This is a genomic window from Streptomyces sp. NPDC014801, assembly GCF_043082085.1.
Taxonomy (GTDB): Bacteria; Actinomycetota; Actinomycetes; order Streptomycetales; family Streptomycetaceae; genus Streptomyces.
Genome location: NZ_JBIBXG010000004.1, coordinates 1 through 57,091, shown reverse-complemented (window position 1 = coordinate 57,091; position 57,091 = coordinate 1). Strand labels below are relative to the sequence as shown.

49 protein-coding genes (1 of these 49 cut by a window edge) are annotated in these 57,091 nt (G+C 73.8%); 23 read left to right on the top strand and 26 right to left on the bottom strand.

Annotated features, from left to right (window positions below; translation table 11 throughout):
* Both ACF1AL_RS09755 and ACF1AL_RS09750 read right to left on the bottom strand, forming a co-directional pair.
* Positions 1-507, bottom strand: partial view of a PhzF family phenazine biosynthesis protein gene (locus tag ACF1AL_RS09755; RefSeq protein WP_391825740.1) — the 5' portion only. Its footprint begins 138 nt before the window's first position; only the first 507 of its 645 coding nucleotides appear in the window; the start codon lies at positions 505-507; its stop codon lies off the left edge, out of view.
* Positions 500-1,393 carry a hypothetical protein gene (locus ACF1AL_RS09750; protein ID WP_391825739.1) on the bottom strand — a complete coding sequence of 298 codons (894 nt, stop codon included), beginning with the start codon at positions 1,391-1,393 and terminating at the stop codon, positions 500-502. Before ACF1AL_RS09750 ends, ACF1AL_RS09755 begins: the two co-directional genes overlap by 8 nt.
* 363 nt (positions 1,394-1,756) lie before the next feature.
* On the opposite strand from ACF1AL_RS09750, the gene efeO reads away from it, so the two are divergent.
* The 4 genes from efeO to ACF1AL_RS09730 all read left to right on the top strand — a co-directional run bounded on the left by efeO (position 1,757) and on the right by ACF1AL_RS09730 (position 6,111).
* Positions 1,757-2,899 (top strand): iron uptake system protein EfeO, encoded by a 1,143-nt coding sequence (gene efeO, locus ACF1AL_RS09745; RefSeq protein WP_391825738.1) that lies wholly within the window; start codon positions 1,757-1,759, stop codon positions 2,897-2,899.
* Positions 2,900-2,915: 16 nt separating this feature from the next.
* Positions 2,916-4,184 carry an iron uptake transporter deferrochelatase/peroxidase subunit gene (gene efeB / locus ACF1AL_RS09740; RefSeq protein ID WP_366840990.1) on the top strand — a complete coding sequence of 423 codons (1,269 nt, stop codon included), beginning with the start codon at positions 2,916-2,918 and terminating at the stop codon, positions 4,182-4,184.
* Positions 4,185-4,187: 3 nt separating this feature from the next.
* Positions 4,188-5,069 carry an iron uptake transporter permease EfeU gene (efeU, locus tag ACF1AL_RS09735; protein WP_384211904.1) on the top strand — a complete coding sequence of 294 codons (882 nt, stop codon included), beginning with the start codon at positions 4,188-4,190 and terminating at the stop codon, positions 5,067-5,069.
* Between the two features lie 115 nt (positions 5,070-5,184).
* Complete coding sequence (locus tag ACF1AL_RS09730; protein WP_391697910.1) at positions 5,185-6,111, top strand: hypothetical protein; 927 nt, start codon at positions 5,185-5,187, stop codon at positions 6,109-6,111.
* Positions 6,112-6,235: 124 nt separating this feature from the next.
* On the opposite strand, the gene ACF1AL_RS09725 is transcribed toward ACF1AL_RS09730, so the two are convergent.
* From ACF1AL_RS09725 to ACF1AL_RS09705, 5 genes are all read right to left on the bottom strand, one after another.
* Positions 6,236-6,958 (bottom strand): bifunctional DNA primase/polymerase, encoded by a 723-nt coding sequence (locus ACF1AL_RS09725; protein WP_366840993.1) that lies wholly within the window; start codon positions 6,956-6,958, stop codon positions 6,236-6,238.
* A gap of 115 nt (positions 6,959-7,073) precedes the next feature.
* Entirely contained in the window at positions 7,074-7,682 is a 609-nt protein-coding gene (locus ACF1AL_RS09720) for a TetR/AcrR family transcriptional regulator (protein ID WP_391697838.1), read from the bottom strand.
* A 45-nt stretch (positions 7,683-7,727) separates the two neighbouring features.
* A complete protein-coding gene (locus tag ACF1AL_RS09715) occupies positions 7,728-8,720 on the bottom strand; it encodes a small ribosomal subunit Rsm22 family protein (protein WP_366840996.1) in 993 nt (330 codons plus the stop codon).
* A gap of 12 nt (positions 8,721-8,732) precedes the next feature.
* On the bottom strand, positions 8,733-9,926 hold the full coding sequence (locus ACF1AL_RS09710; RefSeq protein WP_391825737.1) for a serine hydrolase domain-containing protein: 1,194 nt from the start codon (positions 9,924-9,926) through the stop codon (positions 8,733-8,735).
* The gene (locus ACF1AL_RS09705) at positions 9,878-11,269 is read right to left on the bottom strand and encodes a multidrug effflux MFS transporter (RefSeq protein ID WP_391825736.1); all 1,392 of its coding nucleotides are present in this window, start codon (positions 11,267-11,269) and stop codon (positions 9,878-9,880) included. Before ACF1AL_RS09705 ends, ACF1AL_RS09710 begins: the two co-directional genes overlap by 49 nt.
* Before the next feature lie 96 nt (positions 11,270-11,365).
* On the opposite strand from ACF1AL_RS09705, the gene ACF1AL_RS09700 reads away from it, so the two are divergent.
* From ACF1AL_RS09700 to ACF1AL_RS09680, 5 genes are all read left to right on the top strand, one after another.
* The gene (locus ACF1AL_RS09700; protein ID WP_391697847.1) at positions 11,366-12,400 is read left to right on the top strand and encodes a Gfo/Idh/MocA family protein; all 1,035 of its coding nucleotides are present in this window, start codon (positions 11,366-11,368) and stop codon (positions 12,398-12,400) included.
* 68 nt (positions 12,401-12,468) lie between these two features.
* On the top strand, positions 12,469-13,239 hold the full coding sequence (locus ACF1AL_RS09695) for an SDR family oxidoreductase (RefSeq protein ID WP_386913778.1): 771 nt from the start codon (positions 12,469-12,471) through the stop codon (positions 13,237-13,239).
* A 432-nt stretch (positions 13,240-13,671) separates the two neighbouring features.
* Positions 13,672-14,220, top strand: coding sequence for a DoxX family protein (locus ACF1AL_RS09690; protein WP_391661465.1), 549 nt, complete (start codon positions 13,672-13,674; stop codon positions 14,218-14,220).
* Positions 14,221-14,256: 36 nt separating this feature from the next.
* Positions 14,257-14,592, top strand: coding sequence for a MazG-like family protein (locus tag ACF1AL_RS09685; RefSeq protein ID WP_366841001.1), 336 nt, complete (start codon positions 14,257-14,259; stop codon positions 14,590-14,592).
* A gap of 96 nt (positions 14,593-14,688) precedes the next feature.
* Complete coding sequence (locus ACF1AL_RS09680; RefSeq protein ID WP_391825735.1) at positions 14,689-15,987, top strand: flavin-containing monooxygenase; 1,299 nt, start codon at positions 14,689-14,691, stop codon at positions 15,985-15,987.
* Between the two features lie 48 nt (positions 15,988-16,035).
* Here the strand turns inward: ACF1AL_RS09680 and ACF1AL_RS09675 are convergent, their stop codons facing one another.
* The 11 genes from ACF1AL_RS09675 to ACF1AL_RS09625 form a co-directional block, all read right to left on the bottom strand.
* A complete protein-coding gene (locus ACF1AL_RS09675; protein WP_391825734.1) occupies positions 16,036-17,136 on the bottom strand; it encodes a tryptophan dimethylallyltransferase family protein in 1,101 nt (366 codons plus the stop codon).
* A gap of 223 nt (positions 17,137-17,359) precedes the next feature.
* Positions 17,360-18,706, bottom strand: coding sequence for a cytochrome P450 (locus ACF1AL_RS09670; RefSeq protein WP_391697858.1), 1,347 nt, complete (start codon positions 18,704-18,706; stop codon positions 17,360-17,362).
* Positions 18,707-18,930: 224 nt separating this feature from the next.
* Positions 18,931-19,542, bottom strand: coding sequence for an ATP/GTP-binding protein (locus tag ACF1AL_RS09665; RefSeq protein WP_366841005.1), 612 nt, complete (start codon positions 19,540-19,542; stop codon positions 18,931-18,933).
* Positions 19,517-19,894: a DUF742 domain-containing protein gene (locus ACF1AL_RS09660; protein WP_366841006.1), complete on the bottom strand. Its 378-nt coding sequence runs from the start codon at positions 19,892-19,894 to the stop codon at positions 19,517-19,519. Before ACF1AL_RS09660 ends, ACF1AL_RS09665 begins: the two co-directional genes overlap by 26 nt.
* Positions 19,891-20,292, bottom strand: coding sequence for a roadblock/LC7 domain-containing protein (locus ACF1AL_RS09655; RefSeq protein ID WP_384211873.1), 402 nt, complete (start codon positions 20,290-20,292; stop codon positions 19,891-19,893). Before ACF1AL_RS09655 ends, ACF1AL_RS09660 begins: the two co-directional genes overlap by 4 nt.
* Positions 20,289-21,455, bottom strand: coding sequence for an ATP-binding protein (locus ACF1AL_RS09650; protein ID WP_386913787.1), 1,167 nt, complete (start codon positions 21,453-21,455; stop codon positions 20,289-20,291). Before ACF1AL_RS09650 ends, ACF1AL_RS09655 begins: the two co-directional genes overlap by 4 nt.
* Before the next feature lie 210 nt (positions 21,456-21,665).
* Positions 21,666-23,186, bottom strand: coding sequence for a peptide MFS transporter (locus tag ACF1AL_RS09645; protein WP_391825733.1), 1,521 nt, complete (start codon positions 23,184-23,186; stop codon positions 21,666-21,668).
* A 432-nt stretch (positions 23,187-23,618) separates the two neighbouring features.
* A complete protein-coding gene (locus ACF1AL_RS09640; protein ID WP_391820501.1) occupies positions 23,619-25,796 on the bottom strand; it encodes an MMPL family transporter in 2,178 nt (725 codons plus the stop codon).
* Positions 25,797-25,899: 103 nt separating this feature from the next.
* Complete coding sequence (locus ACF1AL_RS09635) at positions 25,900-26,472, bottom strand: DUF4865 family protein (RefSeq protein ID WP_366841012.1); 573 nt, start codon at positions 26,470-26,472, stop codon at positions 25,900-25,902.
* A gap of 88 nt (positions 26,473-26,560) precedes the next feature.
* A complete protein-coding gene (locus ACF1AL_RS09630; RefSeq protein WP_366841013.1) occupies positions 26,561-27,046 on the bottom strand; it encodes a MarR family transcriptional regulator in 486 nt (161 codons plus the stop codon).
* Positions 27,047-27,125: 79 nt separating this feature from the next.
* A complete protein-coding gene (locus ACF1AL_RS09625; protein WP_391825732.1) occupies positions 27,126-27,608 on the bottom strand; it encodes an SgcJ/EcaC family oxidoreductase in 483 nt (160 codons plus the stop codon).
* 317 nt (positions 27,609-27,925) lie between these two features.
* On the opposite strand from ACF1AL_RS09625, the gene ACF1AL_RS09620 reads away from it, so the two are divergent.
* Together ACF1AL_RS09620 and ACF1AL_RS09615 are read left to right on the top strand one after the other, a co-directional pair.
* Entirely contained in the window at positions 27,926-28,894 is a 969-nt protein-coding gene (locus tag ACF1AL_RS09620; RefSeq protein ID WP_366841015.1) for a methyltransferase, read from the top strand.
* Positions 28,891-30,462, top strand: a complete 1,572-nt coding sequence (locus ACF1AL_RS09615) for an FAD-dependent oxidoreductase (protein ID WP_391825731.1) — start codon at positions 28,891-28,893, stop codon at positions 30,460-30,462. The genes ACF1AL_RS09620 and ACF1AL_RS09615 overlap by 4 nt, the downstream gene beginning before the upstream one ends.
* Before the next feature lie 347 nt (positions 30,463-30,809).
* Here the strand turns inward: ACF1AL_RS09615 and ACF1AL_RS09610 are convergent, their stop codons facing one another.
* The 4 genes from ACF1AL_RS09610 to ACF1AL_RS09595 form a co-directional block, all read right to left on the bottom strand.
* On the bottom strand, positions 30,810-32,579 hold the full coding sequence (locus tag ACF1AL_RS09610; protein ID WP_391825730.1) for a hypothetical protein: 1,770 nt from the start codon (positions 32,577-32,579) through the stop codon (positions 30,810-30,812).
* Positions 32,579-33,373 (bottom strand): hypothetical protein, encoded by a 795-nt coding sequence (locus ACF1AL_RS09605; protein ID WP_366841018.1) that lies wholly within the window; start codon positions 33,371-33,373, stop codon positions 32,579-32,581. The genes ACF1AL_RS09610 and ACF1AL_RS09605 overlap by 1 nt, the downstream gene beginning before the upstream one ends.
* Before the next feature lie 65 nt (positions 33,374-33,438).
* Positions 33,439-34,815, bottom strand: coding sequence for a TolB family protein (locus ACF1AL_RS09600; RefSeq protein WP_384211856.1), 1,377 nt, complete (start codon positions 34,813-34,815; stop codon positions 33,439-33,441).
* 549 nt (positions 34,816-35,364) lie between these two features.
* Complete coding sequence (locus tag ACF1AL_RS09595; RefSeq protein WP_391825729.1) at positions 35,365-35,862, bottom strand: hypothetical protein; 498 nt, start codon at positions 35,860-35,862, stop codon at positions 35,365-35,367.
* Positions 35,863-35,957: 95 nt separating this feature from the next.
* On the opposite strand from ACF1AL_RS09595, the gene ACF1AL_RS09590 reads away from it, so the two are divergent.
* Positions 35,958-36,455: a MarR family transcriptional regulator gene (locus ACF1AL_RS09590; protein ID WP_366841021.1), complete on the top strand. Its 498-nt coding sequence runs from the start codon at positions 35,958-35,960 to the stop codon at positions 36,453-36,455.
* Here ACF1AL_RS09590 and ACF1AL_RS09585 read toward each other — a convergent pair.
* Together ACF1AL_RS09585 and ACF1AL_RS09580 are read right to left on the bottom strand one after the other, a co-directional pair.
* Entirely contained in the window at positions 36,430-37,647 is a 1,218-nt protein-coding gene (locus ACF1AL_RS09585) for a cytochrome P450 (protein WP_391661475.1), read from the bottom strand. The two genes, ACF1AL_RS09590 and ACF1AL_RS09585, sit on opposite strands and share 26 nt — an antisense overlap.
* A 40-nt stretch (positions 37,648-37,687) precedes the next feature.
* Positions 37,688-39,130 carry a multicopper oxidase domain-containing protein gene (locus ACF1AL_RS09580; RefSeq protein ID WP_366841023.1) on the bottom strand — a complete coding sequence of 481 codons (1,443 nt, stop codon included), beginning with the start codon at positions 39,128-39,130 and terminating at the stop codon, positions 37,688-37,690.
* Between the two features lie 463 nt (positions 39,131-39,593).
* Here ACF1AL_RS09580 and ACF1AL_RS09575 point away from each other — a divergent pair, with 463 nt between their 5' ends.
* The 5 genes from ACF1AL_RS09575 to ACF1AL_RS09555 all read left to right on the top strand — a co-directional run bounded on the left by ACF1AL_RS09575 (position 39,594) and on the right by ACF1AL_RS09555 (position 46,552).
* Complete coding sequence (locus ACF1AL_RS09575) at positions 39,594-40,529, top strand: hypothetical protein (protein ID WP_366841024.1); 936 nt, start codon at positions 39,594-39,596, stop codon at positions 40,527-40,529.
* A 66-nt stretch (positions 40,530-40,595) separates the two neighbouring features.
* Positions 40,596-41,051, top strand: a complete 456-nt coding sequence (locus tag ACF1AL_RS09570) for a cobalamin-dependent protein (RefSeq protein ID WP_366841025.1) — start codon at positions 40,596-40,598, stop codon at positions 41,049-41,051.
* Positions 41,048-44,353: an FAD/NAD(P)-binding protein gene (locus ACF1AL_RS09565; RefSeq protein WP_391825728.1), complete on the top strand. Its 3,306-nt coding sequence runs from the start codon at positions 41,048-41,050 to the stop codon at positions 44,351-44,353. Before ACF1AL_RS09570 ends, ACF1AL_RS09565 begins: the two co-directional genes overlap by 4 nt.
* Positions 44,353-46,146 carry an AMP-binding protein gene (locus ACF1AL_RS09560; protein WP_391825727.1) on the top strand — a complete coding sequence of 598 codons (1,794 nt, stop codon included), beginning with the start codon at positions 44,353-44,355 and terminating at the stop codon, positions 46,144-46,146. Before ACF1AL_RS09565 ends, ACF1AL_RS09560 begins: the two co-directional genes overlap by 1 nt.
* A gap of 4 nt (positions 46,147-46,150) precedes the next feature.
* Entirely contained in the window at positions 46,151-46,552 is a 402-nt protein-coding gene (locus ACF1AL_RS09555; protein ID WP_391661479.1) for a cupin domain-containing protein, read from the top strand.
* A 106-nt stretch (positions 46,553-46,658) separates the two neighbouring features.
* Here ACF1AL_RS09555 and ACF1AL_RS09550 read toward each other — a convergent pair whose 3' ends face one another.
* Positions 46,659-46,976 carry an antibiotic biosynthesis monooxygenase family protein gene (locus ACF1AL_RS09550; RefSeq protein WP_366841029.1) on the bottom strand — a complete coding sequence of 106 codons (318 nt, stop codon included), beginning with the start codon at positions 46,974-46,976 and terminating at the stop codon, positions 46,659-46,661.
* A gap of 172 nt (positions 46,977-47,148) precedes the next feature.
* On the bottom strand, positions 47,149-47,835 hold the full coding sequence (locus ACF1AL_RS09545) for an N-acyl homoserine lactonase family protein (RefSeq protein ID WP_391697882.1): 687 nt from the start codon (positions 47,833-47,835) through the stop codon (positions 47,149-47,151).
* Between the two features lie 131 nt (positions 47,836-47,966).
* On the opposite strand from ACF1AL_RS09545, the gene ACF1AL_RS09540 reads away from it, so the two are divergent.
* The 6 genes from ACF1AL_RS09540 to ACF1AL_RS09515 form a co-directional block, all read left to right on the top strand.
* On the top strand, positions 47,967-49,736 hold the full coding sequence (locus ACF1AL_RS09540) for an MFS transporter (RefSeq protein WP_386421108.1): 1,770 nt from the start codon (positions 47,967-47,969) through the stop codon (positions 49,734-49,736).
* A 182-nt stretch (positions 49,737-49,918) separates the two neighbouring features.
* A complete protein-coding gene (gene metK, locus ACF1AL_RS09535; protein WP_366841032.1) occupies positions 49,919-51,166 on the top strand; it encodes a methionine adenosyltransferase in 1,248 nt (415 codons plus the stop codon).
* A gap of 1 nt (position 51,167) precedes the next feature.
* The gene (locus ACF1AL_RS09530) at positions 51,168-52,151 is read left to right on the top strand and encodes a carbohydrate kinase family protein (RefSeq protein ID WP_391825726.1); all 984 of its coding nucleotides are present in this window, start codon (positions 51,168-51,170) and stop codon (positions 52,149-52,151) included.
* Positions 52,148-55,612, top strand: a complete 3,465-nt coding sequence (gene metH, locus ACF1AL_RS09525; RefSeq protein ID WP_391825725.1) for a methionine synthase — start codon at positions 52,148-52,150, stop codon at positions 55,610-55,612. Before ACF1AL_RS09530 ends, metH begins: the two co-directional genes overlap by 4 nt.
* Positions 55,609-56,469 (top strand): methylenetetrahydrofolate reductase [NAD(P)H], encoded by an 861-nt coding sequence (gene metF, locus ACF1AL_RS09520; RefSeq protein WP_391825724.1) that lies wholly within the window; start codon positions 55,609-55,611, stop codon positions 56,467-56,469. Before metH ends, metF begins: the two co-directional genes overlap by 4 nt.
* Positions 56,459-57,091, top strand: a 633-nt coding sequence (locus ACF1AL_RS09515; RefSeq protein ID WP_391825723.1) for an adenosylhomocysteinase, incomplete at its 3' end; no start/stop codon positions are given. The genes metF and ACF1AL_RS09515, both read left to right, overlap by 11 nt.

The window sequence follows — 57,091 nt, the reverse complement described above, 5'->3', positions numbered from 1 at the left end:
GGTCGCCTCGTCCTCGGTGATGCCGTCGTCGCGGCCGGGGAAGGCGCGGGCGCGGACCCGCCCGGCCGCCTCGTCCTCCCAAGCCCAGGCATAAATCCACTCCCCCGCCGGCGGCACGGGCAGGGCCTCGACCTCGGCGGCGGAGGCGTACTGGCGCAGGGTGCGTGGCGGCGCCCACTCCGGGCGGGCCTCGATCCAGCAGAACTCCCCGTCCTGCCGGGCGCCCACCACCCCGGCGGGGGTGACCAGTTCGGGCACGTCGAGCAGCCAGGCGCTGCCCACGCAGGGGTGGCCGGCGAACGGCAGCCGCAGGGTGGGCGTGTAGATGTCGATCACGCCGCGCTCGGGGTCGTCCACGAAGACGGTCTCGCTGAAGCCCAGTTTCCCGGCGAACTTCTGCCGTGCGGCCGGGTCGGGCATCCGGGAGCCGTCGCGGACGACGCCGAGTTCGTTGCCGTAGCCGCCGTCCGGGCCGCAGAAGACGCGGAGCACGTCGTAGTCAGTCACGGGGGCATTGAAACATCGCGCGGGCGGCGACGGCGTCCCAGGCGGGGGCGCCGCCGGGCAGCGGCCAGGTGCGCGTGGCCTCGGGTTCGTACGGCAGGGACAGCAGCGCGTCGGCGTGGCCGCGTTCCAGGGCGGCGCGCTGCGCCGCCTGGCCGGGGTGCGGGGGGTGGGCGTCCAGCCCGGCCAGGCGCCGCCGGTGAGCCTCGGTCACCTCGGCCAGGGTGCGCCGGTTGTCCGCGTCGTCGGGTACGCGGGTCAGCTCCACGCACACCGGTTCCGCGCCCTCGGCGAGCGCGGTCACGGCGCGGTCGTGGCCGTCGAGGATCAGCCATCCGTCGAGGAAGGACACCCACCACAGCAGTACGGGCGCGAGGCGGCCCTCGCGGGCCTGGCGGCGGTAGGCCTTGACCCGGGGGGCGCCGGGCGGGGAGAGCGGGCGCAGGGGCAGGACGCCGTGCCAGCCGCCCGCGCAGTGCAGGCCCAGTGCGGCGTCCGGCCAGCCGGTCACCAGGTCCTCGCTCCACACGCCGGGTTCGAAGGCGGCACGGCGGCGCAGGTGCCATCGCCCGTCGTGCAGGGGGCCGTCCGGGGCTTCCTCCAGCCACCGGGCGAAGCGGTGGGTCCAGGCGGTGCGGGCGCGCTGCTCGGCGGCGCGCAGCGGGGGCAGCGGGGAGCGGTAGCCGTCCAGCCGGCGCAGGCGCAGGTCGGGGCAGCAGCCGTCGTCCGTGAGCCGGCCGATCAGCAGGGGCCGGTCCGCCTGGGTGAGCAGCCTGCGGCCGCCGTCGGTCCACGCGAAGCGCAGGGGCGGCGGGCCGGGGCGCCCGGAGAGCGCCAGTACCAGCGCGTCGCCCGGCAGCGGTTCCCTGGTCCCCCGGCGCGTGGTCATGGCGGTCAGTGTGCGCGGCGCGGGCCCGCTGCGGGAAGCGGGTTTCGCGGGACGGCCGTGCGCCGTCGGCGCATCGGTGCGCCGGACGTGCCACGACCGCCGGGGCCTGTCGTGACCGGAGGGTGCCGGGGGCCGGTGCCGCAGGTCCGAGCCCTCACCAGGGGGGATCTTTGAATTTTCTTTGACCTTTCCTTGGCACTCGTTTTGAGTCACCGTGATCAAAGCGCGCCCTTACGGCGCCCATGAGAGGTGAATCACTGCATGCGGGGGTACCACGCAGGTAAGCCTCGGTTAAGTTAGGCGAGCCTCACCAATCCCGTGGGGATCGACACGACCTTTTTCAGCCACCTGCCGGGAGCCCGCATGCGAGCCGCCAGACTGACCGTCACCGCCGCCGTCGCCATGGCGGCGGCGCTGACCGCCGTCACGGGCTGCACCCAGAAGAGCGACGCCAAGGGCGCCGACGGGGCGATCGAGGTGACCGCGACGGACGACAAGTGCGAGGTCTCCAAGCAGCAGGTCCCCGCCGGGCACGTCGAGCTGGCCATCGAGAACAAGGGTTCCAAGGTCACCGAGGTCTACGTCCTCTTCCCCGACGACCGGGTCGTCGCCGAGCGCGAGAACATCGGCCCCGGCACCCGGCAGAAGGTCACCGCCGAGGTGAAGGCCGGCGAGTACCAGATCGCCTGCAAGCCCGGCATGAAGGGCAAGGGCATCCGCCAGACCCTCAAGGTCACCGGCGGTGCCGCCGCCGCCCGGCGCGACCCGCGTCTGGACCAGGCCGTCGCCGCCTACCGCACCTACGCGCAGGAGCAGGCCGACGAGACGCTGCCCAAGGTCGAGGCCTTCGTGAAGGCCGTCAAGGCCGGCGACGTGGCGGCGGCGAAGAAGGCGTACGCGCCCTCCCGCCTCGGCTGGGAGCGCACCGAGCCGGTCGCCGAGTCCTTCGGCGACATCGACCCCAAGGTCGACGTCCGCGAGGACGGCCTGGAGGCCGGGCAGAAGTGGACCGGCTGGCACCGCCTGGAGAAGGCGCTGTGGCAGGGCGGGAAGATCGGCCCCGAGGAGAAGACCCTCGCCGACCAGCTCGTCACCGACCTCAAGGACTGGCAGAAGCGGGTCGGCACCGCCGAGATCACCCCCACCTCCATGGCCAACGGCGCCAAGGAGCTCCTCGACGAGGTCGCCACCGGCAAGGTCACCGGCGAGGAGGAGCGCTACTCGCACACCGACCTGGTCGACTTCAAGGGCAACGTCGAGGGCGCGCAGAAGTCCTACGAGCTGCTCAAGCCGGTCGCCCAGGCGAACGACAAGGCGCTCACCACCGAGCTGGACCAGCAGTTCGCCGCGCTGAACGCGCTGCTGGACAAGTACCGCGCGGACCAGCAGTCGTACGACTTCACCTCCTACGACAAGGTCGGCGCCGGTGACCGCAAGCAGCTGTCCGACGCCGTGAACGCCCTGGCGGAGCCGCTGTCCCGGCTCGCCGCCGCCGTCGTGAAGTGAGCGAGGAACGCAACCGATGACGGACACACAGGCCGCTGAGACGACCGGCACCCGGGCCCCCAGCCGGCGTGCGCTGATCGGCTGGGGCGGGGCCGGGCTCGCGCTCGGCGCCGCGGTGGCCGGCGGCGCGGTCGCGATGACCCGCACCGGCGACGACATGGACCCGGCCGCCGCCGACGCGGGCGGTGCCGTCGACTTCCACGGCGCCCACCAGGCCGGTATCGCCACGCCCGTGCAGGACCGGCTGCACTTCGCCGCGTTCGACGTCACCACCACCGACCGTGCCGCGTTCGTGCAGATGCTCAAGGACTGGACCGAGGCGGCACGGCGGATGACGGCCGGGCAGGCCGTCGGCGAGGGCGCCTACGGCGGGCTCGCCGAGGCCCCGCCGGACGACACCGGCGAGGCGCTCGGCCTCAAGCCGTCCCGGCTCACCCTCACCATCGGCTTCGGCCCGACCCTGTTCGACAAGTTCGGCCTGCACGGCAAGCGGCCCGAGGCCCTGGTCGACCTGCCGAAGTTCCCCGGCGACAACCTGGACAGGACCCGCAGCGGCGGCGACCTGTGCATCCAGGCCTGCGCCGACGACCCGCAGGTCGCCGTGCACGCCATCCGCAACCTCGCCCGCATCGGCTTCGGCAAGGTCGCCATCCGCTGGTCCCAGCTCGGCTTCGGCAAGACCTCCTCGACGACCCCCGACGCGCAGACCCCGCGCAACCTCTTCGGCTTCAAGGACGGCACCCGCAACATCGCGGGGACGGAGAGCGACCGCCTGAAGAAGTTCGTGTGGGTCGGCGAGGGCGACGGCACCGACTGGATGACCGGCGGCTCCTACCTGGTGGCCCGGCGCATCCGCATGAACATCGAGACCTGGGACCGCACCTCGCTGCAGGAGCAGGAGGACGTCTTCGGCCGCGACAAGCGCGAGGGCGCGCCCGTCGGCAAGGCCAAGGAGCACGACGAGCCGTTCCTGAAGGCGATGAAGCCGACCTCGCACGTGCGGCTCGCGCACCCCGACTCCAACAACGGGGCGACGATCCTGCGCCGCGGCTACTCCTTCACGGACGGCACCGACGGCCTGGGCCGGCTGGAGGCGGGCCTGTTCTTCCTGGCCTACCAGCGCGACGTGCGCAAGGGGTTCATCCCGATCCAGCGGAACCTCTCCCGCATGGACGCGCTCAACGAGTACACCCAGCACGTGGGTTCGGCGATCTTCGCGATCCCGCCCGGCGTCAGGGACTCCGCCGACTGGTGGGGCCGGACGCTGTTCGCCAAGGAGGCGTAGCCGATGTTCAGCAACTACCTGATCGGCCTGCGCGAGGGCCTGGAAGCCAGCCTGGTGGTCTGCATCCTCATCGCCTACCTGGTCAAGACCGGGCGGCGGGACGCGATCCGGCCCATCTGGATCGGCATCGGCATCGCGGCGGCCATCGCGCTCGGCTTCGGCTGCGTGCTCGAATTCGGCTCGCAGGAGCTGACGTTCCAGGCGCAGGAGGCGCTCGGCGGTTCGCTGTCCGTCCTCGCCGTGGGCCTGGTGACGTGGATGGTGTTCTGGATGCGGCGCACCGCCCGGCACCTGAAGTCCGAGCTGCACGGCAAGCTGGACGCGGCCCTGAAGATGGGCACCGGCGCGCTGGTGGCGACGGCGTTCCTGGCCGTGGGCCGGGAGGGCCTGGAGACCGCGCTGTTCGTGTGGGCGTCCGTGCACGCCGCCTCCGACGGCACCCCGCGCCCGCTGATCGGCGTGGCGCTGGGCCTGGCCACGGCGGTGTTCCTGGGCTGGCTGTTCTACCGGGGCGCGCTGAAGATCAACCTGGCGAAGTTCTTCACCTGGACCGGCGGCATGCTGGTCGTCGTCGCGGCCGGTGTGCTGGCGTACGGCTTCCACGACCTGCAGGAGGCCGACTGGCTGCCGGGGCTGAACAACCTGGCCTTCGACATCTCCTCCACGATCCCGCCGGACAGCTGGTACGGCACGCTGCTCAAGGGCGTGTTCAACTTCCAGCCCGATCCGACGGTTCTCCAGGTCACGGTGTGGCTGCTGTACCTGGTCCCCACGCTCGCCATCTTCCTCGCCCCGGTAGGGTTCGCCTCCGGGAAGGGGAAGGTGAAGCAGCCCAATGACACGGGAGACAAGGGTTCCCAGCCGTCCACGGCTTCGCAGGCCTGAACGGCTCCGTGAGGCGCTTCGCGAGACGCTCGGCGGGAGCGGGCGGCTTCGCGAGGCGCTTCGCGCACGTGACCGGCTTCGCGGGCGCCGGCGAGCGGCGCTGACCGCGGCCTCGCTGACCGCGCTCGCGCTGACCGCGAGCGGGTGCGTGGTGGTGCACGGGGAGCGCGTCGTGCTCCCGGCCACCACGCGCGGGGAGGCCGCGAAGGCGCTGCAGCAGTTCACCACCGCGTACAACAAGGCCGACCAGGCCTACGACGCCTCCCTGGACGCCGACCACACCACGGGCGCGCTCGGCGACATCGACGCCGCGCGGCTCAAGGCCCGGCACGCCAACAGTCCGCAGGGCAACCCCGACCACACCCCGCTGGTGCTGTCGGACGTGACGTACACGATCCCGAAGAAGGCGGGCTGGCCGCGCTGGTTCGTCGCCGACGCGCAGGGCAACCGGGCCGGGAAGTCGCGGTGGCTGCTGGTGTTCCTGCGGCACGACGAGCACGAGCCGTGGCAGGTGGCGTTCCTGACGCTGGTGGCGCCGGGGTCCGTGCCGCGGTTCGCGACGGACGCGGACGGGTTCGCGCAGGCCGTGGACGCGGGGTCGGCGGGGCTGGCGATCGCGCCGAAGGATCTGAGCCGGACGTACACGACGTACCTCAAGAGCGGGGGCGACGCGTTCGCCGACGGCCCGCACACGAGTGTGTGGCGGGCGAACCGGCAGAAGCTGGCCCGGCGGCCGGGGCTGGCGAACCAGTACATCGACACGCCGCTGACGGGCGGTGACTACGCTCCGCTGGCGCTGCGGACGGCGGACGGCGGGGCGATGGTCTTCTTCACCTCGCGGCACTACCAGAAGCAGACGGCCGCGGCGGGGGCGTCCGTGCCGGACCCGGGCCGGGATGTGCTGGCGCTGACCACCGGGGAGATCAAGCAGTCGCTGACGATGGAGTTCGTCTCCAACCAGGTCGCGCTGGACCCCAAGGGTCCGGGACGGGTGACGGTCCTGGGCCGGACCCAGGGAATGACGTCGGCGCAAGGTAGTTGAGCGCGGGGATTCGGGGAGCTGGGCGCGTATGCCGGCGGCGCGGGTCTCCTCGTGGCCGGTCGCGCAGTTCCCCGCGCCCCTGGGGGTTGCCGTCACCCCCCTGCCCAGCTGCGGGCAGTCGTGGTCAGTGGCGCAGAGGCCAAGGTGTCGGGTCCGGGGCCGCGTGGCGGGCGCAGGCGTCCGTGAGGGCTTCCAGGAGCGTCAGCGGATCGGGAAGCGGGTGCTCGGGACCGCGCACCCAGTGGACGGACTCGCCGTCGTCGCCGGGCAGCCGGGCGGGCGGTACGAGGACGTACGAGCCGCGGCAGTGCCAGCGCAGCCCCGGGTGCTCGTCCATCGTCTCGGGGTGGCAGTCCAGCTCGCAGGGCCACCACTCGTCCTCGTCCTCGGGCGTGCCCCGGGTGAGGGTGAAGAAGAGCATGCGGCCGTCGTCGCTCTGGGCGACCGGGCCGACGTCGACGCCCTCGGCGAGGAGGCGCTCCAGGGCCTCGCGGCCGGCCTCCAGGGGGACGTCCAGCACGTCGTGGACCATGCCGGTGGCGGTGATGAAGTTCGCCTGCGGCTGGTGGCGGGCCCAGCGTTCGATCTGGGCGCGGTCGGTGGTGGACTGCGTCTGCCAGGCGAAGGAGACCGGGTGGCGGGCCGGTGTGGGACAGCCCACGCGGTCGCACGAGCAGCGGTAGCCCGCGGGGTGCGCGGCGGGCGCCAGGGGCAGCCCGGCGGCGGCGGTGGCGAGCAGCAGGGCCTCACGGCCGCCGTCGTCGGCGGCCTGTTCGGGGCCGCGTCCCCGCAGCCACCGGGTGAGTTTGCCCCTCAGGCTCCTCGGACCGCCGAACTCCGCGCTCATCTATCCCCTCGCCTCGCTGTGGTGCCGACAGCATGCCCTATGGTCCCACCATCCGGTGCATCGGGGGGCCGGTGCGGACATCCCGGGTACCGCGGACGAGACGTACCGCACACCCTCAGCGCGGGGCGAGGCCGTACAAGGCGTAGTCGACCAGGGTGTCGGTGTAGGCGTGGGAGATCGGCCCGGTGCGCTGCAGCCAGCGCTGGGCGAGCGGGGAGACGAAGAGTTCCAGGGCGATGCGCGGGTCGATCTCGGGGCGGACCTGGCCGGCGGACCGGGCGGCGCGCAGGCGGTCGACGTACAGCTGGAGCTGCGGCTCCAGCAGCGCGGCGACGAACTGCCGGCCGACCTCCTCGTTGACCACGCCCTCGGCGGCCAGGGCGCGGGAGGGCGCCTCGAAGCGGGGGTCGAGCAGTTCGTCGACGGTGGCGCGCAGCACGGCCTTGAGGTCGGCGGCGAGGTCGCCGGTGTCGGGCAGGGCGGGGGGCTCCTGGCCGGCGGCCTGGTCGGTGAGGTCCAGGAAGGCCTCCAGCAGGACGTCCGCCTTCGACGACCACCAGCGGTAGATGGTCTGCTTGCCGACGCCGGCGCGGGCGGCGATGCCCTCGACGGTGGTCTTCGGGTAGCCGACCTCGGCGACGAGCGCGAGCGCGGCGTCGTAGATGGCGCGGCGGGACCTCTCACTGCGGCGGCTGGTGTCGGGGGTGGGCTTCCTGGTGGCCATGGCCGTCAAGCTACCAGCCGGGCAAGACGGTGCGTCTCGCCGCGGTCACCGCGCGGGCGGCCAGGCGTCGCCCCATTCGGTGTCCCGGGCCGCCTTGTACAGCTCGCCGTGGCGCTTGGTGACCGTGGTGCGGCGCAGCTGCTCGTCCGGCTCGCACAGGTCCAGCAGGACCTGGCCCTTGCGGATCTGCGGCCGGCGCACGACACGGGCGGGGGCCGGGTCCACCGGGAAGCGGGCGGCGGCGACGTAGGCGAACTTCTCGTCCTCGTACGGCAGGGAACCGCCCTTGACCTGGCGGTGCAGGGAGGAGCGGCTGACCCGGGCGGAGAAGTGGCACCAGTCGGTGCCGGGCGCGATGGGGCAGCCGGCGCTGTGCGGGCAGGGGGCGGCGATGTGGAAGCCGGCGGTGATCAGGCGGGCGCGGGCCTCGATGATCCGGGCGTAGCCGTCGGGGGTGCCGGGCTCGACGATGACCACGGCCCGGGCGGCGGAGGCGGCCGCGTCGACGAGCGCGGCCCGGTCGGCCGCGGTCAGCTCGTTCAGGACGTAGGAGACGGTGACCAGGTCCACGGGGTCGAGGGTCAGGTCGGCGCCGATGCGGGCGCGGCGCCAGCGGGTCTCGCGCAGCGCGGGGTGGGCGGCGGCCAGTTCCTCGCCGAGGGCGAGCGCGGGCTCGGCCCAGTCCAGGACGGCGACCTCGCGGGCGCCGGGCCAGGTGTCGGCCACGGCCCAGGTCGCGGCCCCGGTGCCGCCGCCGACGTCGGTGTGGCCGGCGGGGGTGAAGCCGGGCGCGGCCTGTGCGAACGCCTCCAGGGCCGCCCGTACCGCCTCGAAGGTGGCCGGCATCCGGTAGGCGGCGTACGCGGCCACGTCCGCGCGGTCGCGCAGGATCGGGGCGTCGGTCGGGGTGGCGCCGCGGTAGTGGGCGATCAGCCGCTCGACGGCCTGGGCGGCCTGCCGGGGCGGCAGGCCGTCGAGAAGCCGGGCGAGGCCGGCGCGCAGGGTGTCGGCCGGGGAGGAGGAGACGGGGGCGTTCACCCCGGAATTCTCTCAGGTCCCCGGGCGCCCCTTCGTCGCGCCGACCGCCCGGGCCAGACGGGTGGCCAGCGCGGCCCGGGGGCGGCTGTCCGGGGGCCGTCTGCGGGGGTGGACCGTGGTGGCCAGCAGGACCAGGAAGGTGTCCGTCGCCGGGTCCAGCACCAGGGACGTGCCGGTGAAGCCGGTGTGGCCGGCCGCGCCGCGGCCCGCGAGGGCGCCCATGAACCAGGGCTGGTCCACGGCGAAGCCCAGGCCGGGCGGGGTCAGCAGCAGCTCCACGAAGTCCGGCCCGAGGATGCGGGCCGGTCCGTAGGAGCCGCCGGCGAGCAGGGTGCGGCAGAAGACGGCCAGGTCGGGGCCGGTGGAGAAGAGGCCGGCGTGGCCGGCGACGCCGCCGAGCGCCCAGGCGTTCTCGTCGTGCACGACGCCGCGCAGCGGGCCCCGGTCCGCCTTGGCCCACGGCCGCCGCTGGTCCTCGGTGGCCGCCGCGCCCGGGCACGGGCCGAAGCCGGTCGCGGTCATGCCGAGCGGGCGGGTGATGCCGTCACGGATCAGCACGTCGAGGGGGCGGCCGGTCAGCCGCTCCAGCAGATGCTGCAGGAGCAGCATGTTCAGGTCCGAGTAGACGGGGGTGCCGGGCTCGGTAGCCGGGGGCTCCGAGCGCAGCAGCCGCAGCCGTTCCGCGTCGTCGACGCAGTCGTACAGCGGCAGTTCCGGGCGCAGGCCGGAGGTGTGCGTGAGCAGCTGCCGTACGGTGATGCCGTGCTCGGCGGCCGCGCGGAAGTCCGGCAGGTAGGCGCCGACCCGGGCGTCGATGCCGAGCGTGCCGCGCTCGATCTGCTGCACGGCGGCGACCGCGGTGAACAGCTTGGTCAGGGACGCCAGGTCGAAGGGGGTGTCCACGGTCATCGGCACCCGCTCGGCGTCCGGCAGCTCCACGCCGGCGTCCGACCGCGGGTCGAATCCGGCGTACCGCACGGCCCAGCCCGCCGCCTCCTCGACGGCGACGACGGGGCCGCGTCCGGCGACCAGGACGGCGCCCGCCGCCCACGGCCGCTCCCCCGCCGTGAGGGCGTGCACGTCGGCGGCCATCAGGCGCAGCTCCTCGGGGTCGAGGCAGGCCCTCTCCGGGGTGTCTCTGCGCAGTCTCGGCGCGCTCAGCTCTCCGCTCCTTCCGCACCCGCACGCGTGTTCCAGGGACGGCACATTCCCACGAAGCAGGCCAGCGCCACCAGCGCGCCCACCAGTTGGACGACGGCCATCGGGACGGCGGTGTGCTCCCCGGCGATCCCGACGAGCGGGGAGGCGATCGCGCCGACCAGGAAGGAGGAGGTGCCGAGCAGGGCGGAGGCGGAGCCGGCGGAGTGCCGGGTGCGCAGCAGGGCGAGGGACTGGGTGTTGGGCATGGTGACGCCCATCGCGGACATCAGCACGAACAGCGCGGCGGCGACCGGCGCGAGCCCGACGCGGCCGCAGACACCGGTCGCCATCAGCAGCAGCGCGCTCGCCGCGAGGACGACGACCAGCAGGCCGGCCGCGAGGACGTTCTCCAGGCGGACCCGGCCGACCAGCAGCTTGCCGTTGATCTGGCCGACGGCGACCAGGCCGACGGAGTTCAGCCCGAACAGCAGGCTGAAGGTCTGCGGGGAGGCGCCGTAGATCTCCTGGATGACGAAGGGCGAGGCGGAGATGTACGCGAACAGGGCGGCGAAGGCGAACCCGCCGGCCAGCATGTAGCCGGTGAAGGGCAGGTCGGCCAGCAGGGCGCGCATCGAGCGCAGCGCCTCGCCGACGCCGCCGCCGTGGCGCTGCGGCGGCGGGAGGGTCTCCGGCAGCCGGGTCCACACCAGGGCGCCGAGCAGGACGCCGACCACGGTGAGGACGGCGAACACGCCCCGCCAGTCCGTCACCCGCAGGATCTGCCCGCCGATCAGCGGGGCGACGATCGGGGCGACGCCGGAGATCAGCATGAGGGTGGAGAAGAAGCGGGCCATGGCCACGCCGTCGTACAGGTCGCGGACGACCGCGCGGGCGATGACGATGCCCGCGGCGCCGGCGAGGCCCTGCGCCAGCCGGAAGGCGACCAGCGTCTCGACGTTCGGTGCGAACGCGCACAGGGCGGTGGCGAGGACGTAGACGGCGAGGCCCGTCAGCAGGGGCCGGCGGCGGCCCCACTTGTCGCTCATCGGGCCGACGACGAGCTGGCCCAGCGCCATGCCGGCCAGGCAGGCGGTGAGCGTGAGCTGCACGGTCGCGGCGGGCGCGTGCAGGGAGCGGGTGACCTCCGGCAGCGAGGGCAGATACATGTCCATCGCGAGCGGCGGGGTGGCGGTCAGCCCGCCCAGGACGAGGGTGACGAGCCATCCGGTGCGCCGCTGCGCCGCGCGGGCGGCCGGTGCGACGGCGGTGGCGGTGGCCTCCGGCTCGGCGGCCGGTCCCTCGGCCGGCTCGGTGGCCGGGGGCATGACCGGCTCGGTGGCCGGCCCGGTGACCGGTCCTGTGGTGGCCGGTCGTGCGGCCTCGGGTATGGGGGCCCCTCCCTCGGGCATGCGCCCTCCCTTTCCGAACTCCCTCAGCGGCGGATCGGCCCCTATGCTCTCAGCTCGGAACGACTGCTTGAAGACGCAACAGAGGGTGGGGCGGGTATGACGGCGGACGGCGTGCGGTGGGGCATCCTCGCGACCGGCGGGATCGCGGCCGCGTTCACGGCGGACCTGGTCGATCTGCCGGACGCGGAGGTCGTGGCGGTGGCCTCCCGGTCGGCGGAGTCGGCGCAGGCGTTCGCGGAACGGTTCGGGATCGAGCGGGCCTACGGCGACTGGCGCTCGCTCGCCGAGGACGGGGACGTGGACGTGGTGTACGTCGCCACCCCGCACGCCGCGCACCGGGCGGCCGCCGGGCTGTGCCTGGAGGCCGGGCGCCACGTGCTGTGCGAGAAGCCGTTCACGCTGAACGTGCGCGAGGCCGGGGAACTGGTCGCGCTGGCCCGGCAGCACGGGCGCTTCCTGATGGAGGCCATGTGGATGTACTGCAACCCGCTGATCCGGCGGCTGAAGGACCTCGTCGACGACGGCGCGATCGGCGAGGTGCGCACGGTGCAGGCCGACTTCGGGCTCGCCGGGCCGTTCCCGCCCGCGCACCGGCTGCGTGACCCGCGCCAGGGCGGCGGCGCCCTGCTCGACCTCGGCGTCTACCCGGTCTCCTTCGCGCAGCTGCTGCTCGGTGAGCCGTCCGACGTGACCGCCCGCGCGGTCCTCTCCCCCGAGGGCGTCGACCTGCAGACCGCGGCCCTGCTGTCCTGGGACTCCGGCGCGCTGGCCGCGGTGCACTGCTCCATCGTCGGCGGTACGGGCGTCACCGCGTCGGTGACCGGTTCAGCGGGCCGGATCGACATCCCGGACGGCTTCTTCCACCCCGACCGGTTCGTCCTGCACCGCGACGGCAAGGACCCCGAGGAGTTCGCCGCCGACCCGGCCGACGGGCCGCGCACCACCCTGCGGCACGAGGCGAGGGAGGTCATGCGGGCGCTGCGGGCCGGTGAGACCGAGTCACCGCTGGTGCCGCTGGACGGCACGCTCGCGGTGATGCGGACGCTGGACGCGATCCGGGGCCGTGTCGGGGTGCGCTACCCGAGCGAGGCCGGCGACCTCACCGGCGAGGCGGCGCTCACGCCGGCCTGAGCGGCACACGGTGTTCGTATGCCGGAATAAGAGTTCCGATGCGTGGACACTTGTCTACGCTCGGCGGCATGAACGCTGAACGACAGACCGGACGGCGCGGTGTCGCCGTGGTGACCGGCGCCGGCTCGGGCATCGGGCGCGCCGTCGCCGTCGAATTGCTGCGCGCGGGCTGGGCGGTGGCCCTGGCCGGGCGCCGCCCGCAGACCCTGGAGGAGACCGGCGCGCTCGTCCCGGACGGCGAACGGCTCGCCGTCCGCACGGACGTGGCGCGGCCCGAGGACGTGGCCGCGCTGTTCGCCGCGACCGTGGAACGGTTCGGGCGGGTGGACCTGCTGTTCAACAACGCGGGCACGTTCGGGCCGGGCGGGGTGCCGGTGGAGGACCTGTCGTACGACGCCTGGCGGCACGTGGTGGACACGAACCTCAACGGGGCGTTCCTGTGCGCGCAGGCGGCCTACCGGCAGATGAAGGAGCAGTCCCCGCAGGGCGGACGGATCATCAACAACGGCTCCATCTCGGCGCACGCGCCGCGGCCGCACTCGGCGCCCTACACGGCCACGAAGCACGCGCTGACGGGGCTGACGAAGGCGCTGTCGCTGGACGGGCGGCCGTACCGGATCGCGGTGGGGCAGATCGACATCGGCAACGCGGCCACGGACATGACGGCGCGTATGCAGTCGGGGGTGCTGCAGGCCAACGGGTCGGTCGTCGCGGAGCCGGTGATGGACGTGGCCGACGTGGCGCGGACGGTGCGGCACATGGCGGAACTGCCGCTGGAGGCGAACGTGCAGTTCGCGACGGTACTGGCGACCACGATGCCGTACGTCGGGCGGGGTTGAGGGGGCGTCGGGGGCCGACTCCCCGATCAGCACAAGCGGAATTTGAACATCCGGGCCATTGCGGCCGGTAGGGGACTTATGCTCAACTCTCCTTCATCGGAGCTTCACACTTGGAGCACGAGAATTCCGCAAGCCATACCGAGGGGGGAAGGCCGGCAGCCGTTCCACGGCGCGGGGAGGGGGCGGAGCCCTGGGGGGTCCGCCACGCGCGTGGGGCGGCTGCCGGCCTGTTGCCTGCCGGCGGCTCGGCGGTCGGGGTGCGGTGCGTTTCCGGGTGCGGGTGCGGGTGCGTCGTGGCCGGTCGCGCGGTTCCCCGCGCCCCTGGGAGGGTCGAAGTCGCCGTGTGGTCACTCGGATGGGTGGGCAGGGGGGCGGCAGGTCGGGGGTGGCGGCAGGGTGGAGGTACCTTTCGCCGGCCGTCTGGGAGCCATCGTGACGACGTTCGATCGACGTGATCTGGGGCTGTTGCTGCTCCGCCTCGGGACCGGGAGTGTGCTGGTCGCCCACGGGACGCAGAAGCTGTTCGGCTGGTTCGGCGGGCACGGCCTGGAGGGCACCGGGCAGTTCATGGAGTCCGTCGGATACCGGCCCGGGAAGGCCAGCGCGATGGCCGCCGGCCTCGCCGAGACCGGCGGCGGTGTGCTGCTGGCGCTGGGGCTCGCCACGCCCGCCGCCGGCGCCTCCGCGGCCGGGGCCATGGCGGGAGCGGCCGCCGTGCACGCGCCCAACGGCTTCTTCGCGCAGAGCGGGGGCTACGAGTACGCCGCCTCCCTGGGCCTGACCGCCGCCGGTCTCGCCGTCACCGGGCCCGGCCGGCTCTCCGTGGACGCCGTGCTCGGTCACAGCGTGAACCGCGGCTGGATGGTGCCGGCCGCCTTCGCCGCCGCCGGACTCGGCACGGCCCTCGTCGTGGGCGCCCGCGTCAGGGAGCTGCGCCGCAAGCGCGAGGGCGAGCAGAAGACCCTGTTCGAGGAGGAGTAGGGCCGGGCGGCGCGCGGGGCGTGGCACGCTCCTCGTATGAGTGAGCGGGAGATCGAGGTGTGGGGGGCCGTCGAGGAGTTGTGGGCGTGGCTGGAGGGACAGCGCACGCACGACGGGCTCGACGGGCTGCTGCTGCGCGTCCTGAAGCTGTCCGAGGAGGTCGGCGAGGTCGCCCAGGCCGTGATCGGCGCCACCGGCCAGAATCCGCGCAAGGGGGCAAGCCACAGCTGGGCGGACGTGGAGGGCGAGCTGTGCGATGTCGTCATCACGGCCCTGGTGGCGCTGCGCACGCTGACCCCGGACGCGCGGGCCGTCTTCGCACGGCATCTGGAGCGGGTGCGGCGGCGGTCGCTCGCCTCCGGCGGCGCGTAGTGGCGTATACCACCCTGACACCGGTGTGACGCAAGTGTTCGATGGGCAGTGACTGCCCGTGCGAAAACGACCGGTGATCATTGCGTGGGGGGACGCGTGAGCGTGTGTGTGATCGGTGCAGGGCTGTCCGGCCTGGCGGCCGCGCACGCCCTCGGCACCCGGGGCATCGACTTCGTGTGCCTGGAGAAGGCGCCGGACGTCGGGGGGATCTGGCGGCAGCCGGACGCCGGGGAGCGCGGGCCCGGCTACCGCACGCTGCACCTGAACACCGCCAAGTCGCTGACGGGGTACGCCGACTTCCCGATGCCCGACGCCTACCCGCTGTACCCGCGGCACAGCCAGGTCGCCGCGTACCTGCGGGACTTCGCCGGCTGGGCGGGGCTGCGGGAGCGGATCGAGTTCGGCACCGAGGTGGTGTCGGTGCGGCCCCGCGACGGCGGTGGCTGGCGGGTGGTCAGCCGGGGGGCCGGCGGGCACTCCCGGGAACGTACCTTTTCTCATGTGATCGTGGCCTCGGGGCACAACACCGACCCCGCGCTGCCCGATCCGCTGCCCCCGGGCGCGTCGTCCTTTGCCGGAACGATCCTGCACTCCGTGGACTACCAGGACGGCCGTGACTTCGCCGGGCGGCGGGTCGTCGTGGTGGGGCTCGGCGCCTCCGCCGTGGACATCGCCGCCGATCTGTCCCGGCACGCCGAGCGGACCGTGCTGTCGGTGCGGCGTGGGCTGCACATCGTGCCGAAGCAGCTGTTCGGGATCTCCGTCGACCTCATCGCGGAGGCGCCCTGGTTCACGGCGATGCCCTTCGAGGAGGCGCGCCGGTTCGTGGAGAACGCGCTGCTGGTGGCGCGGGGCAAGCTGTCGGACTACGGGCTGCCGGAGCCGGACCACCCGATCTTCTCCTCCGCCGTGACCGTCTCCGACGAGATCCTCAGCCGGATACGGCACGGGGGCGTCGTACCGAAGCCCGCCGTCGAGGCGTTCGACGGGGAGCGGGTGGTCTTCGCCGACGGCACCGCCGAGCGGGCCGACGCCGTCGTCTACTGCACCGGGTTCCGGATGTCCTTCCCCTATCTGCCGCAAGGGTGCCCGGTCTCCGCGAGCGGCGCGGTCGAGCTGTACCGGCGGGTCGTGGCGCCGGGGCCGCCGGGACTGCACTTCGTCGGGCTGGTACGGCCGCAGGGCGCCATCACCCGGCTGGTGGAGGCACAGGCGCGCTGGGTGGCGGGGATCGTCGCCGGGGACGTCGCGCTGCCGCCCGAGGACGTCATGCGCAAGGAGATCGACACCTATCTGGCCGCCATCGCCGACCGCTACGGCAACACCGAGGGCTCCTCGATCCAGGTCGACTTCGGGCCGTACCTGGCGGAGCTGACGGCGCTGCGGCCGCAGTGAGTCCGCGCCGGCGGAGCTCCCGGTGCCGGGAGCCCCGCCGGGTCCGGGTCAGTGCACCGGCTCGGCCGCCGGCCGGGCGGGCACCGGGGACCGCACCGCGTACGCCTCCGAGGAGACGTAGGCCGTCAGCCGCGGCGGCGCGCCCGCCTGGTGGGCGAGGGCCAGGTAGGCGATCAGGCCCACGCCGTCCTGCGGGCGGCGGGCGGTGAGCGCGGGCAGCGCGCGCACCAGCGGGTCCGGGTCGATGCCGTGGGCGGTGAGCACGCCGGCCGCGCGGTCCAGGGCCTCCCCGTCGTGGCGGACGTAGTCGCGGACCGGGATGTGCAGGGTGAAGCCGCTGGGCCGCCCGCTGCCCGGGTCGGTGAAGGCGTGGCAGGTCAGGCCCGGGCGGCGGTCCAGCCCCCGCTCCGCGGCGGGGCCGGCGACGGCGCGGAAGAACGCGGCGAGGCCGTCCGCCGGCGGGAGCGGGGCGGTCCGGGCGAGACCGGCGGCCTCGGTGGCCGACAGGTCGCGGTGCATGAGGTACACCTTCGCCCGGGGTGCCTCCCAGTCGCCGAGGTCCAGGGCGAGGAAGGGGTAGCCGTCGGCCGGGGGCAGCGCGTCGAAGGCCCGCTCGTGGCCCAGGCGGCGCAGGGCCTCGCGGACGGTGTGCGCGGCCCGCTCGGGCCCCGAGGCCGAGGGGTTGAGGTACACCTTGACCTTCGGCACTCCCCCGCGCCGCAGTTCCAGCGCGATCCACAGCGCCAGCGGCCCGTGCGGGGCGGGCGGCAGGAGCAGGTCCCGCAGTCCGTCCAGGCGCTCGGTGGAGAAGTCCCAGCGCCGGGCCATCTCCCGGACGACGGCCAGGGCCGTGCGGCCGCCGCGCTCCAGGCTGCCTGCGCCACAGCCCGGTTCCAGCAGCACGCGCAGCGAGGGGGCCGCGCCCGCGGTGAAGGACAGCGAGAACTCCACCGGCGTGTGGTCGTCGGACAGGAACGTCCCCGACGGCGGCGGAAGGTCGAGCGGGCGGCCGGCCGCGCCGCCGAGGGCGGTGGTCAGGACGTCCGCGTACGTCTGTGTGTCGGCCGGGTCCAGTCCGGTCAGCGCGCACAGCCGCCGCAGCTGGCCGGCCGTGTGCGCGCCGAGCGTCCCGGTCCGCGCGGCGCTCACCGGTGCTCCCGCCGTCTGCGGGGGCGGGCAAAGAGATACCCGCCGGCGGGGGCGGGTATCGAGGGGTGCCACGCGAGGTGGGCCGGTATGGAACGGGCGTCGGTGGATATGTGGTCCACGAACACCTCCTTCGCCTCGTCAGCAACTCTGAATGCCGCGTTCCTCACTACCCGAGCGGTTGAAGCTTCATGCGACGACGCGAAGGCGGGGGGTGTTGTGTGAATCACCTCAGCCAGTTGAGGAACTGGCTCCACAGACCGGCGCGTTCGGGCTTGCGGGGGGCCTCCGCCGACGTGGCCGGGGCCTGCGCGGCCGCGGTCCGCGGCGGTGCCGTGCGCGCGGAGACCCCGACCGGCGTGAAGCGGGCCGGCAGGGCCACCAGGGCGCGGTGGAAGGGGCCGGGGCGCCAGGCCAGGCTGTCCTCGGGGATGGCGAGTTCGATGTCGGGCAGCCGGTTGAGCAGGTTCTCCACCGCGGTGACGGTGATGTGCCGGGCGGGCTCCTTGGACGGGCAGGCGTGCGGGCCCGCGCTCCAGGCGAGATGGGCCCGGTTGCTGCCGGCCTGCCGGGAAGCGGCCAGCGCGGGACCGGAGTTGGCGGCGGCGAAGCTCACCAGCACCAGCTCGCCCGCCTCCAGCCGGCGCCCGGCGAACTCCACGTCGTGGGCCGGGTAGTGGGGCGCGTAGTTGGCCATGGGCGGGTTGTCCCACAGCGTGTCGTCGAGCGCCTCGTCGATCAGACCGCCCTCCTTGGCGTACCGCTCGTCGGTGAGCAGCCGGTGCAGGGTGTTGCCGATCAGGTTGCGCAGCGGCTCGGCGCCCGCGCCCAGCAGCAGCGCGAGGTGGTGCACCATCTCCTCGTCGGTGAGCGCCGCCTGATGCTGCATCAGCCAGGAGGTGACGTCCTCGCCGGGCCTGCTCCGCTTGAGCGCGACCAGTTCGCCGACGGCCTGGAAGAGCACCGCGGTGGCCTTCTCGGCGTTGACGCCGTCGAACATGCCGGAGATGCCGAACAGCACCCGGTCGCCGATGTCGGCCGGGCAGCCGAACAGCTCGTTGAAGACGAACAGCGGCAGCTGCTTGGCGTAGTCGCCGAGCAGGTCGACCGAGCCGCGCGCGGCGAACTGGTCGATCAGGTACGCCGAGATCTGCTCGGTGCTCCGGCTCAGCCGGCGCACGTCGACCCGGGCGAGGGAGTCCGTCACCGCCTGCCGCAGCCGCAGGTGCTCGGCGCCGTCGGCGAACATGCAGTTCGGGCGGTACGCCAGCAGGGGGGCGACCGGGCTGTCCGCGGGCACCTTGCCCTCGGCGAGGGCCCGCCAGCGCCGCGCGTCCTTGCGGAACGTGCCGGAGTCCTGCAGCAGTTGCAGCGCTGCGGTGTACTCGGTGACCAGCGTCGCCTCGACGCCGGGGGCGAGCTCGACGGGGGCGGCGGGCCCGTAGTGGCGCAGGTAGGCGTAGTACGCCTGCGGGTCGGCCGAGAACTCCGGTCCGTACAGCGGCACCCGGCCACCGGAGCCGTGCGCCGGGCACCCGGGCGGAGGCACCGGGGCGGAGGTGTGAGCGTCCATGTCAGTTCCTTGGGGGTGTGCCAGAGGGGCCGGGGGATGGTGTGGAGTGCCGATCGGAGGGGAAGCGCCCCGCCGGGGGGCGGGCGCGGCAGCGCCCCGCCGGGGGGCGGGCGCGGCAGCGCCCCGCCACAGGAGCGCGGGGACTGCGCGACCAGCCACGACCGCGCCGCAGCCGAAGAAGTCACCGCTCCCCGGCGGAAGCGGGCCCGCACCCCGGCGGAGCGCTACCGCGTGCGATCCAGCAGGTAGCGGACCAGCGTGGTCAGCGCGGCGGCCGAGGACTTCTCGTCGCGCGCGTCGCAGGTGACGACGGGTGTGTCCGCCAGCAGGTCCAGCGCCTCGCGCAGCGCCGCCTCGTCGCGCAGCGGGGAGCCGTCGAAGTGGTTGACGGCGATGGCGTAGTCGAGGCCGTAGTGCTCGATGAGGTCGATCACCGGGAAGGAGTCCGCGAGCCGTTCCGGGTCGACGAGGACCAGCGCGCCGAGCGCGCCGCGGGCCATGTCCTCCCACATCTGCACGAAGCGCTGCTGGCCGGGCGTGCCGAACAGGTAGAGCACGACGCGGTCGCTGATGGTGAGGCGGCCGAAGTCCATGGCGACCGTGGTGGTGGTCTTGCCCGTCACGCCCTTGAGGTCGTCGATGCCCTCCGCCGCGCGGGTCATCGTCTCCTCGGTGGACAGCGGCTCGATCTCGGAGATCGAGCCGATGAACGTGGTCTTGCCCACCGCGAAGTGACCGACGACGAGGATCTTCACCGCGGTCTGGTCGGCGCCGCCGCGGACGTACGCCTGCGCGCCGAGCCGGGCGGGCTCAGCCGAACTTGGCGCGGAGACCATTCAGTACCTCCTCGAGGATCTCCCGGTCGGCGAGGGGGGCGCGGGCCACGGGCGGGCGGGTGATGAGGTAGCCGCCCTCCGCCAGGGAGGCGAGGAGGATCCTCACGACGCCGAGCGGCAGCCGGGTGTGCCCCGCGATCTCGGCGACCGAGAGGTAGCCGGCGGAACAGATGTCCAGCAGCCGCTGCTCCTCGGGCGACAGCCGGGTGGGCCGCTGTCCCTCCTCGGGGGCCGCCGTGACGAGGGTGATCAGGGACAGCTGCTCCTCGTCGGGCAGTCCGCGTCCCTTGGTGATGACATACGGACGCACTAAGGGCGCGGCCTCGGGCTCCCAGTCCTCGTACCCCGTCATGAGCGCACGCCGAGGTCTTCGCGCGGCGGCGCGGCCAGCACCTTGCCGAGCCGGCCGACGAGCTGCTGCATGCGGAAGGTGATGTCCTGCATGTCGACGTCGGGGGCGGCGGAGACGCCCAGGTAGGCGCCCTCGCCGGCGGAGATCAGGAAGACCCAGCCGCCGTCGAACTCCACCAGGGTCTGGCGCCAGGCCTGCCGGGGGTCCTCACAGAAGAAGCCCAGCGAGCGGCTGAGGGACTGCACTCCGCTCATCGCGGCGGCGACCCGGTCGGCGTCGTCCTTGCCGAAGTCCTTCGTCCGGGCCATCAACAGACCGTCGGCCGAGATCAGGACCGCGTGCAGAGCCCCGGGAATCTCCAGGGCGCTGTCGAGCATCCATGACAGATCGTCGTTCACGAGACCTCATGTCCTTCGCTGCTTGCACCACGTGTGCTGCTCGTAGGGCCCGCCTGGTCGCGCGCGGCCCGGCCGGACTGCGTGCCGCGCTGGAACGCGCCCATGATCGCCGCCGTCTCGGCGCCGGAGCGGCCGGAGGTGCGGGTGTCGGGTGCGCTGCCGGGCACGATCGCCATCGGGCGCTTGCGGCGCCTGCGGGGCAGGCCGTCGGCGGTGGCGGACGCGGTCAGCGCGGGCTCGGGCCCGGTGGGGTGGGGCAGGGGGTGCGTGGGCATGGAGTGGGCCGGCGCCTTCTGCTCGGGCATGGCGGTCAGCAGCTCGTGGGGCAGCAGGACGACCGCGCGCACGCCTCCGTACGGGGAGGAGGAGTCCACGGACACCTCGAAGCCGAAGCGTTCGCACAGCACGCCGATCACCGCGAAGCCGAACTGCGGCGGGTTGCCGAGCGAGGACACGCCCTTGACGCGGCGGCTGGACAGCAGCCCCTCGGCGCGGGCCCGCTCCTCGTCGTTCATGCCGACACCGGCGTCGTCGACGACGATGCAGATGCCCTTGGGCACGGTGCGGATGTTGATCTCGACGACGGTGTCGGGGCTGGAGTAGCTGGTGGCGTTGTCGAGCAGCTCGGCGAGGGCCAGGGCGACCGGTTCGACGGCCCGGCTGGTGATGCCGAAGTCCACCTGGGAGAGGATCTCCACGCGGCGGAAGTGGCGGATGCGGCCCTGGGCGCTGCGCACCACGTCGTAGACGGAGGCCACGTCGCGGTGGCGGCCGAGCCAGCCGTCGCACAGGACGGCGATGGACTGCGCGCGCCGGCCGAACTGCGAGTTGGTGTGGTCGATCTCCAGCAGGTCCTGGAGGATCGCGGAGTCGCCGTACTTCTCCTGCAGCCGGGAGACGACCAGCTGCTGCTCGGCCGCGAGGCCCTGCAGGGTCCGCATGGCGGACTTCAGTACGGTCTTGGTCGCCTCCTCGGCCTCCTCCTGGGCGGCCTGCACGGACTGGGTGTAGTGGTTCTCCAGGTCGGAGTAGTGCGTCTTCAGTCCGTCGATCTGCTGCCGCAGCGCCCGGGCCGCCTTGCGCTGGCGGACGACGAGGGCGACGGCGGCGACGAGGAGGACGAGAAGCGCCCAGAGCACCGGGTTCGCTGTGTATTCCGTCATAAGACTCTCTTCAGGCGACTGACGGCCGGCTGATGATCCCGTCCATGAGAGTGGACGCGCCCGCTCCGCAAGTGCGGTGATCGTATCATCGGGCGAACTGGTGACCGACCGTCAACAAAGGGCCTGTGACGAAAGGTTGGGCGTCCCGGGCGTCTACGCGAGAAGAACTCCGGGCGGCCTCCGGGTGACCGGGGCCGCCCGGAGGGCGGCTCAGACGCCGAGCCGCCGGGTCAGGGCGCGGCGTCCCAGCAGCAGGGCAATGCCCGTCACCAGGGCCGCGACGGCCAGGGCCAGGAAGTAGCCGGGGCCCGGGACGCGGTCGCCGGAGAGCTTCAGGGCGTTGCCGCCGATGCCGCCGCCGAGGGCGCCGGAGAGCCAGAACAGGGCCACCATCTGGCTGACGAAGGTGGCCGGGGCGATGGCCGTGGAGGCGCTCATCCCTACCGGGCCGAAGGACACCTCGCCGGCGGCCAGCAGCGCGAACGCCAGCAGCAGCCACAGCGGCGACACGCGGGTGCCGTCGCCGGCGAGCGTGGCGGCGCCGGCCATGACCAGGTAGGCGGCGGCCACGGCGGCCATCCCGGCGGCATACTTCAGCGCGGTCGGCACCCGGTCGCCCGCCTTCGTCCACAGCCAGGCGAACAGCGGCGCGAAGACCAGGACGAACAGCGGGATCGCCGCCTGGAACCAGCTGGCGGGCACGGTACGGCCGAACACCTCGCGGTCCGTGGCGTGCTTGGCGAACAGCGAGAAGGCGGAGCCGCCCTGCAGGAACAGCGCCCAGAAGACCGCCGAGGCGGCGAACAGCCAGATGTAGGTGCGCACCCGGACGCGTTCGGCGGCGGTCAGCAGCGGGTCGCGCAGCAGGCGCCAGAAGCAGATCACCGGCGAGACCACGCACAACAGGCCGATCAGCGCCATGAGATGGGGCATGCGGAAGGTGCCGAGCGCGGCGTCGGTGCCGTATCCGGCGATCACCAGGGCGCTCGCGGCGAGCGTGACGCGCAGGACGCGGGTGCGCTGGGCGGGGGTCGCGGCGCGCTCGGGGGCGGCGCCGGTGTCGCCGAAGTGGCGGGCGCCGCGGACGTACTGGACGAGTCCGGCGGCCATGCCGAGGGCGGCGGCGCCGAAGCCGAGGTGCCAGTTGACGCCCTCGCCGAGCGCGCCGACGACGAGGGGGGCGAGCAGGGCGCTGACCTGGACGCTCATGTAGAACACGGCGAAGCCGGCGTCGCGGCCGGTGCGGTCCTCGCGGTCGTAGAAAGCGCTGAGCAGGCCCGCCATGTTGGGCTTGAGCAGGCCGGTGCCGGCGGCGATCAGCAGCAGACCGGGGTAGACGGAGCCGGTGACGGGCACCGCCATCGCCGTGTGGCCCAGGGCGATCAGGACACCGCCGTGCAGGACGGCGCGCCGGGCGCCGAGGACGCGGTCGCCGATCCAGCCGCCGGGGACGGAGGCGAGGAAGACGGCGGCCATGTACGCGCCGTACAGGATCGCCGCGTCGCCGGCGGACAGGCCGAGGCCGCCCACGCCGCGGTCCTCCGTCGCGTACAGGACGAGGATCGCGGTCATGCCGTAGAAGCTGAAGCGCTCCCATACGTCGGTGAGGAAGAGGGTGGTGAACCAGCGGGGGCGGTGCAGGGGGGTGGGGCGCTGTGCGGGGCCCGGATGGGGGGTGGCGGCGGGGTGGGACCGCTGCGGGGTGGTGGGTGGTGTGGTCGGAGCGGTCATGCTTCCCTCCCGGCGGGTGACGAACGGGCGCGGCCCGAGAATGGGCACGGCCCGTCGACCCCGGCTCGAGAAACGCTGGGGCTCATCCAACGCCGGTGGGGTGCGGTGCCCTGCGGTGCGGGGCGCCCGGCGCCGGGTGAACGCCGGGGGGTGCGCTGCCCGGCGTTGCGGGGTGCCGCTGCGCCCACCCGTGCCGCCCTGGGGGTCCCCCCTGCTCGAAGAGCTTGGGGGAGGCACGACTGCCCGCAGCTGCGTAGGGAAGGGGGCGACTGCAACCCCCAGGGGCGCGGGGAACTGCGCGAGGAACCACGACGAGAGCCGCGGGCGAGAACCGGCCCGCGCGGGGCAGGCATCCCGGGGACGGGAGAGCCCGGGTGCCGTCAGGGGGCACCCGGGCTCTGGTCAGGGGGCGATACGGCCCCGGTTACCGCGTCAGTCGTGTTTTTCGATGTCGACCTTCGGCAGGGCGCGGTCCAGGGCCCGCGGGATCCACCACGCGTGCCGCCCCATCAGCTGGAGCGCCGCCGGCACGATCAGGCAGCGGATGATCACCGCGTCGACGAAGACCGCGACCGCCATGCCGAACCCGAACTGCTGCAGCATCCGGTCGCCGCCGAGGATGAACGCCCCGAACACCGCGACCATGATCGCGCCCGCGGCGAGGACGACCGAGCCGGTGTGCGCGAGGCCCTCGCGGATCGCCACGCCGGCGTCCCGGGTGCGCGTCCACTCCTCACGGATGCGCGAGACCAGGAAGATCTCGTAGTCCATCGACAGACCGAAGACGATCGCGAAGATCATGATCGGCAGGTACGCCTCGATGGGACCGGGCTCCAGACCGAACATGCCCTTCTGGAAGACCAGCGTCATCGCGCCCAGCGCCGCCCCGATGCTCAGCAGGTTCAGCAGCGCCGCCTTGATCGGCACCAGCACCGAACGGAACACCATGACGAGGATCAGCAGCGACAGCCCGACCACGATGGCGATGAACAGCGGCATGCGCGCGGAGACCGTGTCGGCGTAGTCGATGACGGCCGTGGTGGAGCCGCCCACCAGGTACTCCGCGCCGGTGCTCTGACGCAGCTTCACCAGGACGTCGTCGCGCAGGGTGTGCACCAGCTTCGTGGTGGCCTCGTCCTGCGGCGCGGTGTCGGGGAAGGCGATGACGGTGAACGCCTTGCCGTCCTCGGCCGGGATGGGCCCGGTCGCGGCGGCGATGCCGTCGGTGGAGTTGAGGGTCTGCGAGAGCGCGGCGCCGGCCTTGCCGTCGCCTTCGGTGACCACGACCAGCGGGCCGTTGAAGCCGGGCCCGAAGCCGTCGGCGAGCAGGTCGTAGGCCTTGCGGCTGGTGGTCGTGGCCGGGTCGTTGCCGGCGTCGGCGAAGCCGAGCCGCAGGTCGACGGCGGGCGCGGCGAGCGCGCCGAGCGCGGCCACGGCGAGCACCAGGGAGACCAGCGGGCGCCGCTGCACGAGCCGTGCCCAGCCGCGCCAGCGGGCGCCGCCCTCGACCGGCTTGCCCTTGGCCTCGCGCCGGCGCGCCTTGGCGGTGAACTGCCGGGCGAAGCGCTTGCCGAACAGGGCGAGCAGCGCGGGCAGCAGGGTGAGCGAGGCGAGCATGGTGACGAGCACGGTGAGCGCCACGGCGACCGCGGTGCCCTGCAGCGAGCCGAGCCCGAGCGCGACCAGGCCGAGCAGGGCCACGATGACGGTGCAGCCGGCGAAGAAGACGGTGCGTCCGGCGAGGTCGAGGGCGCGCCGGTTCGCATCCTCCGGTGAGGCGCCGCGCACCAGCTCGGCCCGGTAGCGGGCGAAGATCAGCAGGGCGTAGTCGATGCCGACGCCGAGACCGACGAGCATCATGATGTACGGCGTGTAGCTGGCGATCGTGAAGACGTGCGACAGCAGGATGATCACGCCGAGGGTGGAGCTGACGGCGAACACCGCGGTGATGACGGGCAGTCCGGCCGCGATGATCGTGCCGAACATCAGGCCCAGGATGACCAGCGCGGCCAGCATGCCGATGCCCTCGGCGGCGCCGCCCTCCGGCTCGCCCAGCTTGCGCGCCGCGTCGCCGCCGAGTTCGACGTCGAGGGCGTCGCTGCGGGCGGCGCGGGCGGTGTCGTAGATCCGCTGGGTGTCCTCCTTGGCCATGTCCTCGGACTTGACCTTGAGGACGACGGTGGCGTACCCGACGGTGCCGTCCTTGGAGACGGCCTGCTGGTCGTCGTAGGGGCTGCGGACCTGGGCGACCTTCGGCAGCCCGGCGACCTTGCCCAGCATGGCCGTGACACGGGACCTGGTCTCGGCGGTGGTCAGCCCGCCGCGGTCGTGCAGCACGATCTCGAGGCTGTCGCCGGCCTGCGCGGAGCCGTGCTTCTGCATGGTCTCCAGCGCCTGCTGGGTCTCGGTGCCGGGCAGGGAGAAGTCGTCGCGGTAGCTGTCGCCGAGGGCGGAGGCACCGCTCCAGACGCCGAAGAGGACCACGACCCACAGCAACAGGGCCGTCCAGCGGTGGCGTTGGGCGAATCCGGCGGTGCGCTCCAGGAGGGAGCGGCTGTGCGGGGGTGGCGGCGCCTGGGGGGTGGCGCCCTGGACCGGAGTAGTGGTCACCTTGCACTCCTTGGAAAAAGACAGTGCGCCCAGAGGTGTCACGGCGGGGTCGACGGCGGCTCGGGCCGCGCTCGAGCCGGACGCGCGAAGCCTTGACGGGGCGTCAGTCGGCGGTGTGGTGCGGAGGTCGGGACAGGTGCAGCACGCGCAGCACCCGTTCGCCGTCCTTGGGCCGCGGGGTGTCGCCGCCGGCGTGGAGCAGGGTGCGCCGGGTGAGCGTCATCGCGGCCGGGTCGAGGTCGACGACGTGCGAGTGCACGGCCGGGTCGGCCAGAACGGCGTGGTGGTGTTCGGTCTCGGCCCGGGCGGTGTCGCGCAGGTCGGTGACGGGGCCGAGGGGCAGGGTCTCGACGATCAGATGGCCGGCGGGGCCGGTGCCGAGGTCGCAGGCGAGGACGGTGCCGGTGTGCACGGGCACCGGTCCGAAGGCGGAGCACAGTCCCGCGTACTCGGGGCCGGTGAGGAAGCCGGCGAACTCCTGCGGCCGGTCCCAGACGTAGAAGGGGGCGTAGGAGTTGTGGCCGCCGTCCGTGGCGTCCGTGACGCAGAACGCCTTGAGCAGCAGGCCCGTCCGCCGGTCCCAGGGGGCCGAGCGGTCGGCCACCCGGCGGTGGATGACGCCCATGTCGTAGTCGGCGGGCAGCGGGATGGAGTAGTGGGCGGTCAGCACGGGCACGTCACCTCGTCCGGTTCTCGCGTCCCGGCAGGGTTCTGCCGGCGCCCGGAGTGTGGCGGGTCGTGCTGGAGCGGCGCTGGGGCGGGCGTCAGGCCCGGGTCTGCAGCCGCAGGGTCGCGGCGTGGAAGATCTCGTTGCTGCGGTTGGTGACGTCCAGCAGCAGTTCCTGCTGGTCGGGGGTGAGCTCGGACAGGAGCTTGCCGAGGGCGGCCCGGTAGTCCGCGAACACGGTGTCGACGTGTTCGGCGAAGGCTTCCGGCACGGTCTCGACGATGACCCTGCGGCGGTCCCCGGCGTCGGGCCGGCGGCGGACGAATCCGGCCTTCTGGAGGCGGTCTATCACCGTGGTGATGGCGCCGCCGCGGCTGAGTCCGGCGCGTTCGGCGAGCTGCCCGGGGGTCATGGGGCCCTCCAGGTCGAGCAGGCTGAGGCAGTTGAAGTCGGTGGCGTTGAGCCCGACCGACTGGGCGACCGCGGACTGGAAGAGGACCGTCCTGGCCGCCTGCACGCGCAGGGCCCTGGCCAGCGACATCAGGGTGCCGTACGAGCGGTCCTCCGCACTGTCCGGTGCCATCCTCGCCTCGCCTTTCTGCCGTTCGGTTCCGGCCAGCCTACTGGTGCGGGCCGTGGTGCGTCCGTACGGCGCCGGCGGCTCAGGCGGCGCGGCGCGCACGGTCGACCCGCAGGCGGACGGCCTTGGCGGCCACCTCAAACAGCGGGCCGCTGGTCGGGAACGGCTTGATGCGGCTGTTCTGGAAGCCGGCGACCAGCCAGCGGCCGCCCCGGCGCTCCAGGATCAGGGTCTGCCTCGAGAGCCGCTTGGGCGTGACCTCCTTCTGCCAGGGGAAGAGGGCGGCGCCGGTGGAGACGACCACGGCGTGGTCCTCGCCGATCATGCGGACGCTCTCGATCTCGTGGGTCACCAGCCGGGTGCCGTAGAGCATCGTGCGGAACATCAGGTCGTGCATGTCGGCGATCTCCCGGCGGCCGTTCAGCAGGACGCCGTTGAACTGCACGTACGTGGCGTCGGGGGTGAACAGCTCGCCGTAGCCGTGTCCGTCGCCGGCGTCCCAGCGGTCGGCGAGGGCGGCGAGGACGGCGCGGGCGTCGACGGTGGTGGCGTGGGTCGTGTTCATCTCGGTACTCCTCCGGGGCCGGGGCTTTCGCCTCGCACGAATCCGCTCGGATTTCGTGCTTCTCTCTTTCCGTGTATCTCTAATTTAGAGAGACATCTTCGGGCTGTCAACCCGCTCCCCCGGGATCCGGTGCCGGCGGACCTCGAAACGCGGCCGCCACCCGCGCTTGAGCGGGCGTCTAGGGCGCGTCTGGACCATCGGCAGCGGCCCATGACCGACGGGACTTCCGGAAGAGGTGCATTGCCATCGACACGCACACCGAGCACGCGCAGCGGCAGACATCGCGGGGGCCGGGCGGGCGTCCCGCCTTCGTCGACGTGTTCACCCCCATCGCGGTGCGCGTGGCCGCCACGCTGCGCATCGCCGACCACATCGAGGCGGGCGCGCACACCCGGGACGAGCTGGCGCGGCGGACCTCGACCGACGCCGGGGCGCTGGGCCGGCTCCTGCGCTTCCTGGCCTGCCGGGACGTCTTCAGCGAGGAGCAGCCGGGCGTGTACGGCCTGACCGCCACCTCGCGCCTGCTGCTGGACTCCCATCCCTCGCGGATGCGGCACTGGCTGGACCTGGAGGGCGCCAGCGGCCGTATCGACCTCGCCGCGTGCGGCGGCCTGCTGCACGCGGTGCGCACCGGCGAGCCGGGCTACGACCAGGTCTTCGGCGTCCCCTTCTGGGACGACCTGACCCGGCACCCGGAGCTGGCCGACTCCTTCAACGCGCAGATGGCCGCCGTGCAGGGCCGGCTCGCCCCCGAGGTGGCCGCAGCCCACCCGTGGCACGAGGCGCGCCGGATCGCCGACATCGGCGGCGGCACGGGCGCGCTGCTGGAGGCGATCCTGCGCACCGCGCCGGAGAGCCGGGGCACGCTCGTGGACCTGCCGGGCACCGTCGAGGGCGGCACCGAGCGGTTCGCGGCGGCCGGGCTCGCCGAGCGCACCGAGGTGGTCGGGCAGTCCTTCTTCGACCCGCTGCCGGCCGGCGCGGACGTGTACGTCCTCAGCCAGATCCTGCACGACTGGGACGACAAGGAGTCGGTGGCGATCCTCGCCCGGTGCGCCGAGGCGCTGCCCGAGGGCGGCCGGGTCGTGGTGGTCGAGCGGGTCATCGCCGAGGACGAGGGCAAGCAGCTCAACACCGAGTACGACCTGCGGATGCTGGTGTTCAACAAGGGCCGGGAGCGCACGGTGGAGGAGTTCACCGCACTCGCCGCGCAGGCCGGGCTGCGGCCCGCGGGCGTCACCAGGCTGGCCTCGCACCACTCGCTGCTGTTCTGGGAGCGGGCGTGAGCGCCGCCGCCGACACCGATCCGGAGGTGCTGGTCGTCGGTGCCGGGCCGGTCGGCCTGTGCACCGCGATCGAACTGGCCCGCCGGGGCGTGCGCGTGCGGGTGGTCGACCGGCGTGCCGAACCGCGCCAGGGCACCCGCGCCTGCACGGTGTGGCAGCGCACCCTGGAGGTCTTCGACCTCATGGGTCTGCCGGTCGGCGACTACCTCGGCTCCGGCGTCACCTACACCCACCGCACCCACCACTTCGCCGGTGCGGAACCCCTGGTGCGGCCCGCCGCGCAGACCGGTACGCCGTACCCGAACCCGCTGCTGATCGGGCAGTCGCAGACCGAGGCCCTGCTCACCCGGCACCTGGCCGGGCTCGGCGTGCGCGTCGAGCGGGGCCTGACCGCGGTCGCCGTCGAACAGGGCCCGGCCCGCGTGACGGTACGGCTGGCCGCGGCCGACGGCGGTGTGCACACCGTGCGGGCCGGCTGGGTGGTCGGCGCGCAGGGCCCGCACAGCACCGTGCGGGACGAGATCGGCGCGGGCTGGGACAAGACGCCGTACCCCGGCACGCAGTTGCTGCAGATCGACGCGCGCTGGACGGGCTCGCTGCCCGGCGACCCGGCGCACTGCCACCTGTTCCTGACCGAGGCCGGCTCGCTGGGCACGGCCCCGCTGCCCGACGGGCGCCACCGGTTCTACGCCGGGGTGGCCGACCCCGACCCCTCCCGCACCGGCGACCCGGACGTGGCGGAGGTGCTCGACGCGGTGCGCCGCGTCAGCGGCGTGTCCGACCTGCGCTTCCACGACGGCCGGTTCAACTGGCGGGTACGGCTGTACAACGCGGTCGCCGACACCTACCGGGTCGGCCGGTGCCTGCTGGCCGGCGACAGCGCGCACACCGTCATGCCGGTGACCGCGCAGGGCATGAACACCGGGGTGCAGGACGCGTTCAACCTCGGCTGGAAGCTGGCCGCGGTCGTGCAGGGCCGGGCGTCCGCGCGGCTGCTCGACAGCTACGAGGCGGAGCGCCGGCCGATCGCGCTGGCGCTGGCCGCGCGCAACCAGCGCACCTACTGGGGCGGCGTGGGCCCGGTGCCGCCGTTCGAGCTGCTGCGCTCCCGGCTCACCGAGGACGCCGGGGCGGGCCACACCGGGCTGACGCTGGCCTACCCCGACAGCCCGCTCAGCGGCGGAACGTCCGCGGCGGCCGGGGTGCCCGGCCCCGGCGCCCGGGTCCCGGACGTCACGCCGTACGGCACCGGGGACCGGCTCTTCCGGCTGCTGGGCCGGGGCGACTGGACGGTGCTGGCGTTCCCGGAGGACCCGGCGGACCCGGCGTCCGCCGACATCGCCGCCAAGGAGGCCGGCGCGGGTGCCCGGCGGGCCGGGGTGCCGGTCCACGTGGTCACGGCGACCGGGCGCGAGGGTCTGGCGGACCCCGAGGGCACGCTCCGCGCCGCGCTCGGCGCGGAGGCCGGCGCCCTGCTGCTGGTCCGCCCCGACGGCTACGTCGCGTTCCGCGGCGCGGCCTACGACGGCGCGGCCCTGGACCGCCACGTGGCCGCGATCCTCGCCTGACCGCCACGCCGAAGGGGCCCCGTCCAGCTGGTGGACGGGGCCCCTTGCGTGGTGCGCTGTGCCCTGCGGTGTGGTGAACGCCGTGGGGTGCGCGGCCCGGCGTTGCGGGGTGCCGCTGCGCCCACCCGTGCCGCCCCTAGCGGCACGACTGCCCGCAGCTACGAAGGCGGGGGGCAACTGCAACCCCCCAGGGGCGCGGGGAACTGCGCGACCAGCCACCCACGCACCCGCACCCGAAGGACAGCCAAGACGGCCGCAGGCGGCAGGCCGGCCCGCAGGGTGACTGCAACTCCCTCAGGGGCGCGGGGAACTGCGCGATCAGCCACCCACCCATCCCGCGCCCGGGGTCAGAAGGCCAGTGGGAACAGGGTGTCGTAGTGGCCGGTGCGGGCCGTCAGGAGCGCGGCCAGGGTGCGCAGGGGGACGTGGTCGGCGGCGCGCAGCGCGGCCGGGGTCTCCGCGCAGCGGTCCGCGCGGCACAGTCCGGCCCGCTCCCACGCCGCGGCCGCGTCCGTGCGGGGCCGTTCGATCCACGTGCCGATCACCGACGCCTCGAAGGACGGCCCGGACCCGGCGCGGTAGACGGCGTCGGCGAGCCGGGCGGTGCGGGCCGTGGCCGCGGCCCGGGCGCGCAGGGCGGGGTCGTGGCAGGTCTCGGCGGCGGCCGCGAGCCAGGCCGCCCGCACCAGCGAACCGCCCGCCGTCCGCCCCGCCGCCGACGCCCGCAGCGGCGAACCGGCCGCGCACAGCGCCTTCTCGGCCGTGCCGTCACCGCGCGCGTCGAGCGTGCTCAGCAGCAGCCGCGCGTCGTCCGTCGCCGGCACCCCGGACACGGCCGGCGCGGGCAGGCCGCGGGCGACATCGGCCGCGACCGCCGGGCCCAGGGCGCGGGCGATCTGCCGCAGGTCGACCCGGTCCACCAGCTCCGCCGTGTCGTACGGAGCCGGGCGGGCCGTCCGGGGCAGCCACATCTCGCGCACCTGACGGGCCAGCGGCGCCGCGAACTCGGCGGTGGTGCCGGTGGAGCGGGCCACCGCGACGGCCGCCGCGCTCGCGCCGAGCGCCCCCTCGCGGGCCTGCTCGCCCGGCCAGCCGGCCCGCGAGTGGGCGCCAGGCGCCGGGGCGCGGACGGCCGAACAGCCCAGGCTCAGCGCCCAGTACGTGGCCTGCGGGTCGCTCTCGCGGGCGCCGGGCAGCCCGACGCCGCCGTCGGGCAGGACGCGGCCGTCGCAGGTCGCCGCATCGAAGCGGGGCAGGCGCGCGCCGAGCCGGCCGGCCGCCTCCCGCAGCGCCCCCTCCGCCGAGAGCCGTACCGCGTCGGCGTCCAGGGACGCCAGGGACGCCTGGGCGGCCTCGGCGAGCCGGGCCGCGCGGGCGCGGTCGGCGCCGGTCACGCCCAGCGCGGCGGCGGTCTGCAGCACGGGCACCACCCGGCCGGGCACGTCCGCGGCGGCGGCGCCCGGCAGCGCGGCCAGGTCGCGCGGGACGGCGGCGCGCACCGGTTCCGGCACGGGCAGCCCGAGCCGGGTCAGGACCCGTACCGCCACGGCCGTGGAGCCCGGGTCGGTCCGGTCCGCGGCGGGCGCGGTGCGGTAGCCGCCGCCGCTGCGCAGCGCTTCGAGGGTGGCGGAGACGGCGGCGCGGTCGACCGTGCCGCCGGAGGTGAGCAGGGCGTCCACGGCCAGGTCGACCTGGGCGACGGCGGGCAGCCCGGAGCCGTTGAGCCGGCCGTGCTCGGCCGCCGCCGCCCACCGGGGGAGCCGGCCGGCGTCGACGAGCCGGTGCGGGTCCTGGCCCGACCGCGCGGCCAGCCGCAGCCGCCATGCCGTCTCGTACAGCGAGAACGGGGAGGCCGCGGCCGAGTCCGCGCCGTCGACGAAGTAGCCGCGCCGCCCGTCGGTGACCCAGGCGTCGCGCAGCAGTTCGCGGGCGTCGACGCGCACGGCGGGCGCCACGGCCTGCGCCGCGGGCGGGCCGCCGGGCCGGGGGGTGTCACCGGCGCCGGACGGGCCGCACGCGGCGGCGAGCGCGGCGAGGGCGGCGAGCGCCGTCGCGGACGCCGCCCGGGCCGCCGCCGCGCGCGGCCGCCCGGGGCGCCGGGGGGCGGACCGGGTCATCAGCTGTAGGCCCGGTCGCGGCTCGTCACCGTGTAGAAGGACGAACCGAACTGGAAGGTGCCGGTGACCGAGTGGCTGATGCGGAACACGTTGGAGTAGTCGTCCTGGTTGGGCGGGTAGAACGCGACCTGGTCGTAGGCGTGTTCGCTGTACCAGGTGTTCTGGACGGTCGTGGTCCAGCTGGCCTCGGCGGTGCTGCCGGTGCTGGTCACCTTGGCGCCCTGGGGCGCGCCGACCACCCAGAAGGGGGCGCCGACGGATCCGACGTTCCAGGTGTCGGTGTGCTGGATGCTGTCGGCAGCGAAGGGCCGGTCGCCGAGCCAGGAGACGTCGGAGGAGGTGTCGGTGAAGATGGCGTAGTACTCCATGAACGGCACCTTGACGAAGCTCGCGCCGGACGCGGCGAGGGTGCCGGTGCCGCCGGGCACCGACACGCGGCGGCTGGCGTCGGACGTCAGCCAGGCGTCGCGCACCGGGAAGCCGGTCTGGTCGCCGTGTCCTCCCCCGCCGGTGGCACTGGCCGTCGGCGTCGGCTCGCTGGTCTGCCGCTCGCGCTCGCGCCGCTGCTCGTGCACGGCCCGTACGAGGGCCTGCTTGTTGCGCACGGACGGGTCGGCGGTGAGCACCCGGCCGTGGGCGTTCTCCTGGACCACGACGGTGCCGGGCACCGCACGGTCGGCGGCCGAGGATCCGGTGGCGCCGTGGGTGATGCCCAGGGCGACGCCGCCGAGGGTCAGGGCCGCGGTGACGGCGAGCACCGCCGTGCGCCGGTAGCGGCCGGCTGTGATCCGCATGGTGTGCGTTCCTTCCTGCGTGTGCTGTACGGGCGAGTGCGACGCGTGCGGTACGGGCGGCCGGTTCACGGCGTGTCGCGGTGGACGAAGACGTCCGGCTGGCCGTTGGTGTCGCCCGCCACGAGGTTGGTGGCGTACGACGTGAAGACCACGGCGTTCGCGTGCTGGTCGGCGTCCGGGAAGTAGCTCGCGGCGTCGGCCTGCTGCCCGTCGGCGCCGACGCTGACCCGGCGCAGCGTGGCGTCGGGCAGGTCGGCGACGAAGATGTCGCGCACGCCGTTGGTGTCGCCGGGCACCAGGGCGGGTCCGGCGGAGGCCATCGGGATGTGCCGGCCGTCGCCGGAGATGCTCGCCCAGAAGGTGCCGCCCGGCGCGGGCACACCGTCGGCGCCCTTGTCGATCAGGCGCAGGGTGCCCTCCTGCAGGTCCTGCAGGTAGATGTGGTTCTGGGCGGTGTCCGGGCTCTCCGCGGTGAGGTTGGTGGCGTGCGAGTTCAGCACGACGTAGCGGTTGTCGTCGCTGATGGTGCCGCCAATGGTGATCTGGTCGGACTCGACGCCGGCGGCGGAGACGCTGAGCCGGGTGGTGCGGCCGGTGGCGGTGTCGTGCAGGAACTCGTCGACCTTCTTGTTGGTGTCGCCGGGCACCAGGTTGGTGGCGTTGGAGAAGAAGGTGACGTAGCGGCCGTCGGCGCTGATCTGCGTGCCGTCGCTGGCCGCGTCGCCGGGGGTGCCGTCGGAGGCGGCGGAGGTGCGGACCACCTTGCCGGTGACCATGTCGCGGACCACGGTGTCCCAGGTGCTCGCCGGGGTGTCGCCGGGGATCAGGTTGTCGGCGGAGGTGGCGAAGGCGACGTAGCGGCCGTCGGCGGAGAGGGTCGGGCGCATGCTGTCGCCGTTGCCGGGGGTGCCGTCGGCGGCGGCGGAGGCCAGGGTGGTCTGGCCGGTGCGCAGGTCGGTGCGGTAGATGTGGGAACGGCCGTCGCGGACGCCGCGGACCAGGTTGGTGGAGTCGGCGGAGTAGACGACGTAGCGGCCGTCGGAGCTGATGATCGGGTCGATGCCGGTGCAGCCGTCGGACTCGGAGCCGTCGTAGCCGCGGTCGACGCGGGTCGTGGTGCCGGCGGTCAGGTCGCGCAGGAAGACGTCGGTGCAGTGGTTGCGGTCGCCGCGCACGAGGTTGGTCGCGTGCGAGGTGAACACGACCAGGTGGCCGTCGGCGCTGATGGAGGCGCGCTCGCTGGGGCCGTCGGCGGGGCGGCCGCCGAGGCCGACGCTGACGAGCACGGTGTCGCCTCCGGCGGATGCGGTGCCGGCCGCTGCCGCGCGGGGGGTGGCGCCGGCGGCGGGGCCGGGGGCGGTGGCCAGCGCCACGAGGGCGAGGGCGCTGCCCAGCAGTGCGCCGCGCGTGGCTCGCGCGCGGGTCGTTCGGTCGGTTGTCATACAGTCCCCTCCTCGTGCCCGTACGCCCGGCGGCGCACGGTCGCGGAGAGGGTCACACCGGGGGCTCGCGGGGGCCTCTAGCGGGGCTCGAACCAGCCAATTGCCTACGGCGTTTTGGCCAATGCGGTGCGGGGGTGTTTCGGGTGCGGGTGGCTGGGTGGCCGGTCGCGCAGTTCCCCGCGCCCCTTGGGGAGTCGCAGTCACCCTGCGGGCCGACCTCCCGTCCGCTTCGGCTGTCCATCGGGTGCGGGTGGGTGGTGGGCCGGTCGCGCAGTTCCCCGCGCCCCTGAGGGAGTTGCAGTCCCGTCGGCCGCAAGCGCCCGCTCAGTCCGCGGGCATGCGTGCCGCCTGGGGCGGCACGGGTGGGCGCTGGGGGTCCCCCCTGCTCGAAGAGCTTGGGGGAGGCACCTCGTAGCGCCGGGTTGCGCACCCCACGGCGTTCACCGCACCCCTGGGTACCAGGAGCCGCACCGCCGGAGGCAAGGGCACAGCCACCCGGGCGACGGGGGAACGGACCCGGGTGGCTGTGGGATCAGGGGGGTGGCGGTGTCACACCGCCGTCGTGCGGGCCGGGGCCGGCGCCGGCGCGCCCACCCGCTCGGCCACCGCCGCGAGCACCGCCGTCAGCACCCGCTCCAGCCGCGACTCGACGCCCAGCTCCGCGACCTTGCGGCCCAGCCGCCCGGAGTTCGGCACCAGGTTGTGCACGGCGAGCACCACGCGGCTCGCCCCGCCCGCCGGCTCGACGGCGTACGTGCCGCCGAACCACGTCTGCACGGTGACCGTCCGCGCCGCGCGGTCCACGCTCAGCTCCAGGTAGTCCTCACCGGAGCCGCCCCACCGGGCGACGAACTTGTCCGGCCCGCCCTCGACGGTGACCGCGTCGCCCTCACGGCCGTGGTCCCCGGCGGCCAGCACGAGCGCGTTGCCGTCCACGCCGGCCTGGCCGGGGCGGATGTCGAGCAGCGCCTCGGCGACCCGCTCGGCGGACGCCTCGACGACGCCCTCGACCCGCCACCTGGCCTTCTCGCCCGCAGAAGTGTTCATGACCAACCCCTCACCGTTAAGGTAATTCCATACGTAGGACTTCTCGAAGGTTCGGAAATCTCGATCCGTCGAAATAATCTCGTGAGAGGTGAGCCATGTCAACCCCGCACCCCCGCCGCGCCGACCTCATCGCCGCCATCGAGGACGCCGTCCGCGACAACGGAGCCCGCGGACAGCTGCTCCACCAGGCCATCGCCGAGCGCTTCGGGCTGAACCCGACCGACATGAAGTGCGTCGACCTCGCCCGCAGCGAACCCCGGCTGACCGCCGGCCGGCTCGCCGAGATCACCGGCATGAGCACCTCCGCGACCACGGCCGTGCTCGACCGGATGGAGAAGGCCGGGTTCATCGAGCGGGTGCGCGACCCGGCCGACCGGCGCCGGGTCATCGTCGTCTCCACCGGCCGCCGCGAGCAGGAGCTGGCCGCCGCGTTCGCCCCGCTCAAGGACGTCATGACGGCCGTCCTGGAGTCGTACGACGACGACCAGCTCGCCCTGATCGCGCAGTTCACGCAGCGCGTCAACGAGCTGCTGCGCGACCTCACCCGCACGATGCCCGGCGCGGCGCTCACCACGCCACCGGCAGCTCGGTGACGCCCCGGATCATCCCGGTCCCCCAGGTCAGCTCCTCCTCGGCGACCGCCAGCCGCAGCCCGGGGAAGCGCCGCAGCAGCGCGTCGAACGCCACGTGCAGCTCCACCCGCGCCAGCGGCGCCCCGAGGCAGCGGTGGATGCCGTGGCCGAACGCGATGTGCCGGTTCTCCGCACGGCTGAGGTCCAGGGCGTCCGGGTCCTCGAAGGCCGCCGCATCGCGGTTGGCCGACGCGGTGGACGGGATGACCGCCTCGCCCGGCCGCACCACCGTGGAGCCGACCTTCACCTCCTGCGTGGCGATCCGGATGGTGCCGCCGCTCACCGGGCCCGGCGTCCAGCGCAGCAGCTCCTCCACGGCCTGCGGCGGGAACGGCCCGCCGCGCAGCGGATCCAGTTGCTCCGGGTGGCGCAGCAGCGCCAGCACCGAGTTGGCCAGGGAGTTGGCCACCGTGTGGTAGCCGGCCGTGATGAGCGTGGCGGCCACCGTCACCAGCTCCGCGGGCCGCAGCCGGTCCTCCTCGCGGGCCGCGATGAGGGTGCCCAGCAGGTCGTCGCCCGGACGGTGCTGCTTCTCCGCGATCAGGTGCCGCAGATAGTCCGCGAGCCGCTCCCGGGCGCCGGTGACCGCGCCCGCCGCGTGCGGGGCCAGGGTCAGCGCCGCGTCCGTCCACTCCTTGAAGGACTCCCGGTCCTCGTCCGGCACGCCGAGCAGTTCGCAGATGGTGATGATGGGCAGCGGCCGGGCCAGGTGCTCCACCAGGTCGACCGGCGGCCCGATCTCGGCCATGTCGTCGAGCAGCCGCTCGGCCGTGCGGGCGATGCGCGGCCGCAGCCGCTCCGCCTGCCGGCCGGTGAACGCCGGTGCCAGCAGCCGGCGCAGCCGGGTGTGGTCGGGCGGGTCCATCGCCATGATGGAGTCCGGCTCGGGCCGCGCCGGACCCAGCCGCGGCGCGTCGGGCCGGGTGGTGGCCGCGCGGCTGAGCCGCGGATCGTTCAGTACGGCACGCACGTCCTCGTAGCGGGTGACCAGCCAGGCCCGGTCCCCGGTGGGCAGGTCGGCACGGGCCACCGGGCAGCTCTCGCGCAGCTCGCGCCACTCGGCGGGCGGATCGAACAAGCGGCTGGTCTCGAACGGGAAGCGCAGGCCCTCGGCCGGGCAGCGCGGGCCCTCGTCCGGGATGTCGTCGGACAAGACGGTCCTCCAGGATGCTCGATGAGGCGCGGCGGGCCGTTCAGTCGACGACTTCCATCTGGCCCATCATTCCCATGGTCATGTGGCCCAGCAGATGGCAGTGGTACATGAACTTGCCCGTGTAGTCGGTGAACTTGAGCTTGAAGCGGACGCTCTTGCCCGGCATGACGGTGACCGTGTCCTTCAGGCCCGCCTCGCCCGGCGCCGGGGCCTGGCCGTCGCGGTCCACGATCTGGAAGTGCTCCAGGTGCACATGCATCGAGTGCGGGATGCCGAACCTCGTGTCGGTGTTGTGGACGGTCCAGATCTCCGTCGTGCCGAGCCGCGGGGTGAGGTCGACGCGCTGCGGGTCGAACGGCTTGCCGTTGATGAGGTGCTGCCCGCTGGCGGCGTCGAAGGACATCACGAAGGACCGCTCGACGGTAGGGGTGCCCAGGTCCGGCACCGGGCGCAGCCGGTCCGGCACCCGGGAGTGGTCGGGGGCGGTGCGCACCACGTCGAAGCGCATGACCTCGGGGGCCTCGCCGGGGAAGGCGAGCTTGTTGCTGAGCACGATCTTCGAGCCGACCGGGTAGCGGGAGAAGTCGATGACGACCTCCTGCCGTTCGGCCGGCCATATCTCCAGCATCCGGGCGGACACCGGCGCGGGCAGCAGGCCGCCGTCCGAGGCGATGTGCGTCATCTCGTCGCCCTCGCCGAGCTGCAGCAGGAACGCCCGCTCGTTGGAGGTGTTGGTGAGCCGGATGCGGTACTTGCGGGCGGCGACCTCGAAGTACGGGCGGGGGCGGCCGTTGACCAGGACGGTGGGCCGGTCCATGAACCCGTCCATGGCGTAGACGAGCGAGCCGTCGGCGGCGAACTTGGCGTCGCGCAGATAGAGGGGGACGTCGTAGCGGCCCTTGGGCAGCGGCAGCTTCTCCTCGAACTCGTCGGTGAGCAGATAGCCGGCCACGGCGCCGTAGTAGACGTTCTCGGAGTGCGCGTGGTGGGAGTGGTCGTGCAGCCACATCGACGAGGCGCGCTGCTGGTTGGGGTAGCTGAACACGCGGCTGGCGCCGGGCAGCACCTCGTTGTCGGGGTGGCCGTCGTGCCGCGCCGTGACGTGGCCGCCGTGCAGGTGCATGGAGAACGGCACACCGAGGGCGTTGGTCTGCTCGATGATCACCGGGCGGCCCCGGGTCGCCCGGATCACCGGGGCGACCTCGCCGTTGAACAGGCGCATCCGGGTGGTGGTGCCGGGCAGCACGGTGACGTCGGTCTCCTGCGTGGTCAGCCGGTAGACGTCGTAGGCCGCGGCGTGGCGCCCGCGCCCGGCGGTGAGCGGGCGCAGCACGCGGGCCTGCTGCAGGGGCAGGGCGAACGGCTCCTCGGCCGCGCCCGCCGCACCGCCGGGACCGTCGGCCAGGGCGATGCCCGCGCCGGAGACGGCCGCCACCGCACCGGTGGCGGCGCTCGCCTTGATCAGTTGCCTGCGAGTCAGCACGTGCTCTCTCCTTGTTCGGCGGCGTTCGGCCGCTCCGGCGGCCCCTCGCCCGGACGCCCGCCGACGCCGGCGGCGCCCGGGGCCCGGCAGCGCACATTCAGCCGCAGCGCCCTAGGCGCCCACTTGAGCGGCGGTATACCGCCCCCGCCGTCCGCACCCGCCGCGGCAGCTCAGAGGACCCGTCCCGGCCACCCCGGCCGCATCCCGCACCGCCGCGTCCCGGCCAACTTCCGTGAGTCCACGCACACTTGCTGCCCCGCCGGTGCCGGGCCCCCGCAGCGGCGTGTCCCGCGCACGCGAACGCCCGCCCCGCGACCCGCCCCGGGCCCCGCCGCGGTCTCCTCCCCGCTCCCCGAGGGGACCGCGTCGCGGCCGGTCGGCGGTGGGTCTCGATAGGCCCTGCAGTCACTCTTGAGCCGGTCTACGGAGCATGCCGGGCCTCGGACCAAAGGAGGAACCGGTGATGCACGCGAACCCCAGCGACGGGGCGTCGAGATTCGGCCGTCGCGGACTGCTGATCGGCATGGCGTCGGGCGCGGCGGCGCTGCTGCCCGCCACCGCGGTGGCCCAGCCGGGCACCCGCCCGCGCGCCGGCCGCGCGGAGCAGGTGATCGAGGCGGTGGCCGCGCCCGACGCCCTGACCCTGAGCACGTCCACCGTGGCCGCCGGGGTGGTGACGCTGCGGGCCACGACCCCCGACCAGAAGCTGCAGCACCCGCTGGGGCTGCTCCGGCTGGCGCCCGGCGTGACCCTGCCGGACTTCCTGACCCACTACCGGCAGGCCGCCACCGCCACGGACCCGGCCGAGCGCCGTGCCGCGCTCGCGCTGATCGACAACGAGGCCCGCTACTTCGGCGGCCCGGCCGTCAGCGCGCCCGGCGGCCCGGTGGAGGTCACCTGGGTCCTCGCGCCCGGCACCTACCACCTGATCGACTACACCACCTACGACCCCGCCCACCCCGAACGCGTGCCCGCGCTCACCGTGACCGGTACCCGCCCGCAGGGCCGCCCCCGCGTCGCCCCGCACCTCATCGCCCCGTACGACGACGGCGACCAGGGCCGCTACCTGACCGCCACGACGCTGCCCGCCGACGGCACCTTCCAGGTCGTCAACCACACCCGGCAGCTCAACGAGGTGATGTTCATGGCGGTGACCCCCGGGTCCACCGACGCCGACGTCACCGCCTGCATGGAGGCGCTGCGCAAGGGCCAGCAGCCGCCCGTCTACCCGTTCTCCGGCGTGCCCGTCGGGCTGACCCCTCTGCAGCCCGGCGCCGGCGCCGTCTTCTCGCTCTCGCTCCCGCCGGGCCGGTATCTGCTCACCTCCTTCATCAGCAATCGCCAGACGCTCGTCAAGCGTGCCTTCGAAGGCATGTGGCAGCTGGTCACGCTCCGCTGACCCGCCGCCGTCCAGTCCTGCCTGCAAGCCATCAGCCAGTCCTACGCGAGAGAGAGATGAGCAACTATGAGGACGGTGGCCCAAAGAGACGGGCGGCGTCGCGTCGTGCTGTCCACGGTCTCCTCGGACGCCCACACCTGGAACCTGGTCTTCCTGCAGTTGCTGCTGGAGGAGATGGGGCACGAGGTCGTCAATCTCGGGCCGTGCGTACCCGACCGGCTGCTGCTCGACTCCGTGCGCCGCATCCGGCCCGACCTGCTGGTGGTCAGCACCGTCAACGGTCACGGCCGGCTCGACGGGGCCCGGGTGATCCGCAAGCTGCGGGCCGACCCGGTCGCCGGGGACACGCCCGCGGTCATCGGCGGCAAGCTCGGCATCGACGGCGACGAGGGCAGCACGGCCGCCCGGGAACTGGTCGACGCCGGTTTCGACGCGGTGTTCACCGACACCGCGGACACCGCGGCGATCGGCCGGGTCCTCGGCGCGCTGCCGCAGCGGGCGCCGGAAGGCAGGGCGGTATGACGGAGCAGTCTGTGCGCGGCCGTGCGTCCGCCGACCTGGGCAGCCATGTGCGGCGGGCGGCGGACGCGGGCCGCCTCGTCGTGCAGCCCCGGATGGGGATGGCCGCCCCGGACGCGATGGCGGCGGGACTGCGGTCGGTCTGCTCCCTGCCGTTCCCGACCGTCGGCACGCTCACCCTGGACAGCTACACCCGGGTCGGCGACCACGACCGGGCGCGGGCCGCACTGGCGGCCGGCGACGCCCTCAACGGCTTCCCGCTCGTGGCGCACGGGCCCCGGGTCACCGCCGAGGTCGCGGCCGCGGCCGGAGCCCGGCCGGTGCAGGTGCGGCACGGCTCCGCGCTGCCCGGCGCCATCTTCCGCACCATGGCCCGCGCCGGGCTGTCCGCGAGCGAAGGCGGCCCGGTGTCGTACTGCCTGCCCTACGGGCGCACCCCGCTGGCCGAGTCGGTCGCCAACTGGCGGGCGGCGACGGCCGAGTTCGCCGAGCTGAGCCGGGCCCGCGGGCTGCGGGCCCATCTGGAGACCTTCGGCGGCTGCCTGCTCGGCCAGTTGTGCCCGCCGTCGCTGCTGGTGGCGACCAGCCTGCTGGAGGCGCTGTTCTTCGTCCAGCAGGGCACCCCCAGCGTCTCCCTCAGCTACGCCCAGCAGACCGACGCCCGCCAGGACGTGGAGGCGCTGGCCGCGCTGCGCGCCCTCGCCGACACCTGGCTGCCCGGCCATGTCGACCGGCACCTGGTGCTGTACACGTACATGGGCGTCTTCCCCGGCAGCCCGCAGGGCGCCCGGCTGCTGATGGACCGCAGCGTGGAGCTGGCGGTGCGCGGCGGCGCCGAACGGCTCATCGTGAAGACGCCGGTGGAGGCGGTACGGCTGCCCACCGTCGCGGAGAACATCGCCGCGCTGCGCTCGGCGCACGACGCGGCCGGTCGGGCCCGGGGCGAGGGCCGGGTGCCGTGGGCGCGCGAGGTGGACTTCGGCGAGGTGCTGGCCGAGGCCGGGGCGCTGGTGGAGGCGACCCTGGAGCTGCACGAGGACGTGGGCACCGCGCTGGTGCGCGCCTTCGCCGCCGGTCTGCTGGACGTGCCGTTCTGCCTGCACGCCGACAACCGGGGCCTGACGCAGGCGGCGGTCGACGGCGACGGCCGGCTGCGCTGGACCCGGACCGGGCGGCTGCCGCTGCCGCGCCGGACGGGCCCGGCCCGCTCCGCCCCGGCCCCGGTCACCGCGGGCCGGCTGCTGCAGATGCTGCGCTACACCGCCGACCGGCACGATCTGCTGGCCCTGGAGGCCGCCCCGGAGTCCGGTTCGGCGGGCTTCCCCGAGCCGCTGCCGCAGGCGGCGTCCCCGGAGCCGTACCGGATCGCGGTGGTGGGCACGGGGCCGCGCGGCACGTCCGTGCTGGAGCGGCTGGCGGCCCGGCTGGCCGAGCAGGAGGCGCCGAGGCCGGTCGAGGTGTACGCGATCGACGCGGTGGAGGTGGGGCCGGGCCGGATCTGGCGCACCGACCAGCCGCGCTGGTCGATGATGAACACGGTCTCCGGCGAGGTCACCATCTTCTCCGGCCCGCCGGACGGCGGTCCCGCCCGCGCCGGGGCCGGCCCGTCGCTGTACGAGTGGTGGCGGGTCGTCGAGCCCGAGCGGGCGGCGCCGGACGTGTGCGCGCCGCGCGGCCTGTACGGGCAGTACCTCGCCTACGCCCTGGACCGGATCGAGCAGACGCTGCCGCCGGACACGCTGCGGCTGCGGCGGCTGCGCCGGCACGTGGAGACGGTGGTCCGCCGGCCGGACGGGCGGTATCTGCTGACCCTGCGCGGCGGGGAGCGGCTGCGGGCGGACCGGGTGGTGCTGACCACCGGGCATCCGCTGCCCGCGCTGCGGCCCGACCAGCAGGCCCTGTCCGACTTCGCGGCACAGCGGCCGCGGCTGCGCTACGTGCGGGGCGACTCGGCGATCGACATGCCGCTCGACGACGTCGCCCCGGGCAGCGTGGTCGGGGTGATCGGGCTCGGGCTGTCCTTCTACGACGTGCTGGCCGCGCTCACCGCCGGACGCGGTGGCCGGTTCGTGCCGGCCGCCGGCGGCGGACTGCGCTACGAGCCCAGCGGGCGCGAGCCGGTCGTCGTCGCCGGGTCGCGCAGCGGGGTGCCGCTGTTCGCGCGCGGCCGCAACCAGAAGGGGCCCCGGCACACCTACCGGCCGCGGCTGTTCACCCGGGAGCGGATCCGCGCCCTGCGCCGCCGCGGGCCGCTGGACTTCCGCGCCGACGTGCTGCCGTGGCTGCTGGCCGAGGTCGAGCTGGTGCGCTGCGCGGCGGGCCTGCAACGCGCCTACGGTCCCGACATCGCCGAGCGGTTCACGCACGAGGCCGAGGAGGCGGTGCGCGGGGAGGGTGCCGCGCCGCAGGCGGCGGTGTTCCGGGCGGCGACCCGGTGCGGGCTGCGCGGCTGGCACCCCCTGGACCTCGACGCGTGGGCCTGGCCGTTCCGCGGGCGCCGCTTCGCGAGCCCCGGGGACTTCGAGGCGGAGCTGGCGGCGCTGCTGCGCCGGGACCTGGAACTGGCCGCCGAGGGCAACGCCGAGGGGCCGGTGAAGGCGTGCCTGGACACCATCCGGGACGTGCGGGGCGTGCTGCGCACGGCCGTGGACTACTCGGGTCTCGCGCCCCGCTCGCACCGCGAGGACTTCCTGGCGGACTTCGTGCCGACCGTGTCCCGGCTCACCACCGGGCCGCCCATGGTGCGGGTGGAGCAGCTGCTGGCACTGCTGGACGCCGGGCTGCTGCGCGTCGCCGGCCCGGACGCCCGGTACGGCGCCGACGCGGAGACGGGGACGTTCTACGTCGAGTCGCCGCACGTCGCGGGCAGCCGTACCGCGCTGGACGTGCTCATCGACGCCCGGATACCCGAGCCCGACCTGCGCCGCGCGGACGGCGACCTGACCGCCCGGCTGCGCGACCAGGGGCTGCTGACGCCGTACGTCAACCGGGGTCCGGACGGCGCCGAGTTCGCCACCGGCGGGGTGGCGGTCACCGGGTCCCCGTTCCATCCCCTGCGCGCGGACGGGCGGCCGGAGACCGGGATGTACGTGCTGGGCATCCCCAGCGAGTTCACCCGCTGGTTCACCCAGGTCGGCAGTGGACGCCCGGGCGTGTGGGGCGAGTTCACCGCCGACGCCGACGCGATCGCCGCCGACGCCCTGTCGGGTGCGCCCGCCGCGGCCGGCCGGCCCGCGCTGAGCGGCGTCGTCCTGAGCCCCCGCTGGAGCGCCGCCCTGGACACCTCCGACGAAGGAGCCCCCTGATGCCCGCCGACATCCCCGGCGCCCCTCCCTCCGGACCCACCACCGCCCCGTCCGGCCACGCCCACCGTGCCGCTCGGCTCACCGGCGCGCACCGGGAGTTCCGGGCGGCGCGGGATCTGCTGCTGCGCCACCGCACCGACGCCGAGGCCGCCTCGGCGTTGTTCCGGTGGCCCCGGCCCGGGCACTTCAACTGGGCGCTGGAGTGGTTCGACGTCGTCGCCGACGGCAACGACGCGCCCGCGCTGGTACTCGCCGGCCGTGACGGCGGCACCCGCGAGGTGTCGTACGCCCGGCTGTCCGCCCGCTCCGACGCGGTGGCCGTGTGGCTGACGCGGCTGGGCGTGGCGCGCGGCGACCGGCTGATGGTGGTGCTCGGCACCCAGGTGGAGCTGTGGGAGGTGCTGCTGGCGGCGCTGAAGCTGGGCGCCGTGGTGGTGCCCAGCCACCCGGACCTGACGCCGGACCAGGCCGCCGACCGGGTCCGCCGGGGCCGTCTCGCGCACCTGGTGTGCCGCTCGGCCGCCGTCCCCGCCTTCGCCGGCGTGGACGTGCCCGGGGCGCGGATCGCGGTGCCCGGCCCGGGCGAGGACGTGCCGCCGGGCTGGACGGACTACCGGCTCGCCGAGGACGTCACCGACCGCTTCGTGCCCGACGGGCCCACCCCGGCGCACGACGTGGCGTTCTGCTACTTCACCTCCGGCACCACCTCGGCGCCCAAGCTGGTCGCGCACACCCACCTCAGCTATCCGGCGGGCCACCTGTCCAGCCTGTACTGGAACGGGCTGCTGCCCGGCGACCGGCACGTCAACGTCTCCTCCCCCGGCTGGGCCAAGCACTCCTGGAGCAGCCTGTTCGTGCCGTGGAACGCCGAGGCGACGATCGTCGCGCTGCCCGAGGGCCCGGTGGACCCGGCCGCGCTGCCCCGGCTGCTGCGGGAGCTGCGGGCGGACAGTTTCTGCGCCCCGCCGAGCACCTGGCAGGCGCTGCGCCCCCATCTCGGCGCGGCGCGGCCCCGGTTGCGGGAGGCGACCAGCGCCGGGGAGCCCCTGCCCGCGGACCTCGTCACCGCCGTACGGGACGCCTGGGGCGTCGCCGTACGCGACGGGTACGGGCAGACCGAGACGACCGCGCTGATCGGCACCCCGCCGGGCTGCGCGCCGCGGCCCGGTCTGCTGGGCCGCCCGCTGCCCGGCTACCGCATCACGCTGCGCGACCCGGAGACCGGCGAACCGTGCGCGCGGTCGGGCGAGATCAGCGTCGAGCTGGGGACGGGCTCCCCTGCCGACGAGGCCCGGCCGGTCGGCGTGATGGCCGGCTACCCGGACGACCCCGAGCGCACCCGGCGGGCGCTGGGCCGCGGCTGGTACGCCACCGGCGACCTCGGCGAGCGCGACGCGGACGGCTGGATCCGGGTGCTGGGGCGACGCGACGACGTCTTCAAGTCGTACGGGCACCGGGTGTCCCCCTACGAGGCGGAGGCGGCGCTGCGGGCGCACCCGGCCGTCGCCGAGGTCGCGGTGGTGCCGGTGCCGGACGCCGGGGCCGGGCTGCTGCCGCTCGCCGTCGTGGTGCCGGCACCCGGGCAGGAGCCCGGCGCGGCGCTCGCCGCCGAGCTGCTCGCCCACGTCGAGCGGGCCCTGTCCCCGGTGGGCCGCCCCGAACTGCTGTGTTTCGCCGTACGGCTGCCCCGCACCACCTCCGGCAAGGTGCAGCGCCGCATCGTGCGCGAGCGCCTGGCCGAGTACGGCGAGCCCTTCACCCCCCGCACTTCCCCGCATCTCACGAGGAGTTGACGTCATGTCGCAGCAGCAGGCCACCGCCTCCGCTCCCCTGCTCGTCGAGGGGCTGGACCGGCCCGAGGAGCTGGTCCGGCGGCTGAAGTTCACGCCGCTCACCGCCGACGGCCGGGTCGGCGTGGAGGTCTTCCCGCTGTACACCACCGAGCAGACCGGGCCGGCCGGGCCCGCGGCCTCCCTGGTGCGCTACCACCCGGGGGCGACGGCCGCGCCGCACCGGCACACCAGCTACGAGATCATCCTCGTGCTGGACGGCGAGCTGATCACCGAGGACGGCCGGCACCCGAAGAACTCGCTGCTGGTGATGGCCCCCGGCAGCGTGCACGCCCCGCGCACCGAACAGGGCGCGCTGATGCTGGTGGTGTGGGAGGCGCCGGTCGAACCGGCCGAGCCCGTGGAGTGACGCTCCCCTGCACACACGGCGAGGGCCGCCGCACCGACTGTCCGGTGCGGCGGCCCTCGTCCGTCCGCCGGGTCTGCGCCGTGCGCCGGGTCTGCGCCGGCGTCGCTCAGACGTCCTCGGACGCGATGCCGTACACGGCGTAGTGGCGTCCGCGCGAGCGGTCCTGGAAGGGGCGCAGCGCGGACGGGTTGTCCTTGTGGTCGGGGCCGAACTGCCAGGTGCGGTAGGCCTCCAGGTTCTCCCACTCGCCGTGCAGGACGTACTCGCCGGGCCGGTCCACGTCGCGCAGCAGCTCGCTGCGCAGCAGCCCCGGGATGGTGCCGGGCCGCACCCAGCTGATCTCCCGGTAGGCGTCCTCCAGCGGCTCGGCGCCCTCCTCGGGTGCCCGCAGGTACACGACCACACGGATGCGTTCACTGCTCATCGTCTCGGTGCCTCTCGTCCGTCGCGGGGGTCTTCGCCCCGTCCGTCGCGGGGGTCTTCGCCCCGTTCGTCGCGGGGGTCCGGGCCCCGTTCGTCACGGGGGTCCGGCCCCGTCCGTCGCGGAGTTCCGGGCCCCGTCCGTCGCGGGGTGGGGTTCGCTTGGGCGTGCAGGGTCAGTCGTAGTACTCGGGCGCCACGCGCAGCGTCTTCCACTGCTCGGCGTCGTGGCCGTGCACGATCAGGGCGTTCTCGGCGCGGGCGAGGTCCACGAGCTTGCGGGTGCTCTCCCGCAGTTCCTTCTCGTCCAGGTCGAAGGGGAGGACGGGACGGCGGTCGGGGTCCAGGGCGGCGCTCATCGGGATGGCGTCGACGGCGAGCAGCACCGGGCCGGTGCGCTCCAGGCGCACCAGCACCGACTGGTGGCCGGGCACGTGCCCGCCGGAGGCGATCAGCTCGATGCCGGGCAGGAGTTCGGTGTCGCCCTCGACGGTGCGGTAGCGCAGCCCCGGCACGTCCCACAGCGGCCGGGACGCGGCCAGCCGGGGCACGGTGCCCGAGCGCGCCAGGTCGTAGTGCTCGCGCTGGATCACGAACTCGGCGTGCGGGAAAGCGGAATGCGCGCCGGTGTGGTCGGGGTCGAGGTGGGAGCAGACCACGGTGTCGACGTCCTCGGGGCGCACACCGAGGCGGGCCAGGGTCGCCACCACGTCCTCGCCCTCGCCCACCTGGACGGGGCCGCCCTCCCGCGCGGCACCGGTGTCGACCAGCACGGTGCGGCCCTGGTCGGTCCGGATCAGATAGCCGGGCACCGGCGCCTGAAGCCCCGGGATGGTGCCCAGCCTCAGCAAGTACAGCCTCATGTCTGCGCGTTCCCTTCCGGCGCGGCGGGCGCCGCTGCCGCCCCGCATGGTCGGCGCGCACGCTCGAGCGGCGCTCAAGCGGAGGCGATCACACTCGGCGCAAGCGCGCCGTCGGACGACAGGAGAGCCCCGTGACGCACGCAGCAGACGAGACGTACCTGGAAGGGGAGGGGGTACCGGACCCGCAGCGGTGGCGCGCCGCCGCAGTGATCCTTGTCGCCATCGCCCTCGACCTGATCGACACCACGATCGTGAACGTGGCACTGCCGGTGCTGCAGACCGACCTGGACGCCGGCAAGGCGGCGCTCCAGTGGGTGGCCGCGGCATACACGCTCACCTTCGCCCTCAGCCTCATCACCGTCGGCCGCATCGGCGACATGCTCGGCCGCAAGCGGATGATCTCCATCGGCATCGTCGTGTTCGTCGCGGCCTCGCTGCTGTGCGGCGTGGCGCAGAGCACGGAGATGCTCATCGCCTCCCGGGTCGTGCAGGGCCTCGGCGGTGCCATCGTGATGACGCAGGGACTGTCCGTCTTCCAGGTGGCCTTCCCGCCCAAGGAGCGCGCCGCCGTGTTCGGCATGTTCGGCGCCCTGTCCGGCATCGCCGCGATGCTCGGCCCGGTGCTGGGCGGTGTCCTGGTCAACGCCGACCTGTTCGGCTGGTCGTGGCGGCCGATCTTCCTGGTGAACGTGCCGGTCGGCCTGCTCGCCCTGCTGGGCGTGGCCGCCTATGTGCGCGAGTCGCGTTCGCCGAACATCAAGCGCCTGGACCTGGTCGGTGTCGCGCTGGTGACGCTGGCGCTGCTGGCTCTGCTGTACCCGCTGGTGCAGGGCGAGCAGGACGGCTGGCCCACCTGGTCGTTCGTCGCGATGGGCTGCTCGGTGCCGCTGTTCGTGGTGTTCGGCGTGTACGAGCAGCGCAAGGCGGCCCGCGACGGGTCGGCGCTGGTGGAGCCGAGCCTGTTCAAGGAGCGGTCGTTCGTGGCCGGCCTGCTGGTGATGCTGAGCTTCTTCGCCATCATCTCCGGCCTGTTCTTCCCGTTCACCCTGTACCTGCAGGTCGGCCTCGGCTTCTCGCCGCTGGCGGCCGGTTTCGCCACCGTGCCGTTCTCCTTCGGCGCGATGATCACGTCGTCGTTCTCTGCGGTCCTCGCCATCAAGATGGGCCGCAAGGTGCTGAGCATCGGCATGGTGATCATGGGTGTCGGCATGGTCGCCCTGATCTGGACGATCAACCACTTCGGCTCCGGCATCAGCGGCTGGGACCTGGCTCCGGCGCTCGCCGTGCTCGGCCTCGGACTCGGCTTCGTCATCTCGCCGGTGGTCGACATCGTCCTCGGCGGGGTGCCCGTCGAGCACGCCGGCTCCGGCTCGGGCGTGCTGAGCACCGCCGACCAGCTCGGTGCCGCCGCGGGTGTCGCCGTGATCGGCGTGCTGTTCTTCAACCTGCTGGCCGGGCAGGCCGTCCCGGGCGCGGACACGGCCGTTCCCCAGCTGCGCAAGGAGCTGGTCGCGGCCGGTGTCGCCGCGCCCGCCCAAGACACGATCGTGGCCAACTTCCGCGCCTGCGCCAAGGAGAGCGGCAAGAACGAGAACGCCGGCGAGCCCCCGGCCGTGTGCCGGCGGATCCTGCCCGCGGGCGCGGTGCCGGCCGGCCAGGAGGAGCGGGTCGGCAAGGCGCTCGCCACGGCCTCCGACAAGGCCCGCAAGGAGGGCTACGCCAAGGCGACCGGCCGGGTGCTGTGGTACGAGGTCGGCGTCATCGTCCTCGGCTTCCTGCTGACGTTCATGCTGCCGAAGCACGCCCGCAAGCCCGAGTGGGCCGAGGGCGAGGAGAACGCCGAGGCACCCGAGGGCGGCGAGGCCGGGGCGCCGCAGGCGCACAGCGCCGAGCGCGCCTGAGCCGACCGCCGCACGAGACGCGCCCGGCCGGACCGGGGCCGGGCGCCAGGGGCCGCCGTACGCACGCGTACGGCGGCCCCCGCGTGTGTGCCGGGCTGTAGAGCCCTTCGAGTCGCTTTGCAGAAGCGGCCCCCACGCTGGCCGGACAACCGAGGTCCGGCTGTCTTCACCCTGGAGGGTCCGTGTCCCTGCACCTGTTCACCTCGGAGTCCGTCACCGAGGGCCACCCCGACAAGATCGCGGACCGGATCAGCGACACGATCCTCGACGCGATCCTGCGCGACGACCCGGCCGCGCGCGTCGCCGTCGAGACGCTGATCACGACCGGTCAGGTCCATGTGGCCGGCGAGGTCACGACGTCCGCCTACGCCGACATCCCCGCCCTGGTCCGCGAGGCCGTCCTCGCCATCGGCTACGACTCCTCCGCCAAGGGCTTCGACGGCGCCTCCTGCGGCGTGTCCGTGTCGATCGGCGCGCAGTCCCCGGACATCGCGCAGGGCGTGGACACGGCCTACGAGTCCCGGGTGGAGGGTGCCGCCGGCGCGGAACGCGACGAGCTGGACGGCCAGGGCGCCGGCGACCAGGGCCTGATGTTCGGCTACGCCTCCGACGAGACGCCGACGCTGATGCCGCTGCCGATCTTCCTCGCGCACCGGCTGTCCAAGCGGCTGACCGAGGTCCGCAAGGACGGCACCGTGCCCTACCTGCGCCCGGACGGCAAGACGCAGGTCACCATCGAGTACGACGGCGACAAGGCCGTCCGCCTGGACACCGTGGTCGTCTCCTCCCAGCACGCCTCCGACATCGACCTGGAGTCGCTGCTCACGCCCGACATCCGCGAGCACGTCGTGGACCACGAGCTGGCCCGGCTGGCCGAGGAGGGCATCAAACTCGACACCGAGGGCTACCGGCTGCTGGTCAACCCGACCGGCCGCTTCGAGATCGGCGGCCCGATGGGCGACGCCGGCCTGACCGGCCGCAAGATCATCATCGACACCTACGGCGGCATGGCCCGCCACGGCGGCGGCGCCTTCTCCGGCAAGGACCCCTCCAAGGTGGACCGTTCGGCGGCGTACGCGATGCGCTGGGTCGCCAAGAACGTCGTCGCCGCGGGCCTCGCCTCCCGCTGCGAGGTGCAGGTCGCGTACGCGATCGGCAAGGCCGAGCCGGTCGGCCTGTTCGTCGAGACCTTCGGCACCGAGAAGATCGGCACCGACCGGATCGCCCGGGCCGTCGACGAGGTCTTCGACCTGCGCCCGGCCGCCATCATCCGCGACCTGGACCTGCTGCGGCCCATCTACGCCCAGACCTCCGCCTACGGCCACTTCGGCCGCGAGCTGCCCGACTTCACGTGGGAGCGCACCGACCGCGTGGACGCCCTGCGCGCGGCCGCCGGGGTCACCGGGGCCGGGGCGACGGGAGGGCAGTGACATGCGGATCGCTGTGACCGGGTCCATCGCCAAGGACCACCTCATGTCGTATCCGCACCGGTTCGCCGACCAGCTCCTCGCGGAACGCCTCGACCGGATCTCGCTGTCCCTGCTCACGGACACCCTCGAGATCCGCTACGGCGGCGTCGCGGCGAACATCGCCTTCGGGCTGGGCTCGCTCGGCCTCGACCCGCTCCTGGTCGGCGCGGCCGGCGCGGACTTCGCCGACCAGGAGATCTGGCTGAAGGAACACGGCGTCGACACCGCCGGGGTGCGCATCAGCGACACCCTGCACACCGCGCGCTTCGTGTGCGCCACCGACACCGACCAGAACCAGATCGGCTTCTTCTACGCCGGTGCCATGGCCGAGGCCCGCCACATCGACCTGCCCGGGCTGCTGGCCCGGCACGGCGGCGCCGACCTCGTCGTCATCTCCCCCGACGACCCCGACGCCATGGTCCGGCACGCCCGGGAGTGCGTACGCCTCGGCGTCCCGTTCGTCGCCGACCCCTCCCAGCAGCTCGCCCGCCTCGACCGCGACCAGGCGCGCGCCCTGCTCGACTGCCCGCGCTGGCTGTTCACCAACGAGTACGAGTCCCTGCTCATCCAGGAACGCACCGGCTGGACGGAACAGCAGGTGCTGGGGCGCGTCGGCACCTGGGTCACCACCCAGGGCGCGCGCGGCTCCCGCATCACCCGCGCCGGCCGCACCACCACCCTCGTCCCGGCCGTCACCCCCCGCCAGGCCGTCGACCCCACCGGCGCCGGCGACGCCTACCGGGCCGGTTTCCTCGCCGCCCTCGCCTGGGACCTGGAACCCCACGACGCGGCCCGGCTCGGCAGCGCCGTCGCGTCGGTGGTGCTGGAGAACCGCGGCACCCAGACCTACGCCCTGCGCGGCAACGACCTCCTGGACCGGCTGTGCACCGCCTACGGCGCCGGCGAGGTCCGCCGGCTCATCCCGAGGCTGGGGGCCCTGTCATGACAGCCGCGGCACGGATCGCGGCGCTGCGCGAGGCGTTCGCCGGCCGGGTGGTCGTCGCCGACGGGGCGATGGGCACCATGCTCCAGGCGCAGGAGCCCACTTTGGAGGACTTCCAGCAGCTGGAGGGTTGCAACGAGGTCCTGAATGTCACCCGCCCGGACATCGTCCGCTCGGTCCACGAGGCGTACTTCGCGGTCGGCGTCGACTGCGTCGAGACCAACACCTTCGGCGCCAACCACGCGGCGCTCGGCGAGTACGACATCGCCCACCGCATCCACGAACTGTCCGAGGCGGGCGCCAGGATCGCCCGGGAGACCGCCGACGCCTTCGCGGCGCGGGACGGCAGGCCGCGCTGGGTGCTGGGCTCGATGGGCCCGGGCACCAAGCTGCCCACCCTGGGGCACGTGACCTACGGGGTGCTGCGCGACGCCTACCAGCAGAACGCGGAAGGACTGCTCACGGGCGGCGCCGACGCGCTGCTCGTGGAGACCACCCAGGATCTGCTGCAGACCAAGGCGGCGGTGCTCGGCGCCCGGCGCGCCCTCACCGCGCTGGGCACCGACGCCCCGCTGATCGTGTCGGTGACGGTGGAGACCACCGGGACCATGCTGCTGGGCTCGGAGATCGGTGCGGCACTGACGGCGCTGGAGCCGCTGGGCATCGACATGATCGGCCTGAACTGCGCGACCGGTCCGGCGGAGATGAGCGAGCACCTGCGCTACCTCGCCCGGCACGCGCGCATCCAGCTCTCCTGCATGCCGAACGCCGGCCTGCCCGTGCTCACGTCGGACGGCGCCCACTATCCCCTGTCGGCCGAGGAGTTGGCGGACGCACAGCAGAACTTCGTCCGGGAGTACGGTCTTTCGCTGGTGGGTGGCTGCTGCGGTACCACGCCCGAGCACCTGCGGCAGGTCGTGGAGCGGGTGCGGGGGTTGACGCCGCCGTCCCGTGATCCGCGTCCGGAGCCGGGTGCGGCGTCGCTGTATCAGTCGGTGCCGTTCAGGCAGGACACGTCGTATCTGGCGATCGGTGAGCGGACGAACGCCAACGGGTCGAAGAAGTTCCGTGAGGCGATGCTGGAGGGCCGCTGGGACGACTGTGTTGAGATGGCCCGCGAGCAGATCCGCGAGGGCGCCCACCTGCTGGATCTGTGTGTGGACTATGTCGGCCGGGACGGTGTGGCGGACATGCGGGAGCTGGCGGGCCGGTTCGCGACCGCCTCGACGCTGCCGATCGTGCTGGACTCCACCGAGGTGGAGGTGATCCAGGCGGGGCTGGAGAAGCTGGGCGGCCGCGCGGTGATCAACTCGGTGAACTACGAGGACGGTGACGGCCCCGAGTCCCGCTTCGCCCGCGTCACCCGGCTGGCCCAGGAACACGGCGCGGCGCTGATCGCGTTGACGATCGACGAGGAGGGCCAGGCCCGCACCCCTGAGAAGAAGGTGGAGATCGCCGAGCGGCTGATCGACGACCTGACGGGGAACTGGGGCATCCGTGAGGAGGACATCCTCATCGACACCCTGACCTTCACCATCTGCACCGGTCAGGAGGAGTCCCGCAAGGACGGTGTGGCCACGATCGAGGCGATCCGTGAGCTCAAGCGCCGTCACCCGGCCGTGCAGACCACGCTCGGGTTGTCGAACATCTCCTTCGGGCTGAACCCGGCCGCGCGGATCCTGCTGAACAGTGTGTTCCTGGACGAGTGTGTGAAGGCGGGTCTGGACTCGGCGATCGTGCACGCCTCGAAGATCCTGCCGATCGCCCGGTTCAGCGAGGAGGAGGTCGCCACCGCCCTCGACCTGATCTACGACCGCCGCCGCGAGGGCTATGACCCGCTGCAGAAGCTGATGCAGCTGTTCGAGGGGGCGACGGCGAAGTCGCTGAAGGCGTCCAAGGCGCAGGAGCTGGCCGCGCTGCCTTTGGAGGAACGGCTCAAGCGGCGCATCATCGACGGCGAGCGCAACGGCCTGGAGGCCGACCTGGACGAGGCCCTGTCCCAGCGTCCGGCGTTGGAGATCGTCAACGAGACGCTGCTGGACGGCATGAAGGTGGTCGGTGAGCTGTTCGGCTCCGGGCAGATGCAGCTGCCGTTCGTGCTGCAGTCGGCGGAGGTGATGAAGACCGCGGTGGCCTATCTGGAGCCGCACATGGAGAAGACCGACGAGGCCGGCAAGGGCACCATCGTGCTGGCCACCGTGCGCGGCGACGTGCACGACATCGGCAAGAACCTGGTCGACATCATCTTGTCCAACAACGGCTACAACGTGGTCAACCTGGGCATCAAGCAGCCCGTCTCCGCGATCCTGGAGGCCGCCGAGGAACACCGGGCGGACGTGATCGGCATGTCCGGGCTGCTGGTGAAGTCCACGGTGATCATGAAGGAGAACCTGGAGGAGCTCAACACCCGCAACCTGGCCGGCAAGTACCCCGTCATCCTCGGCGGCGCCGCACTCACCCGCGCCTACGTCGAGCAGGACCTGCACGAGATCTACCAGGGCGAGGTCCGCTACGCCCGCGACGCCTTCGAGGGCCTGCGGCTGATGGACGCCCTGATCGGCATCAAGCGCGGTGTCCCCGGGGCGAAGCTGCCCGAGCTGAAGCAGCGCCGGGTGCGGGCCGCCACCGTCGAGGTCGAGGAACGGCCCGAGGAGGGGCACGTCCGCTCGGATGTGGCCACCGACAACCCGATCCCGGAACCGCCGTTCTGGGGCACCCGCGTCGTCAAGGGCATCCAGCTCAAGGAGTACGCCTCCTGGCTCGACGAGACGGCGTTGTTCCGCGGCCAGTGGGGGCTCACCAAGGAGCTGATCGAGAGCGAGGGGCGGCCGCGGCTGCGCGGCTGGCTGGACCGGCTGCAGACCGAGGGCCTGCTGGAGGCGGCCGTCGTGCACGGCTACTTCCGCTGCGTCGCGAAGAACGACGACCTGATCGTCCTCGACGAGGAGGGCAACGAGCGCACCCGCTTCACCTTCCCCCGCCAGGGGCACGGCCGGCGGCTCTGCCTGGCCGACTTCTTCCGCTCCGAGGAGTCCGGCGAGACGGACGTCGTGGGCCTGCAGGTCGTCACCGTCGGCTCGCGCATCGGCGAGGAGACCGCCCGGCTCTTCGAGGCCGACGCCTACCGCGACTACCTGGAACTGCACGGCCTGTCCGTCCAGCTCGCCGAGGCCCTCGCCGAGTACTGGCACGCGCGTGTACGCGCGGAGCTGGGGATCGCGGGCCGGGACCCGAAGGCGCTGGACGGCATGTTCCGCACCGAGTACCAGGGTTGCCGCTACTCCCTGGGCTATCCGGCCTGCCCGAACCTGGAGGACCGCGCCAAGATCGCGGAGCTGCTGCGGCCGGAGCGGATCGGCGTCCACCTGTCCGAGGAGTTCCAGCTGCACCCCGAGCAGTCCACGGACGCGTTCGTCGTCCACCACCCGGAGGCGAGCTACTTCAACGCGGGAGGCGAGCGGTGACGGTCACCTTCTCGTTCGAGTTCTTCCCGCCCCGCACGCAGAAGGGCGAGCGCGGCCTGTGGGACGCGATCCGCCGGGTGGAGGCGCTGCGGCCCGACTTCGTCTCCGTGACGTACGGCGCGGGGGGTTCCTCCCGCGACCGGACCGTCGCCCTCACCCGTCGTATCGCCGCCGAGACGACGCTGCGGCCGGTCGCCCACCTCACCGCCGTCGGCCACTCGGCCGCCGAGCTGCGCCGCATCATCGGCGCGTACGCCGACGCGGGCATCCGGGACGTGCTGGTGCTGCGCGGCGACCCGCCGGGCGACCCCAACGGCCCCTGGACCCCGCACCCGGGCGGCTTCACCTACGCCCGGGAGCTGGTCGAACTCGTGCGGTCGCTGGGCGAGTTCACCATCGGCGTGGCGGCGTTCCCGGAGCGGCACCCGCGCTCCCCTGACTGGGAGAGCGACGTGCGGCACTTCGTCGCCAAGTGCCGGGCGGGCGCGGACTACGCGATCACCCAGATGTTCTTCCACGTGGAGGACTACCTGCGGCTGCGCGACCGGGTCGCGGCCGCGGGCTGCGACATCCCGATCATCCCCGAGATCATGCCGGCCACCGACGCCGGGCAGATCCGGCGCTTCGCGGAGCTGTCCCACGCGGCGTTCCCGGAGGACCTCGCCCACCGGCTGGAGCGGGCCCGCGGCAACCCGGCGGAGGGCCACCGGATCGGCGTCGAGTACGCCACCGCCATGGCCGAGCGGCTGCTCGCCGAAGGGGCGCCCGGGCTGCACTACATCACCCTCAACAAGTCCACCGCCGCGCTGGACATCCACCGCGACGTCATGGCCTCAAGGAGCCTCAGTGTCCGCTGACTTCACGGACTTCAAGGTCGCCGACCTGTCCCTGGCCGAGTTCGGCCGCAAGGAGATCTCCCTCGCCGAGCACGAGATGCCCGGTCTGATGGCGATCCGCACCGAGTACGCCGAGGCGCAGCCGCTGAAGGGTGCCCGGATCACCGGCTCCCTGCACATGACCGTGCAGACGGCCGTGCTGATCGAGACGCTGGTCGCGCTCGGCGCCCAGGTCCGCTGGGCGTCCTGCAACATCTACTCCACGCAGGACCACGCCGCCGCCGCCATCGCGGCCGCCGGCATCCCGGTCTTCGCCTGGAAGGGCGAGACGCTGGAGGAGTACTGGTGGTGCACCGAGCAGGCGCTGACCTGGCCGGGTCACGCGGGCCCCAACATGATCCTCGACGACGGCGGTGACGCCACCCTCCTCGTCCACCAGGGCGTCGCCCACCGCAAGAACGGCACGCTGCCGCCCGCCGACAACGAGGAACTCGCCGTGGTGCGCAGCCTGCTGGAGGCGAGCACCCTGGACTGGACGGCCCTCGCCGCCGAGATCCGCGGCGTCACCGAGGAGACGACGACGGGTGTGCACCGTCTGTACGAGATGATGCGCGAGGGCACGCTGCTGTTCCCCGCGATCAAC

Bases quoted from the DNA above. Each gene is read 5' to 3' on its own strand.
- ACF1AL_RS09750 (WP_391825739.1), bottom strand. From the start codon at position 1,393: ATGACCACGCGCCGGGGGACCAGGGAACCGCTGCCGGGCGACGCGCTG.
- efeO (WP_391825738.1), top strand. From the start codon at position 1,757: ATGCGAGCCGCCAGACTGACCGTCACCGCCGCCGTCGCCATGGCGGCG.
- efeB (WP_366840990.1), top strand. From the start codon at position 2,916: ATGACGGACACACAGGCCGCTGAGACGACCGGCACCCGGGCCCCCAGC.
- efeU (WP_384211904.1), top strand. From the start codon at position 4,188: ATGTTCAGCAACTACCTGATCGGCCTGCGCGAGGGCCTGGAAGCCAGC.
- ACF1AL_RS09725 (WP_366840993.1), bottom strand. From the start codon at position 6,958: ATGAGCGCGGAGTTCGGCGGTCCGAGGAGCCTGAGGGGCAAACTCACC.
- ACF1AL_RS09720 (WP_391697838.1), bottom strand. From the start codon at position 7,682: ATGGCCACCAGGAAGCCCACCCCCGACACCAGCCGCCGCAGTGAGAGG.
- ACF1AL_RS09705 (WP_391825736.1), bottom strand. From the start codon at position 11,269: ATGCCCGAGGGAGGGGCCCCCATACCCGAGGCCGCACGACCGGCCACC.
- ACF1AL_RS09700 (WP_391697847.1), top strand. From the start codon at position 11,366: ATGACGGCGGACGGCGTGCGGTGGGGCATCCTCGCGACCGGCGGGATC.
- ACF1AL_RS09695 (WP_386913778.1), top strand. From the start codon at position 12,469: ATGAACGCTGAACGACAGACCGGACGGCGCGGTGTCGCCGTGGTGACC.
- ACF1AL_RS09685 (WP_366841001.1), top strand. From the start codon at position 14,257: ATGAGTGAGCGGGAGATCGAGGTGTGGGGGGCCGTCGAGGAGTTGTGG.
- ACF1AL_RS09670 (WP_391697858.1), bottom strand. From the start codon at position 18,706: ATGGACGCTCACACCTCCGCCCCGGTGCCTCCGCCCGGGTGCCCGGCG.
- ACF1AL_RS09665 (WP_366841005.1), bottom strand. From the start codon at position 19,542: ATGGTCTCCGCGCCAAGTTCGGCTGAGCCCGCCCGGCTCGGCGCGCAG.
- ACF1AL_RS09660 (WP_366841006.1), bottom strand. From the start codon at position 19,894: ATGACGGGGTACGAGGACTGGGAGCCCGAGGCCGCGCCCTTAGTGCGT.
- ACF1AL_RS09650 (WP_386913787.1), bottom strand. From the start codon at position 21,455: ATGACGGAATACACAGCGAACCCGGTGCTCTGGGCGCTTCTCGTCCTC.
- ACF1AL_RS09645 (WP_391825733.1), bottom strand. From the start codon at position 23,186: ATGACCGCTCCGACCACACCACCCACCACCCCGCAGCGGTCCCACCCC.
- ACF1AL_RS09630 (WP_366841013.1), bottom strand. From the start codon at position 27,046: ATGGCACCGGACAGTGCGGAGGACCGCTCGTACGGCACCCTGATGTCG.
- ACF1AL_RS09625 (WP_391825732.1), bottom strand. From the start codon at position 27,608: ATGAACACGACCCACGCCACCACCGTCGACGCCCGCGCCGTCCTCGCC.
- ACF1AL_RS09610 (WP_391825730.1), bottom strand. From the start codon at position 32,579: ATGACCCGGTCCGCCCCCCGGCGCCCCGGGCGGCCGCGCGCGGCGGCG.
- ACF1AL_RS09605 (WP_366841018.1), bottom strand. From the start codon at position 33,373: ATGCGGATCACAGCCGGCCGCTACCGGCGCACGGCGGTGCTCGCCGTC.
- ACF1AL_RS09600 (WP_384211856.1), bottom strand. From the start codon at position 34,815: ATGACAACCGACCGAACGACCCGCGCGCGAGCCACGCGCGGCGCACTG.
- ACF1AL_RS09595 (WP_391825729.1), bottom strand. From the start codon at position 35,862: ATGAACACTTCTGCGGGCGAGAAGGCCAGGTGGCGGGTCGAGGGCGTC.
- ACF1AL_RS09590 (WP_366841021.1), top strand. From the start codon at position 35,958: ATGTCAACCCCGCACCCCCGCCGCGCCGACCTCATCGCCGCCATCGAG.
- ACF1AL_RS09575 (WP_366841024.1), top strand. From the start codon at position 39,594: ATGCACGCGAACCCCAGCGACGGGGCGTCGAGATTCGGCCGTCGCGGA.
- ACF1AL_RS09570 (WP_366841025.1), top strand. From the start codon at position 40,596: ATGAGGACGGTGGCCCAAAGAGACGGGCGGCGTCGCGTCGTGCTGTCC.
- ACF1AL_RS09565 (WP_391825728.1), top strand. From the start codon at position 41,048: ATGACGGAGCAGTCTGTGCGCGGCCGTGCGTCCGCCGACCTGGGCAGC.
- ACF1AL_RS09560 (WP_391825727.1), top strand. From the start codon at position 44,353: ATGCCCGCCGACATCCCCGGCGCCCCTCCCTCCGGACCCACCACCGCC.
- ACF1AL_RS09555 (WP_391661479.1), top strand. From the start codon at position 46,151: ATGTCGCAGCAGCAGGCCACCGCCTCCGCTCCCCTGCTCGTCGAGGGG.
- ACF1AL_RS09550 (WP_366841029.1), bottom strand. From the start codon at position 46,976: ATGAGCAGTGAACGCATCCGTGTGGTCGTGTACCTGCGGGCACCCGAG.
- ACF1AL_RS09545 (WP_391697882.1), bottom strand. From the start codon at position 47,835: ATGAGGCTGTACTTGCTGAGGCTGGGCACCATCCCGGGGCTTCAGGCG.
- ACF1AL_RS09530 (WP_391825726.1), top strand. From the start codon at position 51,168: ATGCGGATCGCTGTGACCGGGTCCATCGCCAAGGACCACCTCATGTCG.
- metH (WP_391825725.1), top strand. From the start codon at position 52,148: ATGACAGCCGCGGCACGGATCGCGGCGCTGCGCGAGGCGTTCGCCGGC.